Source organism: Paenibacillus suaedae (assembly GCF_032337355.1).
GTDB lineage: Bacteria > Bacillota > Bacilli > Paenibacillales > Paenibacillaceae > Paenibacillus_B > Paenibacillus_B suaedae.
The window spans coordinates 1,211,104-1,268,774 of the sequence record NZ_JAVYAA010000002.1 but is presented as its reverse complement, the minus strand read 5'-3'; the positions used below and the strand labels follow the sequence as shown (position 1 = coordinate 1,268,774).

Below are 57,671 nucleotides of genomic sequence, written 5' to 3'. Positions count from 1 at the left end.
AAGAATCGTAAGGACACGATGATTATCGGCATCACGTCACCAAGCGGTATTTTTAACCCACTCTTTGCGGACTCGCAATATGATAACTTTATTAATAGCACCCTATTCACCAGCATGATTGAAGTGAACAAAGACGGTACTTATAAAGAAGGGATCGCGGAGAAGTGGGAAATCTCTCCTGACAACCTTGTTTATACGTTTACACTTCGCGATGGTTTGAAGTACAGTGATAACACTCCTGTAACAGCGGACGACGTAGCATTCAGCTTGACTGTATTGCACGACAAGTCCTATGACGGTCCTTCTGACATTATCAAGGATGCTCATATCAAGGGCGGCAAAGAGTATAAAGAAGGAAAAGCAACATCCATCGAAGGTATTAAAGTTCTTGACCCACGCACGATTCAAGTGACAACGACAGAAGTGAATGCATTGGCATTTTCCGCTATCGGTTCCGTAGGCGTGCTTCCTAAAGCAATCTACGGCAAGGATTACAAGCAAGGCAGTCTTGGTTACATGAGAGACCTCTTCACGCATCCGGTCGGCAATGGACCGTACAAGCTTGAAAAGTTCACTCCAGGTCAAGAGGCAGTATTGGTAGCAAACGAGCTCTTCTACCAAGGCAAACCTAAAATCGAGAAATTGATCTACAAATTCACGACGTCGGAAACGAATGTGCAATTGCTGCAAGCCGGCGAGACGGATATGGATTTCATCGATGTTAACAAAGACACAATCGAGCAATTGAAAGAATTTGGATTCGTTGACGTTAACCTGTTCCCAGCGAACAGCTACGGTTATATCGCGTTTAACCATAAGCATGACCAATTCAAGGACAAGCGTGTTCGCCAAGCATTGACATACGGTTTGAACCGTAAGGAAATCGTTGATGCGGTATACCAAGGCTATGCAGACGTTCTGAACGTTCCGCAATCCAAAGTATCTTGGGCGTTCACAGATGATGTGAATAAGTACGATTTCGATCTGGAAAAGGCAAAACAATTGCTGGATGAAGCAGGCTGGAAAGTCGGCGGTGACGGCATTCGTGAGAAAGACGGCAAGAAATTCAAGATTACGTTCACAGCAACTACTCCTAACCCTGTAAACGATGCAATCATTCCACTTGCTCAAGCAAGCTACAAAGAGCTTGGCATCGAATTCGTTGCAGAACAAATGGACTTCAATGCTGCTGTAGACAAGCGTAAAAAAGGCGATTTCGACATGATGTTCTTGGCGTGGGGCTTAACACCAGATCCGCAATCCGGTGAAAATGTGTTCAAGACTGGCGGTTCCCAGAATGATGTTGGATACTCCAATCCGAAGGTTGATGAGTTGTTCACGAAAGCTGGAGCAATGGTCGACACAGAAAAGCGCAAGGAAGTCTTTAAAGAGTTGTATAAAGAGTTGAATGAGGATCTTCCTTACATCTTCTTGTACCAGCGTCGTGATATGTGGGCGAACAACGCTCGCTTGCAAGGCTTCGATATGTCGCCATACCGCAACTTCACGTATAGCTTGCCACAATTGCAAATTCAATAGCCGCAAGGCAAATGAATGATGCCTGCAAAATGCTCAGCCTCCGGGCTGGGCATTTAGGCTTATATAAAGCTAGGAGGAATAATTATGAAGCAATACGCCATTCGGCGGCTGTTACAATTGGTTCCTACGATAATAGGGGTATCCGTTATCCTGTTCGCCGTGTTTGCATTGGCACCGGGTAACTTTATCGATTCGAACCCGACGATTTCCAAAGAGCGCGCTGCCGAACTTAAAGCGATTCATGGGTTGGACAAGCCGCTTACTGAGCGTTACTTCACTTGGGCGAGCAACACACTCAAGGGAGATCTGGGGATGTCGATACAGCATAAGCAACCGGTTACAACTGTACTTAATCGGTATATGTGGAATTCCTTTATGATCGCTGCAATCGTATTAGTTTTATCATGGGCAATTGCAATTTTAGTCGGTGTATTTTCTGCTATCAGGCAATATTCCTTTTTTGATGGGGTAGTTACGTTTCTCGTATTTGCCTTAATGTCATTGCCATCGTTCTTTGTTGGCTTATATGCAATTAAAGCGTTAGCTGTCGACTTCAAAATATTCCCTGTTGGCGGAATGTACACCTCCGGAAGCAATGCTACCGGATTGGCGCAATTCTGGGATTTGGTTCATCATTTAATGCTGCCAGTCATCGTGCTGACTGCACTGAGTGTAGGTTCACTTACTCGTTATTTCCGTACGAGCATGCTGGAAGTTATCCGTCAGGATTATATCCGTACTGCACGTGCGAAAGGCCTAAAAGAAAGAACGGTTATTTTCAAACACGCGCTTCGCAATGCAATGCTGCCTGCAATTACTTTGCTGGGTATCGAGCTTCCGGGATTGTTCGGTGGCGCAATGATTACGGAGAAAATCTTCAACTGGCCGGGTATCGGCCGCATCAACCTGGAAGCAATCACGTCGCGTGACTACTTCTTGTTGATGGGCTTCACGATGTTCTTGGCATTGCTCACTGTAGTCGGTAACTTCTTAGCTGACGTGCTGTACCGCGTGGCCGATCCACGTGTACGCATGAAATAGAAAGGGGAAAAAGCTCGTGTCTCAAACTGCTACTAACTCTGCAGCTGCAACAGCTGCTTCGAAGACGAAGCCTGCTTCCCCGTGGAGGTTGGCATTTAAGCAACTTAGCAAGAACAAATTCGCAATGGGCGGAATTGTCGTTGTACTTTTAATGTTCATCATTTGCTTTATTGGCCCGCTGTTCTCGCCGTATTCATTGGATACGATGGGCCCAATGAAAAATAAAGGTCCTTCCGCTACGCACTGGCTTGGTACGGACAACCTGGGACGCGACATCCTGCTGCGGGTTATGCTCGCAGGCCGCGTTTCCTTGATCGTCGGACTCGTGGCGATGATTATCTCTGTCACAATCGGTAGTACGCTTGGCGCGATTGCAGGTTACTATCGCGGATGGGTTGATTCCATCATCATGCGTCTAGCAGATATTATGATGTCGATTCCTAGTTTGCCGCTCCTGATCATTCTTGGTGCGGTTCTATCGGATATGAAGGTTCCACCGGATAAGCGGATTTACGTGGTTATGTTCTTGCTTGGATTCATGAGCTGGCCGAGCTTGTCCCGTCTCGTGCGCGGGCAGATCTTAATGCTTCGTGAACAGGAGTTCATGCAAGCGGCAGAAGTGCTTGGTCTGCGTGACCGCCGCAAAATCTTCCGCCACTTGTTGCCGAACACGATTCCGATCATTATCGTCGTAGCGACATTGACGGTTGCAGGTGCAATTCTGCAAGAGTCGGTATTGAGTTACTTGGGTCTAGGGGTAGTACCGCCGACACCGTCATGGGGGAACATGATTACGGCCGCGAACAACTTGATTGATTTCCAGAAGCGTCCATGGCTGTGGATTCCGCCTGGCGTATGTATTTTCTTGACAGTAATTTCGATTAACATCATTGGTGACGGCTTGCGGGACGTCCTCGATCCGAAAATGAAGAGGTAGGGATACGTTATGTCAAATAACTTGATCGAATTTCGCAATTTGCGGACGAATTTCTATACTAGCAGTGGCGTCGTAAGAGCGGTCAATGATGTCAGCTTCTCAATTAAAGAAGGAGAAACGCTGTGTGTCGTTGGTGAATCCGGATGCGGAAAAAGCGTAACAGCGATGTCTCTTATGCGTCTTGTCTCTCCTCCGGGTAAAGTGGAGGGTGGACAGATCTTATATAATGGCAAAGACTTGCTTGGAATTAAGGAACGTGAAATGCGCCAGATCCGCGGTAACGAAATCGCGATGATCTTCCAGGAGCCGATGACGTCTCTGAACCCGGTATTTACGATCGGGGAACAGCTGACAGAACCGATCCTGCTGCATAAAGGCGTTACGAAGAAGGAAGCAAAAAAACGTGCGATTGATCTGATCGAACTGGTCGGCATTCCACGTGCGGCACAAATCTTCGATGCATATCCGCATGAGCTTAGCGGTGGTATGCGTCAACGGATTATGATCGCGATTGCGCTTAGCTGTGATCCGAAGCTTCTCATTGCGGATGAGCCGACAACGGCGCTCGACGTAACGATTCAAGCACAGATCTTGGATTTGATGCGCAACATTAAGAAGGAATTCAATACGGCGATTATGATGATCACGCATGACCTTGGTGTCGTAGCGGAAATGGCTGACCATGTTGTCGTTATGTATGCAGGTAAAGTGATTGAAGAAGCTCCTGTGCTTGAGCTCTTCAAAAATCCGAAGCATCCATATACGCAGGGCCTCTTGAAGGCAAAGCCGGTCATCAATGAGCGTATGGAGCGTCTATATACGATTCCGGGACAGGTTCCGAACCCTGTTGAACTCGGAGAGAACTGTTATTTCAATGATCGTTGCGAGCATTGCATGTCCATCTGTACGGATAAGCAGCCTCAGCTTAAGGTGTATGACAACAAACATAAGACAGCATGCTGGCTGTATGAAAAGGGAGGGGACGTACAATGAGTCAACAACCGTTGCTACAAGTAGACAATTTGAAAAAATACTTCCCCATCCAGGGCGGTATTTTATCCAAAACGGTAGGCCATGTTCGTGCGGTTGACGGCGTGTCCTTCAGCTTGAATAAAGGGGAGGCGCTTGGTCTCGTAGGGGAGTCTGGATGCGGTAAGTCGACTACAGGTCGTACCATTCTTCGCCTGCTCGACAAGACGGATGGTCAAGTATTGTTCAACGGCGTAGAGATTCATGACTTGTCGAAAAAGGAATTGCGCAGTATGCGTCCCAAGATGCAGCTTGTGTTCCAGGATCCATACAGCTCCTTGAACCCGCGTATCAAGATCGGCGATGCAATCGGCGAAGCCTTGATTGACCACGGCATTTCTTCGAAGAACGAAGTGCGTGATCGGGTCAAAGAAATTTTGACGATTTGCGGTCTTGCTCCTTACCATATCGATCGCTACCCTCATGAATTCTCTGGTGGTCAACGCCAGCGTATCGGGATTGCACGTGCCTTAGTATTGAATCCTGAATTTATCGTAGCGGATGAGCCAGTATCGGCGCTCGACGTATCGATTCAAGCACAGATCATCAACTTGCTGAGTGATCTGCAAGAGCAGAAGAACTTGACGTACTTGTTCATTTCTCACGACTTGTCGGTCGTTGAGCATTTGTGCAACCGTATCGGGGTTATGTACTTGGGCTCGCTCGTTGAGATGGCTCCACGTGATGAGCTGTTCAGAAATCCGCTTCATCCGTACACGAAGGCATTGCTGTCTGCAGTACCTGTACCAGATCCAACACGCAAGCCTGATCGGATCGTATTGCAAGGGGATATTCCAAGCCCGGCGAACCCTCCATCCGGCTGTAAGTTCCATACGCGCTGTCCGTTTGCGACAGACATCTGTAAGCAGGCGGTTCCGGAGTATCGTGATATGGGCGGCGGACATCAGGTTGCTTGCCATTTGGTCTAATTTGAATAATTATCGTTATTTGCAGGCTGTCTCATCCAAGATGAGGCAGCCTGTTTTGCGTACGCTGGCAGAGAGAACTTTCCTTTAGTAATATGACAGAGGATGACATCATTAAGGTCTATAATGAGGGAAACAATCAATGAAAGGGGTGGCCATTTATGGGGCGAAGCATCATTCTTGATTTAGCCGTTACGATAGACGGTTTTATTGAAGGGAAGAATGGAGAAGTAGATTGGTGCATGATGGACGCTGAGATGGGGTTTACTCATTTCTTACATCAAATTGATACGATTTTGTATGGAAGAAAAAGTTATGATTTATGGGGACAATTTACGCCAGGAAGCGAAAGTACGGAAGCTGAAAAAGAAATGTGGGAACTCGTGCACAGTAAAGAGAAGTATGTGTTCTCCAAGACGCAAAAAGGAACTGATAATCAAGCGATATTCATAAATGACAATATCCTTGAAGAAGTAAATACATTAAAGAATAAGCCTGGTAAAGACATCTGGCTGTATGGTGGAGCAAGCCTTATCACAACTTTTATCCGTTTAGGTCTTGTTGATGAATTCAGATTATCAGTTCACCCTGTTATTTTGGGCGAAGGGAAACCATTGTTTATGGATATAAAACAGAGGTTGAATGTAAAGTTGGTTCATACAAGAACATTCTCCTCTGGCGTTGTACAACTAATCTATAGAACATAATATTGCATGTCAATAATCAAAACTATCATCATGAAGATCGGGATTGGATCCAGCATTGTTTAGCCTACAATTTATTTTTGCAGAACAAGAAGCCCGCTCGGTATAGCAGAGCGGGCTTCCTTATTGCAACAATACGTATTAAAAATAGAATTAGATCTTTAAAATACCGCCTTGGCTTGCATTCGTAACGAGCTTGGAGTAGCGGGCGAGATATCCGGACTTCACCTTCGGCTCGAAGCCTTTCCAACCAGCACGACGGCGCTCAAGCTCTTCATCGGATACTTGGAGCTCGATCTTGCGGTTGTTAAGGTCGAGTTCAATAATATCCCCATCTTCAACGAAGGCGATTGGGCCGCCTTCTGCTGCTTCAGGCGAGATGTGACCAATGCTGATGCCGCGGGAAGCGCCAGAGAAGCGTCCGTCTGTAATCAGACCTACCTTAGCGCCCAAGCCCATGCCGACAATTTGCGAGGTCGGAGCAAGCATCTCAGGCATGCCTGGACCGCCTTTAGGGCCTTCATAGCGGATGACTACTACATGGCCTTCCTTGACTTTGCCGTTCGCGATACCAGCCAATGCTTCGTCCTGGGAGTCGAAGCAGATTGCAGGGCCCATGTGATGCCCGCCAACGGACGAATCAACCGCGCCGACCTTAACGATCGCGCCTTCCGGAGCCAGATTGCCGAACAGAACGGCCAAGCCGCCGCGTTCGCTGTGCGGGTTATCCAAGGTGTGAATCACATCGGTATCGAGAATTGGGCTGTCCGCCACATTTTCACGCAATGTATTGCCTGTTACGGTAATGCACTCGCCGTGGAGGGCGCCTTCCTTCTTGAACAGCTCGTTCAGAACCGCGCTGACGCCGCCAGCGTTGTGCACATCTTCAATATGATAATCGGAAGCAGGCGCAATCTTGGCCAAGTGAGGCACACGCGCTGCTACTTCGTTAATACGTTCAATTGGATATTCAAAGCCAGCTTCTCTTGCAATAGCAAGCGTATGAAGCACCGTATTCGTGGAGCCGCCCATCGCCATATCAACGGCAAAGGCATTGTCGATAGCTTCCATTGTTACGATGTCGCGCGGCTTAATGTCCTTCTCAATGAGACTCATCAGCTGCTTCGCGGATTTCTTGACGAATTCGCGGCGCTCAGGCGCTACAGCAAGGATCGTTCCGTTGCCCGGAAGCGCAATTCCGAGTGCTTCTGCCAAGCAGTTCATGGAGTTGGCTGTGAACATGCCGGAACAGGATCCGCATGTTGGACAACCATACTGCTCCAATTCTTGAAGTCCTTTATCGTCAATCTTGCCGGCTTGATAAGCACCAACACCTTCGAACACGCTGGAGAGGGAGATGGAGCGGCCGTTGGAATCCTTACCAGCCTTCATTGGCCCGCCGCTGACGAATACAGTCGGGATGTTGACGCGCAATGCGCCCATAATCATACCTGGTGTGATCTTGTCACAGTTCGGAATACATACCATACCGTCGAACCAGTGTGCAGATACAACGGTTTCAAGGGAATCCGCGATAATCTCACGGCTTGGCAGCGAGTAGCGCATGCCAATATGGCCCATGGCAATCCCATCATCGACGCCAATGGTATTGAATTCAAATGGAACGCCGCCGGCTTCGCGAATGGCTTCCTTTACAATTTTACCGAATTCCTGCAAATGTACATGACCGGGAACGATATCGATATACGAGTTGCATACTGCAATGAACGGCTTGTCGAAATCTTCTTCCTTAACGCCTGCGGCACGCAGCAAGCTGCGGTGAGGCGCACGATCAAAGCCCTTTTTAATCATGTCTGAACGCATCTTTTTGGCTGTCATATGGTGAACCTCCATCTCATGTCCTTCCCGTCGCGCGGGACGAGTCCTATTTTTCTACTTCTTACATAAAATCGAACTTTTGAATGGCTTTTTCTAGTGCTTGCCAATGGGTTTCTTAGTAGTCTATCACAACTGTTGGGGTTTTTCTACCAATCCATTCGAGGCGAACACGCTGTTGCACGCACAAAAACACCGCAAGAAAACAGCATGCAAAAATGCAGGTTTCTCGCGGTGTTTGTACAATGATTGTGAGCTGAAACCAGCTCGTATGTGAAAACAAGTATAATCGATCAGCTGTGCTTGATTTTCGCGCGGAACAGCTTATCGCGTATCCATCCAGCAATCGCATCCCACTTCGGCTCAATAATCGGATGGAGCCATGCCGTAACCTGTGGCTGCGCCAGCAGAACAGCACCGGCAATAGACGCTGTGATCAGCAGTGCTGCGCTCCAGCCTGACGTAATATGGGCATATACACCTGTCAGCACGACGAAGCGAATAATTAGCCCATGAAGGAGAAACACGTACAAAGTTCGCTTGCCTAAGTTCGTTAAATGAGTTTTTCGTAATGGCACCCAAGCCAAGAAGGCAGCGGAAGCAACGATTTGCGTCAAGTAGATGACGGTACGGTTGAATAGGGCAAGCCAACCGGACTGTGTCCATCCAAGCTCATGGAAGGTCATATGATTCATGAACCAGATAGGATTGATAGGCTCAGACATCATATAGAGCACGACAAGCAGCGCCATGGATATGGCAACCCCTATATACCGCACGAACGGTGTCAGCCATGCCCGAAATCGCTCATAAGAGAATGTGTACCCAATAACGAAGAATGGCAAATAGACGACCGAACGAGAAATGCCGAGCCACGCGCCCTGGAGCGGCAGAAAGCCGACTAGAAATCCTAATACAATGGAGATAAGCAGTGGATGACTTATGGAAAAACGCGTGAACATTTTCATCATAAGTCTCCAAAATAGATGGCCGACTAAGAACCAGAGCAGCAAATATGGAATGAAAAAGGAATGACTAATGCCTGGTACGCGAAACACAAGATAATCAAGCAGCGAGTAGATCGTTTGAAAAATAATATATTGAAGTGCGATTTGCTTCAGGATACGAATACCTGCCGCACCGTTTAGATTGCTGCGTGCAAAATATCCTGTGATGAACACGAATAAAGGCATGTGGAATGTAAAAATCCAAAGGAAAATAGCTTTCATCTCAGGCATGCGCATGATGAGTGGTTCAATCGCATTGCCGACAAAGACGCATACAATTAGTAGAAATCGCAAATTTAAGCCGAACGTCTCTCCACTTTTCGTTAACGTTGACGGCCCGCATCCGGGGGCAGTGGGGATACTAAGGTGCTCCCGCATGATGGTTCCCTCCTTACCTAGGTGTAGTCGGTTTACGGATTTCTCTATGAATGTGGCTCCGTAAGCCGGCGAGCTCATTAGCTGTCAATTACAAGTTCAACGTAACATAGAAAATAAGCACACATTGTGATGTTAATCACAAATAACGCTTTCAATTGTGCCCATTGTTTGTAGGCAGTGAAGACTGCTTAATTCAGGTTGACTAGTTGGCAAATATAGGGTTATGATAGGCCGTAATAGAGCACATTTCTACAAGAAAAGAAGGGAGATGACACTTGCAAGCGCTGCCAATTTTTGGTGCGACATTTGATTCGTAATAACTCGTGACAACTGCACTCCTTCTGAATCTGGGGCTGCGGATATTTGCTAGTATTGGTATATTCCTTTTATGGATAGAAACATAGCATTTCCCCAACTTTGAGAGAGCTGCTTATCATCGGCTCGCGCGCTTGCAATGGATTCAATTAGGAATGATTGAGCCCTGACAGTCATAACATAATAGACCTCTAGCATTATGTTACGAACTATGACACATGCCTTTATTTGAGACAGATCATAACTTTTTGAAATCAAATCTTACTTCGGCACACGGTATCTAATCCGTATGCGTGCATGATCATGTATGGCATTGCACGACTTTTCACCTCAACCTTCAAGGATCTATTGGATTCTCATTCTCACATTACCACGCATCTGGGCTGTCTAGTCTTTTCTTTCTATTAGATTGCAGTCATTCATTATTCACATTTCATCGATTGGTCAATTTACCCTTAGTCATTAGTGACATAAATCATACTTTGTACCATCCCATCGGTTTTACCATTTTGTCATACCGTAACAAGTGCGAGTTCCCATTGTTTCATTTGTGGTGCATTCGAGGTGCAGCACGGAACACTTAGAACTGGTTCGTCACATCTAGTGCGGGCAAAGTGGTGTATTTTGCTGTCCGAATACAGCCTGAGTCAACCTGCATTCTGCACTTCGATGAGAACGATGCGAACAACCTCCACCATTCTCGGTTCTTTCTGTCTACGAGACAGCTGCACATAATGACAAAGGTTCTGCTCCCAGCGTCGTAAGCGCCGTAAGGCAGGAGCAGTTAGGAAAGGAGTTCCTATATGGTTACACTGCCTAAGGTTAATGAACTAGGTTTTTTTGAAATCCGATTGGAGTCAATCGGGGGACTTGGAGCGAATTTGGCCGGCAAAATGCTGGCGGAAGCTGGAGTTACCGGCAGCGATTTGAACGGCGTCAGCTTTTCCTCATATGGATCAGAGAAAAAGGGTTCTCCAGTTAAGGCGCACATCCGGTTCTGTATGCCAGAAACGCTAATCCGGGATACGACACCGGTGGAACGTCCTCATATCGTGGGTGTTTTTCATGAGTCTTTATACAAGACAGTCAATGTAACGAGCGGCATATATGAGGACAGCCTCATACTCGTCAACTCTGCCAAATCTCCTGAGGAACTGAAGGAGAAGCTGAAGCTGCCGGGTGGAACCATCGCGGTGGTCGATGCAATCGGAATTGCATTGGAAGAGAAAAATCGCGTGAATATGGCGATGCTCGGTGCGCTGTTCCGCTTATGCGACTTCTTGGATGCGGAGCAAATGAAGAGCGTTATTCGCAAATCACTGGAGAAAAAATATCCGGGGGCGGTTCAGCCGGCGCTGAATACGTTCCAACGTGGATATGATGAAGTGAAATTCCAATCATTTTCCTTCCCTGAGGGAGTTCTGCTGCCGAAGCCAATTCGTTGGGATACGTCAGCGCTTGGCTATGAGACGCAGCCTATCGGCGGTACCGTCGTGAATCCAGGTAACTCCATTTTGAAGGATTTAAGCATCTCTCGTGCCGGTATGATGCCGCACTTTGCCTCAGATAAATGTATTCATTGCGCGGCCTGTGATAATGTGTGCCCTGATTTTTGCTTTGTGTGGGAAGAACAGCCGGACAAGAAGGGTCGACCGCAAATGTTCCTCCAAGGCATTGATTATCAATATTGCAAAGGCTGCTTGAAATGTGTATATGCATGTCCTACAGAAGCATTGACCGATGAGCGGGAAGAGGACGGATATGCGGATGAACATCGTGTTCCGCATATGTTCGAGCTGGCTGAACGCCATTGATAGATAGAAGGTAAGGAGGATGAGTAGCTATGGCAATTGAGTATGAAAAAGAAGTGACCGGCGGTACGGTTGAGCAGCGGATGGTGTATGAGTCAGGCAATGAAATGGCTGCATATGCCGCACATCAAATTAATTATCATATTATGGGCTATTTTCCGATATCGCCATCAACAGAAGTGGCACAATTCCTTGATCTGATGAAGGCGAACGGACAGCATGACATTAAGCTAATTCCAGCAGACGGTGAGCATGGATCGGCAGGAATATGCTATGGAGCCTCGACTGCAGGTGGACGGGTATTCAATGCGACGAGTGCGAACGGATACATGTATATGCTTGAACAAATGCCTGTCCAATCAGGTACGCGATTCCCGATGGTCATGAATTTAGTGTGCCGCTCCGTATCAGGTCCGTTGAACATCCATGGGGATCATTCGGATTTGTACTTTGCACTGAATACAGGCTGGCCGATTCTGCTCTGCCGAGATCCACAAGCGGTGTACGATATGAACATTATGGCGCTTAAGCTTGCAGAGGATCCAGAGGTTCGGCTTCCAGTGCTAGTTGCATTCGATGGCTACTTCACCTCGCACCAGAAGCGTCGTGTTCAGACCTTCGCCAAGCGAGAAGACGTACATCGCTTCGTTGGCGAACAGCCTGTGCGCGGATTCGCTGATACACTGGATCGCAATAATCCGATCACGGTAGGACCTTATATGAATGAGCCGGATTATATTAATAACTGCTATCAGCAGTCCATGGCTATGTATAAGGCAGAAGAGGTGTTCGACCGCATCCGCACCGAATATGCTGCACTGACGGGACGAGATTATCCGATTCTGGATTTATATCGGATGGAGGATGCAGAAGTAGCTGTATTCCTGCTCAATTCCGCGGCGGAAATTATTAAGGATGTCGTCGATCAGCTTCGGGAGCAGGGAATTAAAGCCGGTTCCATATCGCCGAACATCATTCGCCCATTCCCAGCGAAGGAGATAGCGGATGCGCTGGCTCATATTAAAGTCGTGACAGTGGGAGACCGTGCTGATTCTTATGGCGGTCACGGCGGCAATATGGTCAATGAAGTGAAGTCAGCACTGTTCACGCATGGTAACCGTGATACGATGATTATCAGCCGTATTTACGGGCTTGGCGGCAAGGATTTCTATGCTGAGGATGGCCACGCACTGTTCGAGTGTGCCATTGAGGCAGCACAGAAGGGGTATGTCGAGAAGCCATTCGATTACCATGGACATACGCCTGGTGACCCAGCCAAGGCCCCGCAGCGTGTCATTGAACCGATGAAATATGAAGATTTGAAGACAGGGCTAATTACGGTGAAGCAGGATGAGGAGTCCGGCAAGCTAAGCGTTCGCGTTCCGCCGCTGCGCCAATTGACGAAGAAGCCGAAGCGAATTGCTCCAGGCCACGGCGCGTGTCCAGGCTGCGGCATCTTTTCCGGTCTTGAGCTGTTCTTCAAGGGGATCGAGGGGGATATTGTAGCACTGTTCCATACGGGCTGCGCAATGGTTGTCACAACCGGGTATCCTTACTCTGCCCACAAGGCGACATATATTCACAACCTGTTCCAGAATGGGGCAGCAACGCTGTCCGGAGTCGTCGAAATGTTCTGGGAACGGAAGCGGCGCGGTGAGCTGGATCACCTGAACCTGCCAGATGATTTCACGTTTGTGATGATTACAGGCGATGGCGGGATGGATATCGGTATGGGGCCGGCGATTGGAGCGGCTCTGCGCAATCATAAGATGATTATTTTGGAATACGATAATGAAGGTTACATGAATACGGGGGCGCAATTGTCATATTCGACTCCGCTTGGCCACCGCACTTCCACCTCTAACGTAGGCAAGGTGCAGGCGGGCAAGATGTTCCATCATAAGGATACCGCGCAAATTATGGCGGCAACGAACATTCCATATGTCTTCACAGGTAGTGAAGCATTTCCACAGGATTTGCTTAAGAAGGCGGCTAAAGCACAATGGTATGCTCAGAATGAGGGGCTTGTATACGGCAAAATTTTAATTACCTGTCCTCTTAACTGGCTGTCCGAAGACAAGCTGGGCACACAGATTGTCAATGCGGCCGTAGATTCCTGCTTCTTCCCGTTGTATGAAGTGGAACAAGGGATTACAACAATTACGTACAATCCGGAGGATAAGAATAAGAAAGTTCCGTTACTCGAATGGCTGGTTATGATGGGCAAGACGAAGCATATGAGCAAGCCGGAGAATGCGGAGGCGCTGCAGTCGTTCGAGCATGAAGTAGAGCGGCGCTGGAATGTGCTCAAGGCGAAGAGCGAGAACCCGTATCTATAATAGGCTAGGTTAATATATTTTACTCAATCCATATAGGCCTGAGAACGCATCTGTACTTGATGCCTTCTCAGGCCTTCTTCGTAGGAGCAGAAGAATAGCTTGTCAGTGTGGGATCGCGCATGCCGCCCTTGAAATCTTTCCCTAGATGAATAGGTACGGTATACTTAAAATTGAACTATTTAGGTGGAAAAGGGAGGAAGCGACGACGATGACAGAACAAATGAATCCTATTCTTCATGCTCATGCAGAGGAGCTGGCAGATTTATTGCGCAGCAGCAGGCATGTTGTTTTTTTTGGCGGAGCAGGAACATCGACAGAGAGCGGGATTCCCGATTTCCGATCGGACAATGGGGTATTTGCGGATGATGAGGCATTCCGATATCCTCCGGAAGTCATGCTGAGCCGTTCCTTCTATGATCGTGATCCGGCGACGTTCTATCGTTTCTATCGCGCGAAGATGCTGCATCCCTCTGCGAAGCCGAATGGAGCACATCGTGCATTGGCCCGGCTAGAAGAGGATGGTATTGTGTCGGCAGTCGTCACACAAAATATTGATGGACTGCACCAAGCAGCAGGCAGCAAGGAAGTATGGGAGCTTCATGGCTCGGTGCACCGGAACCGCTGCACCGCTTGCGGAGCGGAATATGGACTGGATGCAGTGTTGAACAGTGAACAGGTTATCCCTTCCTGCAAGCAATGCGGAGGGACATTGAAGCCTGATGTTGTACTGTATGAAGAGCAATTGAATGATGCGGTTATTTCAAGAGCGATTGAACGGATACGGGAATCGGATCTGTTAATCGTGGGCGGTACTTCGCTGACTGTGCAGCCAGCGGCCAGCTTTGTTCGATTAGCAACGAAGGCGAAGCTGGTGCTGATGAATCGGACGGCGACGAGCATGGATGGACATGCGGATGCGGTATATCGTGAACCGATGGGGGAATTGTTCGCACTCGCATATTACAAGATGACAGGGAAAGAGGTATAGCCCTATGCGCATGATCGGGGTTGACCTCGGGACGACCAATCGCAAGGTCGGACTATTCGATGAGTCAGGCAGACTTCTAGGACAAGCGAGTCGTCCAACTGTTACCGTAGATACGAATGAAGGCTACGTTGTATACGATCCAGATGCGATGTGGAATGACGTATCCGCAATGGTTCGCGAGCTAATGGATGCTCACGGTGAAGTTTCTGTTGATTATATCGGGATTACGAGCATGGCGGAGAGTGGACTGCTCGTGAACCGTCACACAGGCAAGGTGCAATCTCCGCTCCTGCCGTGGTTCGACACATGCTCTTCCGAGCAAGCGGAGCGGGTTCGTCAAGAAGGAACGCCGTTGGAGCTGTTCCAGCGTACAGGCCTGCACCTGTCGTTCAAGCATGGATTGCCAAAGCTGCTCTGGCTGAAGGATAGAGATGCGGGTATGTTCGAGCAGGCTGTGTGGCTGTCCGTATCGGGATATATTGCATACCGATTAACTGGTGCAATGGCCTTCGACCCATCGCTTGCGACGCGAACATTTGCATACAGTATGGAGACGGACAGCTGGGATGTCCCGTGGATTCGGCATTTCGGATTGGATGAGCAGATTTTCCCGGAAGTTCTGCCAAGCGGCATACCCCTAGGAACTGTAGCGCCAGAGGTAGCGGGAGCCCTTGGTCTGTCTGCCCATACACGAGTTGCAATTGGCGGGCATGATCATGTCTGTGCAGCACTTGCAGTTGGGGCTGTGCAGCCGGGCGACGTATATGTTTCTATGGGAACAGCAGAGACGCTCGTTGGCACAATCGCGAAGCGTCCACTCGGACAAGCAGAGTTTGATACCGGATTATCCTACGGCTATCATGTTGTGCCGGGTTATCACTTCTGGATGGGTGGCAATGCTTCTTCAGGCGGTGCAGTGGAATGGATTCGGAGACAGCTTGCCGATGAGACATTGTCCTACGAAGAGATTAAGCAGCTCATGAACGATGTGAACGATGGCCCAGGGGAAGCTCTGTTCTTCCCGTATTTGTCGGGAAGCGGCGCCCCTTATCCGAATTCGAAGACGCGTGCTGCCTTTATCGGTCTGTCCAAGTCGCACGGCAAGAAGGAGCTATTGCGGGCAGTATTTGAAGGTACGGCTTATCAGCTGGAGATGATTCGTCAAAGTGCGGAACGCAATTCGGAGCATGAGATTCGCAATATGTGCGCAGTTGGAGGCGGAACAAGGCTTCCTGCATGGTTGCAAATGAAGGCGGATATATCGAATGCAACGCTCGTCGTGCCGCCTATTGAGGAGGCGACGATGCTTGGCGCTGCATGCGCAGCTGCACTTGGGGGCGGGTATTATGCCCATGCAGAGGAAGTGCGTCAGGCGATGCAAAGTCGAGGCGTAGACACCTATCATCCTCATGCAGAGCGTCACCTTCGTTATCAACAGGTATACGACTTACGCTATATGCCTGTCGCAGAAGCGTTGTGCGGGATGTAGCGATCCATTAAGAGAAATGAAAGTCTCATCGGCGTGGAACGACAGAGCGGGATTCATAACATAACTTGGAAGCAATAACGATAAGAGTCCATATCAAAAGCCTTGAAACAACTACAGCATTAGAGTGGATATGTCATTCACATAATAAGGAGCGTTGCTTTTTTCTGTTTATCAGGGCAACGCTCCTTTTCATTTAGCTAAATTAGGATTTGTGAAATGGATTCAGCTTGTCTACCGCGCGGCGGAACAGCTCGCCAACTGCGCTAGTCTGCTTGTGATCCTGTACGTAGACTCCACCAGTATTCGTAAGGTCTTGAATAAGCTCCGAAATGGATTTGGATGCAGCTTCCTTGCGACCGGACTCCACTAATCGCGCCTGCTGCTCCCACTCTTCCTTGATGCTCAGTCTTTTCATAGGTGTTCCCTCCTAATTCTTGGTGTACATCCATACTAAGATTTACGCTGATAAGTGCTGTCGGGTTGGATAACTTGATTGCGATAGGTTGTAGGAGGCTGCCCATAGAACCGCCGGAATTGTCTCGAAAAATAGAGCGCATCAGGGATGCCGACCGAGGCGGCTATATGCTCAACCGTTAGATCAGGACGTTCTCGAAGCAATTGGCGGCCCTTATCGATTCGCAGCTTCAACAGGAAGGTAACAGGTGTCATGTCCGTTATCCGCTTAAATATGCGAGAAAAATAGGCCCTGCTGTACCCTAAACTCTCCGCGATATGCTCGATGGATAATGGGTGCGCATATTGAGTAGACATCATCTGGATAGCCTGCCGTACGGTCTGCTGCATTTCAGACTCGGGACGCAGTCGATTCGTGTCATCCAATTGCCGCTGTATGCCTGCATATTTCGCCATAATGAGATGGAGATAGCCGTGTGCAATCAGATCTGCTGCTACACTTCGCTCTTGAAATGCTGCAGTAATGTGCTTCATCTGATAGGGAACATCCATGTGATCGTCTGCACGAATAATGGGGGTTTGTTCCGAGAACCCAGCACGGCCTACGAGGTCATCAGCAGAACTGCCTTGAAAGGCAATCCAGCAGTATTTCCATGGCTGCGCTGCATCGGATTCATAGCTGACGAGGCGTCCGGGTGCGATGAGGAACGCATCTCCCGCCTGAAGCTCGTAAGTTTTCGTTTCCGTTGAAAATTTCCCCTTTCCTTCCATAATATGATGAAGCAAATAGTAGTCGTAAAGTTTAGGGCCGACCTTATGAGAGGGGACGGTCTGGCTTTCCCCTGCAAATAGGACGCGTAATCCTTCTTGTTCGACGTAGGTTGGATTTGATGCAACCGTATAGGTCTCTAGAGCGCTGACGACACTAGCCTCTGCATCGCTAGTTGCAGTTGCTGCCTCTGCCGCTTCATAATTAAGGGAGTCAGTCATAACGAGATCCTCCTTGCGTGTACAATAATAGTATTGTAGCATGAAAATGATGGTAGAGTCACATAAGTCCATATGTAGCGCACATCGATATATTACGAAATCCAGCGGATATTCGTATGATTGATGTAACGGTATCGTATTCACGTGAAACAACGGGAGGTCATTGTAATGGATGCAAGCAAACTACTGGCAGGTTTTGAACAACGATATGGAACGAGTTCTGCACCGGTTCGTTTTTTCCATGCTCCAGGACGAGTGAATTTGATTGGAGAGCATATTGACTATAATGGAGGATATGTGCTCCCTGCCGCATTGGAATTCGGGACGACTCTATTAATTCGTGAACGTGAGGATCAATGCATACGACTGGCATCGACGAATTTTGAATATCAACTGGATATTGAACTGGATGCACTTGCAGAAGCGAAGCAGGATCAATGGACGGATTATCCAATCGGAGTCATGAATCAGCTCTCGAAATCGGCTCGTGGCTTAACTAGAGGATATGAGCTGCTGTTCCACGGAGATATTCCAAATGGGGCAGGATTGTCTTCTTCTGCATCACTGGAAGTGGTAACCGCTTATGCGCTGCTCACGATGGAAGGGCACAGCATCGATCGAACAGACATCGCTGTATTGTCCCAGCGAGCAGAGAATCAATTCGTCGGCGTGAACTGTGGCATCATGGATCAATTCGCAGTATCGCAAGGCAAGCTGGATCATGCCATTCTATTAATGTGCGATACGTTGGAATATACGCATGTACCTTTCCAGACAGAGGGGTACTGTCTTATTATCGGCAATACGAATAAGCGCCGCGGGCTAGTCGATTCGAAGTATAATGAGCGCAGAGCACAGTGTGATGAGGCGGTACGGGCGCTGCAAGCTACATATCCGCATATGACGCTGCTGGCGCAGCTTACCGCGGAGCAATTCGAAGCTGCGGCCGATACGATTGCAGATGATATCGTGCGTGCACGTGCGGCGCATGTCATTGCAGAGCATGATCGCGTGAAGCAGTCGGTTGAGGCGCTGAAGAACAATGACCTGATTCGTTTCGGCGAATTGATGAATGCATCGCATGACTCCTTGCGTGATTTGTATGAAGTCAGCTGCAACGAGTTGGATATTATGGTAGAGGAAGCACGACATATCGAAGGGACACTTGGTTCTCGAATGACGGGAGCAGGATTTGGCGGCTGCACGGTATCGCTCGTACGTGAAGGGGATGCTGAACAATTTGTCGCGCAAGTAGGTTCCGCATATGAACAGCAGACCGGATTACATCCGGAATTTTATATCTGTCGCGTAGGAGATGGGGTAAGAGAGATCAAGCCTTCTATACAGACAGCAACAATTGGTGAGGAGTGGTAATAGCATGGCAGTATTAGTTACAGGTGGAGCAGGGTATATTGGTTCGCATACGGTTGCAGAATTGTTGGCACGCGGTGAAGAGGTCGTGATTGTAGATTCGTTAGAGACTGGACATAAAGATGCGGTTCTTGGCGGTACGCTTCATATTGGTGATATTCGCGATAGTGCATTTCTCGATTCTGTATTTGCGCAACATTCTATTGATGCAGTCATTCATTTTGCTGCCTACTCACTTGTAGGAGAGAGCATGAGCAATCCTGCGAAATATTACGATAACAATGTCCACGGCACGCTTGTTCTGCTTGAAGCGATGCGCAAGCATCAAGTGTCCCGGATTGTATTCTCATCAACTGCAGCAACTTATGGGGAGCCGGAGCGCACACCGATCGAAGAGACAGAAGCGACGAACCCGACGAATGTATACGGGGAGACGAAGCTGACGATGGAGCGGATGATGCGCTGGTTCGATCAAGCACATGATATTCGCTACGTTTCGCTGCGTTACTTCAATGCGGCTGGCGCTCATGAGAATGGCAAGATCGGCGAAGATCATAGACCTGAGACGCACCTCATTCCACTTGTATTGCAGACAGCACTTGGCCAGCGGAAGGAAATGAAGGTGTTCGGCAACGACTATCCTACAGCTGACGGCACATGCATTCGTGATTATATCCATGTCAGCGACTTGGCTGATGCCCATGTGCTGGCAGTTGAATACTTGCGCGGCGGCGGTCAGAGCGATGTGTTCAATCTGGGCAGCGGCAACGGGTTTTCGGTTCTGGAAGTGATCCAGACTGCAGAACGGGTTACGGGAAGAAGTGTACCAACTGTGGTGGAAGAGCGCCGAGCCGGAGACCCTGCTGTGCTTATCGCATCCGCTAACAAAGCGAAGTCTGTTCTGGGCTGGAATCCGAAGCGGGATGATCTGAATGTGTTGATCGAGAGTGCTTGGAAATGGCATCAAGCACGTCCACACGGATACGATAGCTGAGGAGGAATGCGAGATGACACAAGGTGTGGAAGGATTAGCTCTGTCGCGAGCATCTGCCCAGCGGGCAAGCTTCGCGATTGAGACCTTGATTCGATATGCAGTACATCATGATCTGATGAATCGGCTTGATATGCCCTATGTTCGCAATCAGCTACTAGCTTTATTCCAATTGCCAGAGCCTTGTTCAAGTTTCCGAGATGAGCAATGGGAAGCAATTCCGGATGAACCGCATCCTATACTCGATGAGCTGCTGGATTATGCCTATAAGAGCGGCATTCTTCCAGATAACACTATGACGCAGCGCGATCTACTTGATGCGCGGATTATGGGGCTGCTCATGGCGCGTCCTTCTGAGATGCAGGACCGTTTCCAACGGATACGGATGACGGATGGAATGGAGCGGGCAACCGATGATTTCTATCGTCTCAATCAAAAGTGCAATTATATTCGGACTGATCGTGTCCGCAACAATGAATACTGGCTCCATATGAGTGAGTTCGGTGAAATGGAAATGACGATCAACTTGTCGAAGCCGGAGAAGAGTCCGCAGGAAATTGCGCTTGCTGCGCAGTTGTCCGCATCTCACTATCCCGAATGTCTGCTCTGCGCGGATAATGTAGGGTATGCAGGAAGACTGGATCATCCTGCCCGGCAAAATTTGCGCATTCTCCCAGTGGAGTTGAACGGAGAATCCTGGTATTTCCAATACTCGCCGTATGTGTATTATAACGAGCACAGCATTATTTTCAACAGTGAGCATATTCCGATGAAGCTAACGCGTAATACGTTTGCACGTTTGCTGCACTTTACGGAGCAATTCCCGCATTATTTTATTGGTTCTAATGCTGACCTGCCCATTGTAGGCGGATCGATCCTCAGTCATGATCATTTCCAAGCGGGCAGACATACGTTCCCAATTGAACGAGCGCCGATCGAGACTCGGTTCACGCATTCGGCATACCCTGGCGTAACCGCAGGGATTGTTCGCTGGCCGATGTCAGTGCTGCGCCTGCAAGGTGAGCAGCCGGATGTCCTGCTTCAATGTGCGGATGAAATCTATGAGCAGTGGAAGCTGTACAGTGATGACAGCGTAGGGATTGCAGCGAGTACGACTCGTGACGGGGAATCGATTCGTCACAATACGATTACGCCAATTGTAAGGCGCCGGGGTTCGTTATTCGAGATGGACTTGGTGCTTCGCAACAATCGCACAGATGAGGTTCACCCTGAGGGCATATTCCATCCACACCGAGAGCATCACCATATTAAGAGAGAAAATATCGGCTTAATTGAAGTGATGGGGCTTGCGATTCTCCCAGGGCGTCTGAAGCAAGATATTGAGCGGATTACGACTTTGTTGTCCGAACAAGGACAATGGATGGAGGCAAGGGATCAACTGAAAGAAACCGATAGCCTATATCCTCATCGTGTTTGGGTGGATCAATTACTGGATCAATACGGGATTATGGCAGTTGATAAGGCTAGACAGGTCATTTTGCATGAGATCGGCAATAAGTTTGTGACCATACTGGGTCAAGCGGGCGTATTCAAGCATGATGAGTTGGGACGCGAGGCCTTCTGCCGCTTCGCCATGGCATGTGGGTATGAGCAAGTAAAGCCATGAGCGGATTTTGGAAGACATCGTAATATTAACAATTGAATCCTATTGATACTTAAATATAAGTGATGCTGAATTCTATTAATACTGCGATATAAGAGATACTGAATTCTGTTAATACTGAGATGTAAGTGATAGTGAAACATAAGGATTAACGAGTGTTGCTGAGTGTTATTGAGTGTTAGTATAAACGATTGAATCGTATAGATAGTAGAGTAAGTAATAGTGCCATTAAAGCAGTATAGAGAGAAGATCAAAAGGGAATGAGGACGGAAGGGGGAGCGGCAGTGGCTGCTTTACAGATGAATACCATTCAGCATGAACGCTGGGGCGAGAGTTTGCACCTAGAGAATGGAACCTATGAGGTAATTGTGCCGCTAACATTTGGCATCCGAATTATGCATTTCAGCTTATGCGGTCAAGAAAATATGCTGTTCGAGGATCGTGAAGGGGCAATCCGCCAGGAGGGAGAAGCGTTCCATGCCTTAGGCAGCGACGGTTGGCTGCTTCGCGGCGGGCATCGGTTATGGGCAAGTCCAGAAGCTTATCCACGGACGTACACGCCGGATGATCGGCCTATTGAATACGTACGAACAGCGTCAGGCGTGAGATTGATTGCTCCGGTAGAACCATGGACGCAATGCGCCAAGGAGATCGAGCTGATTTTTCAGCAAGACGACGTCGTTGTCATCCACCGTATTGCCAATAAGGGAGCATGGCCGATTCAGCTGGCACCGTGGGCGATCACGGTTATGGCACCGGGTGGTACAGCTGTTGTTCCGCAGATTACAAGAGATACCGGCCTGCTCCCGAACCGCTCCATTTCGCTGTGGCCATATGCTGCTATGAATGATGAACGGGTGACATGGGGAGAACGACACATCGAAGTGAAGCAAGTTGCTCACCAGAAGCAAGCGTTCAAGTTCGGTATGCTTCAAGAGGAGGGCAAGGCGTCTTATACAAGAAATGGAATCGTTTTTGAGAAGCGCTATGAACCGATTTCTGGTGCGAGTTATCCGGACGGGGGCTGCTCCTTTGAATTGTATACGAACGAGCATATATTGGAACTAGAGTCACTCGGGCCGCTTGTTACCTTGGAACCAGAAGCTGTAGCAACCCATCAGGAAGTGTGGAGCTTGGCTCCAATCAAGGTTCTGTAATTTGCAATGTGGAATGAAGCGGAGTTCAGTGATTTTCCACAATGAACGAGTAGCTAATTAGATGTCTAGTACTTCCATATGAATGATTGAATAGGCATTGCTACAATTGGCGCTGTTCGCTGTATTCTTGGAATATAGCTGGCAGCGCTTTTGCTATTCAGACAGTGAGACGGTTGGAGGACTGCTGATATAGATGCAGATGAACTACAAGAACAACTACAAGAACAACCACTAGAGTAATTGCAGGAGTAACTGCAGCCAACAGGGGATCTCCGATATATTGTTGGAATTATTTCTTTACACGGTATTCCGATGTCCTTCATAATGGTCATGAGATACATACAGCTTACGTATCAGATCGGAATTGTAAAGGCAGGTATTCGATATGAAATGGAAAGAGGGGAAACGGGACATGAAAACATGCAAGTGGTTAGCAATGTGCATGGCGGCAGTGCTTGTGCTGCTAACAGGCTGTCAATCAATTGGCGGACTTGATGTGACGAAGGTCATGAAGAAGCAGCTGGACATCAACTCGTATGAAGCACAGCAGACGATGAGCATTCATTTTGAGCCGGCATCTGGCAAGCTGCAAGATGATGATACTGCAATGATAAAAGCATTCAACGATGCGCAATTGACAATTCAAGTGAAGGCGCAGGATGCCCAGCGTTTTTCGATGAGTGGCAAGCTGAAGGTGGCAAGCGACGAGGTTCCGTTCACGATTGGCTGGAAAGACAATCGCATGGCGCTTAAGCTGGAGGGAGCTAAATCCCCTATTGTAATGAGCAATGATATGAATACTCAACTTTTATCTACGGTTCAACCTGCTTCAAAGCAATTGAAGGCTTTTACTGAATCTACGATAACGCTATTTGGCAAGCATGCACCGAATCCTCAAAATGCATCTGTAAAGCAAGTCACAGAGCAAATAATGGGACAATCGCTGCCATTATCGCAGCTCCATATTGAATTCGGAGGCAATGAACTGGTGCCATGGGTGAAGCAACTGCTTCAATCTGCTCTGAAGGACGAAGAGGGCATGAAGGCTTGGTTTCTGGAAATGGGCAAGTGGTACGTACCGATGCTAACGGCTGCGCTATCGCAAGCAGCTCCTGAGATGGAGGGAGAGGTTCCAGATATGCTGAAGGATGGCGAGGCATTTGGATTATCGGCGTACAAAATGTTCAAGGAACAGCTGCCATCCATCATTTCACAGCTCGATCAAGGTTATGAGGCTTGGGTGAAGAGCAATCCGGACGCGGCCGTTCTGCTCGGGCCAGATACGAAGCTCGTCTTGGATCTGTATGCAGATCAGGAATCGAATATTCGCAAGCTGAATGCATCGCTCGCGATCGCTGTTCCGGCTTCTGCTGGCGCTCCGTTCAAGAAGGTTACCATTAACCAATCAACCGAATACAGCAACCTAAATGGTAATGTGAAGGTGGATGACGTGGATTTCTCCTCTTCCGTATCCCTAACAGATCCAGAGATGACGCCTGGCAAGTGGCTCAGACACTTCGACCCTTCATCTGTAGCGCACAAATGGCTGAAGCAAGTGGGAGTAACGAAGAAGTGGACGACAATCCCAGTCTCAACGACGAACTATGACGACTGGTTCTATGATGATATGGCGCTGCCGTATACGAAGAGTGGAACGATGATGGTTCCGCTGCGCTTTATTACGGAGGAATTCGATGCGAAGCTGAAATGGGAAGGCAAGACGAAGCTGACCATAACTGATGATATTACGGGAGCAGTAGCGGAACTAACGATGAATAGCAAGCAGGCGAAGGTTGGTGGGCAGACGCTTGTCATGCCGCTAGCACCAGAAGTGAAGGATGGGCAATTATATGTTCCGCTCCGCTCACTGTCGCAAATGCTAGGCTTCACGTTTACGATCAATAAACATGACGGGTCGCAGTGGCTCGAACTGAACCGTGAGTAACGGTTACGGTATGCTAATCGTGCTCATCTAATAGCAAGAACAACAATAAGGGAAGCGGGTTGAGGGGAAGGTTCCTCTTCAATCCAGCTTCCCTTATGTATGATGAGGGCGATGCATTGCTTGCAAGGATATGCGTCTAACTAAAGCCGTGCAGGCGCGACATCTCTTGGGTCACCTGCAGCAGCATGCTGATCCAGCGATCGACATGAGGCTCCATTCGATCACTCGGGCCGATTAAGCTAATAGATGCATGTACAGAGCCATCACCATGGAAGATCGGTGCAGCAATGCCGGTTACGCCAATATTGCGCATGTTCGAGCTCATCTCATAGCCCCGTTCACGGATATTTGCAAGACGCTCGCTCATTTGCTCGCGCTCCGTGATGGAGTAGTTCGTGAAGGCAGTCATTGGTTCTTCAAGCAAGGCCTGCTGCAGCGACTCTGGACTATAGGCCAGAATAACGCGCGAGGCACTTGTCGCATAGAGCGGAAACCGCCGATAGGCATCAATGATGAAGCGGATTGGCAATGGGGAGTCGAGCTTGTCGACATAGATCGCATCCTGCTGATCGCGAATACATAAGCATACCGACTCCTTAGTCAAGTCTGCGAGCTGCTGCAAGTAAGGTCTTGCAAAGCTGACCATATCATCATCGTTTTTTACCTTATTTCCCAATTCCAGCAGTGTATACCCTAATGAATACAGCTTCGTCCGTGGATGCTGCTTGATCAGTCCTTCGCTCTCCAAGGTGGTCAGCATTTTATGGACAGCCCCCTTAGACCACTGCAATTCGCGGCTTAAATCCGTGACTCCCCATTCCTTCGATCCGTGAAGAAACAGCTTCAGCAGTGTACAACATTTTTGAACGGATGACAGATAGTGCTCCATATTCTCTCTCCTATGATCGTACTAGCCGATATTTTCAATTGGTGGCATGATGCTGACAAATGGAAATATGGCGTTGTTCAAGTAATTGTGCGAGTGTTGGATACAAATTGTGTTAAAATGTGACAAATTTCATGGTTCTATATTGAACATACCATGCCCCTATGCTAAAATCAAACCAAGATTCACCAATTATAAACACTGTTCACGAATAGTGAACAAATTTGGGGGAGGAATACAATGAAAGCACGTCGCTGGGCATCATTGATATTAACTTTAACCTTGATCGGCTCTTTGTTGGCTGCTTGCGGATCTTCAAATTCCAGCAAAGATGGAAGCGGTTCCAATGGTTCGTCTGTGGAAGGTGAATTGGTTATCGCAGGGAATGGAGCTACGGTGGAGACCTTGATGAAGGACGAAATTTTCAAAAAGTTCAATGAAAAATACCCAGACGTAAAGCTGTCCTATGTATCGGGCGTATCGACAGATATTGTGGCCAAGGTCACGGCGCAGCAGGGATCTCCGCAAATTGATGTAGCCGTCATTGAAGGTGGCGAGCAGGAGGCAGGCCGCGAGAAGGGACTATGGGAAGCACTCGATCCTGCACAGATTCCGAACATGTCCAAAGTTGACGAACAACTGAAGATCAATGAAAACAGCGGCGTAACGGTCAACTATACCCCAATGGGCATCTCATACAATGTCAAGCTGGTGAAGGAGAAGGGACTGCCTGTACCGGAGTCTTGGAATGATCTTGCTCTTCCTGCAATGAAGGGAAATATTACGCTGACTGAAATGTCGAGCAACTTCGGCCGTTCAGCAACTATTATGCTTGCTTATGCCAATGGCGGTTCTGAGAAGGACATGGCTGGAGGCTTCGATAAACTGAAGACAATCGCAGGTTATATGCCGACATTCGCGAAGACTGCGGCTCAGCTGCAGCAGAATTTGCAAAATAACACGGCAGCCTATACAGCTTGGACGATGGCAAGAAGTATCGTACAGAAGGATCAAGGCGTGGACTTGCAGTTCGTCATTCCGAAAGAAGGCGCCAACATCGTGCCGAATGTTGCTTCCTTAATCAAGGGTGCGAAGCATCCTAATGCGGCCAAAGCATTCATCGATTTCCTGCTGACGGACGAAGTACAGACGCTGTACGCGACGAAGTTGTATTACAACACGGCTGTTGATGTAAAGCTGCCTGAGGATACGGCGAAGCTGCTTGATTTTGATAAAAGTAAAATTGTGAAATTTGACTATGGTGTCATTAGTGACAATACGAAGCAATGGCTCGATCAGTTCAATAAGGAAGTAGCACCTCTCGTAGGTAAATAACTTATAGATAATTAGGATGGAGGATATGCTCATGACGATCACGTACGACGTAGAATTGCAGGGCGTTCATAAGCGCTTCGGTGGAACGGTCGTCGTTGACAATTTCAACTTGGGAGTGGAACGGGGAGAGTGCGTTACTTTCCTCGGGCCCTCGGGTTGTGGGAAGACGACGACATTAAATATGATCGCCGGCTTCTTAGAACCGGATGGAGGAGAACTGCGAATTAAAGGCAAACCCATGCATGGTGTCCCAGCGAATAAACGAGACCTCGGCATGGTATTTCAGACGTACTCGTTATTTCCGCATATGACAGTGGGGGAAAATGTTGCATACGGCTTGAAGCTGAGAAAGACATCGAAATCGGAGATGGCGGATCGCGTAAAGAAGGTGCTTGATCTCGTGAAGCTTCCGCATGTCATTGATCGATATCCGAAGCAATTGTCAGGAGGACAGCGGCAGCGGATCGCTATCGCACGGGCACTTGTGACGGAGCCGTCACTGCTGCTGCTGGATGAACCGCTTAGTAATCTCGATGCGAAGCTAAGAGAGGAATTAAGGGAGGAAATGAAGCGTCTGCAGCAGGAAATCGGCGTAACGACGATATTTGTCACACATGATCAAGAAGAAGCAATGTATCTCTCTGATCGAATTGTCGTGCTCGATCACGGAGCTGTAGAGCAGATTGGGACTCCTGAGCAAATCTATCATGAGCCGGCCTCAGCGTTCGTGCATGAGTTTATTGGCAAATCCAATCGCTTCGAAGCTACTGTCGTTGCTGTAAACGATCATTGGGGGGAGCTGCGTACAGCAGGAGGAATAAGGCTAAAGGCTGAACGGAATGGATACTCGTTCAAGGAAGGAGAGCAGGTGCTCGCTTATGTCCGGCCTGAACATATTCGAATGGAAGCGGCACGATCGGAAGCTGGAGGTTCCTCGAATGAATCCAATTGCTCGCATGGAGCTGTTTCGCTGGTGTCCTTCCTTGGTTCGTATGGAGAGATGGTTGTACGAACAGCCGATGGTTTGATCAGTGTGCGAACTCATTCCCAGCGTCGTCATCAGCATGTGTCAGACGAACAGCTGGTGAAGCTTACATGGGATGAGCAAGATGTCATCGTCTTCCCGCGGAAGGAGGGCTAGCATATGGCGAAGCCCGCAGGAAGTAAGTCTTGGGCAGCTCTACTGCTGCTTGTTCCCAGCCTGATCGTGATACTGGGTGTATTTGTACTGCCGATGCTGTACATGTTCGTAATTAGCATTCGTGAAGATGGAGGAACCGGTGCATTTACACTGGAGCAATATGTATTATTTTTTCAAGATCCATACTATGTAGAGGTGCTGTGGCGGACAATCAAGCTTAGTCTGTACACAGTTATCGTGTGCCTGCTACTTGGCTATCCCGTAGCCATGTATATGGCGCAGGCAACGCCCAAAATGCGGGGATTCATTACGTTTCTCATTATTTCTCCTCATCTTATTAGCGTCGTCATCCGGAATTTCGGCTGGGTGGTCATTTTAGGCGACAATGGCTTCATTAATAACACCCTTATCTCGCTAGGAGTAATTGAGAAACCGCTGCGTCTGTTGTACAACGAACTTGGCGTCGTTATCGGTCTTGCAGATTCATTAATTGTCTATATGGTACTTGCGATTGCAACGAGCCTATATGCAGTAGATGCTTCCCTGTATAAGGCCGCAGGGATACTAGGTGCTTCCCGTTCGCGGATGTTCTTCAGTGTGACGCTGCCGCTAAGCATGCCTGGCATATTTGCCGGCACGACGCTTGTGTTCAGCTTGGCGATGAGTGCCTTTGTCACGCCTGCACTTATGGGGGGGACATCTGTGAAGGTAATGCCGGTTATCGCCTACGAGAAGATGATGGCTGCCTATGATTGGTCGCTTGGCGCAGCGCTTGCCTTTTTGCTTCTTGGCTCGACGCTTGGCCTCGTGGCTCTATTTACACGATTGGTTGAGACGAAACGATATAAGGAGGTGTTCTCGTCATGATGAACGAATCGAGACGAATTCGAATTTCGCCGCTTGGCATCATTACGTTTCTCGTCGTTCTAATGGTCATATCGCCGCTCCTTATTATCGTGCCCACTTCATTTACTTCGACGGGGGTACTTCGCTTTCCACCAGAGGGCTTTTCGCTGCAGTGGTATGTGAAAATTTTTGACCGTCCAGAGTTCATTGAGTCTTTTTGGGTAAGTGTGAAGCTGGCATCCATTACAGCCGTAATCGCAACAATCATTGGTACGCTGGCTGCATTCGCACTGCACAAATATAAGCCCAAGGGGAGTGGAGCGATCAACGCGCTGCTCTTGTCCCCATTGACAGTACCTTCCTTGATTATAGGGATATCTGCACTTCTATTTTTTACGAGAATCGGACTTGCCGGTACCTTTACGGGGTTGCTGCTCTCTCATATCTTGATCTCGGTTCCATACGTCGTACGACTTGTGCTGACCGGGCTCAGTTCCTTCGATTATACATTGGAGCGGGCTGCGGCTATTTTAGGTGCAAATCCGATTCGCACGTTTTGGGACATTACCCTGCCGGTTATCCGGCCTGCTATTTTCTCAGGAATGGTGTTTGCGTTTCTGACGTCATTCGATAATGTCACGGTATCCTTATTCTTAATATCTCCATCAACGACAACACTTCCGATGGCTATCTTCAATTATATGCAGGAATCGTTAACACCGCTTGTCGCGTCTATTTCTTCCATCATGATATTGCTAAGTCTCGTATTTATCTTCATCTTAGAACGGGTATACGGATTGGATCGATTGTTCGGCTCCAATTCGCAATCCCATTAAGGCAGGTAAAGTAGATATGAAATTCATAGAGCAATTGGAACGGTGGCTGCCCGAAATGCTTGCCCTGCTGGAGCAGAGTGTGAATATGGATTCCCCATCAACGAATAAAGAGTTAACCGACCGGATGATAGATTGGTATGAGGATTGCTTCAAGAAGGAACTTGGAGCAGTAGTAGAACGAGTTCCGAATGATAGATATGGAGATAGACTCGTCGTTCGCGTAGGCAGCGGTTCGAGGAACATATTGCTCGTGGGCCATGCGGATACCGTATGGCCTGCGGGAGAGACGAAGAGAAGGCCATTCCGCGTAGACAGCAAACGAGCTTACGGGCCTGGTGTATATGATATGAAGGCGAGCTTGATCCAAGCATTATTTGCGATAAAAATTCTACAATTTACAAACAGACTTCCCGAACAGCTATCAATTGTGTTATTAATTAATAGTGATGAAGAAATTGGAAGTCCAACTTCGCGACAATGGATTGAATTCTATGCGAGAGAATGCGAGGCGGCCTTCGTGCTAGAGCCGCCGATGGAGCCTACTGGAGCATTGAAGACAGCTCGCAAGGGTAGTGGTCGATTCTATCTATCTGTTGAGGGTCAAGCAGCACATGCGGGTGTCAATCCCGAATCGGGCGTATCTGCGGTCGAAGAGTTAGCACATCAAATTATTCAACTTCACCGCATGTCGGACCCAGAACGCGGCATACATGTGAACGTTGGTAAAATAAGCGGTGGGATTGGAGCCAATGTGGTAGCCGATTATGCCGAAGCAGACATTGATGTGCGCGTCCGGACGATGGAAGATTTCAATCGATTTGTAGAGAGGATTCATGGACTTGCTTCAATTCATCCCGATGTTCGTCTCCGATTGACTGGAGACATGAATCGTCCCCCTATGGAGCGGACAGATTCGATTGCGAAGCTGTATCAGATAGCTAGAGAAGCAGCGAAAGAACAATTGAACTTGGAGTTGGAGGAGACAAGCACGGGCGGTGTAAGCGACGGGAATTTCATAGCGGCATGTGGAGCACCAACGCTCGATGGATTAGGTGTGCGCGGAGATGGCGCACATTCACCGTCGGAATTTATTTGGCTGCATGAGTTGCCGCGTCGAACTGCATTGTTGGCTAGTATACTGGAACGTCTGTAACGTTAAGGAAGCAGTTGATTCAGGGGAGAGTGCAAGCCATGGCCAAGTCACTAGGTTCAAGCACGAATATTATTATTCGAATGGAAATTGACAAACATGTATGTACATTTGCTCAGATTGCAGCAGCAATCGGCGAGAGCGGCGGGGATATTGTTGCGATAGACGTCATTCGCGGCACACCGGCATTTACAGTACGAGACGTTACGGTCAATGTGTATGATGGCAGTGTTGGTGATCGCATCGTACAGCGGTTGAAGCAGCTGAAGGGTGTTACGATCGTGAACGTCTCGGATCAGACATTCCTGATGCACCTCGGCGGTAAGATTGAAATGACCCCGAAAGTACCGATTCGTAACCGTGACGATCTGTCACGCGTGTATACGCCAGGTGTTGCCCGTGTATGTATGGCCATCCACGAAGATCCTAACCGCGCCTATACGCTGACGATTAAGCGGGATACGGTTGCCGTCATCTCGGATGGAACGGCAGTGCTGGGGCTTGGCAATATTGGAGCACTAGCAGCAATGCCAGTTATGGAAGGGAAGGCAATGCTGTTCAAGCAGTTTGCCAATGTAGATGCTTTCCCGATCTGTCTGGATACGCAGGACACGGAAGAAATCATACGAACGATTGAAGCGATTGCGCCGGCATTTGGCGGCATTAACTTGGAAGACATATCGGCACCGCGCTGCTTTGAAATTGAGCAGAGATTAAGCGAGAAATTGGATATTCCTATTTTCCACGATGATCAGCATGGTACATCTGTAGTCATGCTGGCGGGAATTCTCAATGCGTTGCGCATCGTTGGCAAGTCGATCGAGGATTGCAAGATTGTGCTGTGCGGCGTAGGTGCAGCCGGAATGGCATGCACGGAGATGCTGCTCACAGCAGGAGTTGTGAATATCATTGGTGTCGATCGTCAGGGTGCGCTAGTACGCGATACCGTGTATGAAAATGAAGCATGGAATCGGTACGCATCGAAGACAAATCCGAACTTAGAGAGCGGTTCTCTGAGTGATGTTATCCGAGGTGCGGATGTATTTATCGGCGTATCCGGGCCAGGTGTATTGAAGAGAGAGGATGTCATGACAATGGCTTCCGACCCAATCGTATTTGCTATGGCCAATCCGACTCCAGAAATCGATCCGGACGAAATCGAAGATATTGCTCGCATTATTGCAACAGGTCGTTCGGATTACCCGAACCAAATCAATAATGTTCTCTGTTTCCCAGGGCTGTTCCGCGGCGTGCTGGATTGCCGTGCGTCCAAGGTGACAGAACGTATGAAGCTGGCAGCGGCACATGCAATTGCTGAAGTTGTACCTGCCGATGAGCTGAATGAACTCTATATCATTCCGAGCGTCTTTAATGCACAAGTTGTGCCGAAGGTTCGTGATGCGGTCGTAGATGCGGCCTATGCGGATGGCGTGGCACGCAGACGTGATTACAGAGACGTGAACAAAGGGGTATAATCTACACGTTATGTACACGTTATTGACCGACGAATCACTACAAGAAGCTTATCAGGAAGCTGTTCGTATGCAATTGGAGGCTACATTTGTCGATATGCTTCTTGCTGAAATTGAATATCGTAGGAAGCGGATAAGTCTCGAGGCTTCCTGATGCACCTTGTTCTGCTTACGTTTCATGCTTAGAAATACATTTGAAAACAATCATACATGACAGCCACTCTTTCAAACTACGATGTCTGAAGGGGTGGCTGTTTTATATGTAGGACAGCGATTATTTAAAAAGTAGAGAAAAACACAAAAAAATGAAATAAAATACTAGAAAATGCCATATTTATCAAACGTTATTATTGACGAGTTGGAATATGTAGGTACAATATGCCTATAACGCGTTACTTGGATCATGCTTTTAAGCTTTTGTGGTTTTATGCTTTTATGTGGTAAATCATTTTTTGTTGAAATTGACCACTGCTAACAACATTAGTGTTGTGGTGAACCAAGAAAAATGATAGTTTACAAGAATTTATGATGTGAAAGGGAGAATGGTCATGGTGAAATCTCGTCGTCATCTTGTTATGGCTGCAATGATGTCGCTTCTGATGCTGTTTGCAGCTGCATGTGGGAATGGTGGATCTGCCAATAATGCCACTAGTGAAGGGAGCGGAGGAGCTAAGGGCTCTGCTGAAGGCAAGAAAGTCAAAATTGGCATTACCCAGGTTGTCAATCATGCATCCCTCGATGAGGCCTATAAAGGCTTCGTTCAAGCATTAAAGGATAATGGTTATGTCGAAGGAGAGAACTTAGTACTGGATTATCAGAATGCTCAGGGTGATCAGACAAATGCAGCTACGATCGCGCAGAAATTCGCGACGGGCGGAGTGGATCTCATTTTAGGGATTGGCACATCGGTTTCTCAAGCTGCAGCGAAGGAGACGAAGGATATACCTGTGCTGTTTACGGCGGTTACGGATCCTGTAGGAGCAGGTCTTGTACAGAGCATGGAGAGCCCGGGCGGCAATGTGACAGGAACGACAGATCTGCACCCTGAAGCGATCTCCAAACTGATGGAGTTCATTAAGGACAACGTCAAAAATATTGCATCAGTAGGCATCATCGCAAATGAGGGCGAGCAAAACACTGTTGTCAATGTCCAGAAAGCTGAGGAAGCTCTAACAAAGCTCGGGCTATCGGTCGTCAAAGCTCCCGTAACGAATAGCTCAGAAGTGAAGCAAGCTGCGGAATCGCTTATTGGCAAGGTACAGGCCATTTATGTTCCTTCTGATAATACAGTCGTAAGTGCGTTGAACTCAGTTATTGGTGTGGGCAATGACAATAAGATTCCGGTGTTCGTTGCAGAGAAAGACTCAGTAAAGAACGGCGGTGTTGCTTCCTTCGGCTTCGAATATTTCGATCTAGGTTATACGACAGGCAAGATGGCTGTTGAAATCCTTAAGGACGGCAAGAAACCGGCTGATGTTCCTGCTCGTATTCCTGAATCTCTCGATTTGGCGTTGAACCTGAAGGCAGCAGCTGCTCAAGGATTCGATGTATCGGATGCGATGAAGCAGCAGGTCAAGCCGGAGAACTTGTTCCAATAAAGACGGAAGGCATTGCTTCGCTGCACATGCGGAAGACGAAAGAGAGCAGAATCATGCTTTACCGAACCGTTCTATGAGGCTTTAATCGCGCATCGAGTGTAAGCAGGCAGCCGCACTACCGCACTACATACGGCCTGTACGATAACGGCTTGGCGACCGCAATCATAGTGGTCGTTCGGGTTGATTTCGATACGGGCCGTTCGTTCATTTATACGAATCGAGGAAGGAGCGATGGCTCGTGGATGGATTTGGATTAGCGATGCTGAAATCGGCCGAGTTAGGCGTGTTATATGCTGTAATGGCGTTAGGGGTATACTTAACATTTCGCATACTTGATTTCCCGGATTTAACGGTAGACGGAAGCTTTACGACGGGTGCAGCGATCGCTGCATTATCAATAACTTCGGGCATATCGCCTTGGATTGGTACGCTGCTTGCATTTCTCGGTGGTGGAATTGCAGGCATGATTACGGGTCTTATTCATACGAAGGGGAAGATCAACGCACTTCTATCTGGCATATTGATGATGATTGCTTTGCATTCCATTAATTTGCGGATTATGGGCAAGGCCAATATTGGCCTGATGCAGAATGAAACGCTGCTGACGCCTCTATCGCATGGATTTACGCTGCTTTTGGTAATGGGAGCATTTGCGCTGCTTATTAAATTTGGTCTGGACTGGTTTTTGCGTACGGAAATTGGTTTGTCACTGCGCGCGACGGGGAACAACCCGCGGATGATTCGCAGCTTCGGTGTGCATACCGACAATACGATTATTCTTGGCGTCAGTCTCTCGAATGCACTTGTTGCTCTATCAGGCGCGCTTGTTGCGCAATCCCAAGGGTTCGCGGATATCCAATCCGGGGTAGGCATGATTGTTGTGGGGCTGGCCTCTGTCATTATCGGTGAGGCGATATTTGGCCATCGCACGATCATGCGTGCTACGCTAGCTGTGGTGCTAGGTGCTGTGCTGTATCGGGTCATTATCGCAATTGCTTTGCGAATGCAAATGAATGCAACCGATTTGAAGCTGCTCACAGCAATTATCGTTATTATTGCCTTAACGATACCGATGATTCGCAAGTCATGGAATCAACGTCGTGCAAGCAAGCTTCGTGCTATCCAGATGATTCAAAAGGGTGGTGAATAGAGATGCTGCATGTCAATCAAGTAAGTAAGTTTTTTAATGCGAATACGGCTGATGAGAAGATGGCATTGTCTCATATTCAACTGCATTTACAACCTGGCGACTTCGTTACGGTTATTGGCAGCAATGGTGCAGGCAAATCGACCCTAATGAATATTATTTCCGGAGTGATCGCGCCTGATGTAGGTAGCGTCTCGTTAGATGGTCATGAGGTAACATCCATGTCAGAACATCGCCGGAGTCGCTGGATCGGTCGTGTGTTCCAAGACCCGATGGCTGGAACGGCACCGGATATGACGATTGAGGAAAATATGTCCATTGCCCTGCGCCGTGCAACGAGACGGGGGCTGGGATTCGGTGTTACGCGCGCTCGCCGAACCTTGTTCAAAGAGGAATTGTCCAGACTTAAGCTTGGTTTGGAGAATCGCTTGAACGCTAAGGTGGGATTATTATCTGGCGGTGAGCGCCAAGCCTTAAGCTTATTGATGGCCACGTTCACGCAGCCTAGTATCTTGCTGCTTGATGAGCATACGGCAGCCCTTGATCCTGGCCGTGCAGAGCTTATTACTCGTCTAACTGAAGAGATTGTGCGAGCATCAGCGCTTACTACACTCATGGTGACACACAACATGGAGCAGGCCATTCGGCTAGGCAATCGCCTTATCATGATGGATAAGGGGAAGATCGTGCTTGATATTCCATCGAAGTCGAAGCAGACATTAACGGTAGATTCCTTGCTTCGCGAGTTCGAGCGTGTTCGTGGGGAGAAATTCGTGGATGATCGGGTTGTGCTCGGAGGATAGTCCCAAGCTATGTTTGAAGATACTTGAAGAGATCCTACAGGAATTAGATCGCCTTAAGACGTTATAAATGTGAGGTAAGCGGGAAGTCTATAAGTGGAGGTGAGTGATATGCCGCATAACAAAGCGCAGCGAATTCATCAACAACAGAATCAGGCCAGCATCATGGAGGAGCAGATAACTCCAAAGACCGGCAAGATTGCCCACCGTGCAGCAAGCTTGAACCAGATTCCGAAGCAGCAAGGCTAGATGGATACTCATTCATTATATGATGCCTGATGCCTCGTACTTCCGGATGAAGGAATGAACTTGCGTGCAACGCTGACCTTCTCAACTCATGGATAGCAGATGACAAAGTACAAGACAAAGGAGTGTAAACAAATGGCACATAAACAACAAGGACATTCCCGTCAAAATACGACGACGCGTACTTCAGATGCCAATAATGCAAAAGGCAAACACAAGTAATTGCAACAGCAATTAAGCATGTATACAGCAATCATGTTGGCTTATCCTCGATATTGCAGTTATGAAGTATTGCCTTTCCTGTTGTCTAACGCCTTTCAAGGAGGATGCCAAATCGATGGATCATCTGAATCTGGAGAGCGACTATTCCTGCTCTCAGGCAAGTACCGATTTGCCGCAGCTTAAGGCAGAACTTGAATCGCTTCGTTCAAAGGCGATTGGAGGCATGTCTTATGATCTGGAGCAGGAACTCAATCGAGTAGAGAATCAAATCCACTTTATTAAAAATAAGTGTTCCCTGCGTTAAATGATTGTATCGATCAGAAAGAGCGTTCACCATGTCTGCTTATGCAGACGTAGTGAACGCTCTTCTTATTGAGCATGATCGATTAGGTCGTAGGGACAGCAGAAGCCGAACGCGTTCCAAGCTTCGTACTGGATGAAACTGCTGCGGCATGCTCTATAGGTGCAGCGACTGAACCTTGCTGGAGCTGGTACATCTTATAGTAACGTCCTTGCAGTTCCATAAGCTCATCATGGGAGCCTTGTTCTACAATCTCACCACGATGCAGCACAAGAATCACATCCGCACTGCGAATCGTCGATAAGCGGTGGGCGATGATGAATGTGGTGCGTCCACGCTTCAATACATCAAGTGCCTCTTGAATCAGAGCCTCTGTCTCCGTATCAATGTTCGCAGTTGCCTCATCCAAGATTAAGATGGAAGGCTGGAACGCTAGAGCACGGGCGAAGGAAATCAACTGACGCTGTCCGGCTGAGAGTGTGCTTCCCTTCTCGATAACGGGCTCATCAATACCGTTCGGAAGCTGCTTCAATATTCGATCTGCGCCGACGGCCTTCAAGGCGTCCTCCACCTGTTGGCGCGAAATGCGCGGATCGCCGAGACTGACATTACTGGCGATTGTTCCGGTGAAGAGGAACGGATCTTGCAGCACGATTCCCATATGCTCACGAATCCATTGCTTCGGAACGCTCGTGATAGGCGTACCGTCAATGCGGATTTCCCCTTTTTGCGGGTCGTAGAAACGGAAGAGCAAGTTCATTATTGAGCTCTTTCCGGAACCAGTATGGCCGACGAGAGCAACCGTCTGTCCTGGCTTCGCCTCGAAATTGATGTTCTTCAAGACGTAATCTTCCTTATATGCGAAGGAGACGCTGTCAAACTCAACATGCCCCTTATAGCGCGGCATGGAGCCTTCGTCGAGCTCTTCGCCATATTCATCCATGAGCTCGAAGACGCGCCCAGCCGAGACGATGGATGAATCGAGATTGGCCAGTTGGTTCACCATTCCGATAATGGGATGGAACAAGCGGTTCAACAGATCGGTGAATGCATACAGCACGCCGAGCGTGATGATCCCGGAGCCGTTCAAGGAAGCCCCGGCGAAATACCAGAGGACAACCGCAAATGCGATGTTGCGCAATACATTAACCAAGTTGTGCGAGGTGAATGCATTCAAGTTCAACATCTTATTCTGGTACGTAAAATACTCGTCGTTCATGGCATTGAATTCATCCATTGTGTGACGCTGACGGCGGAATGCACGAATGACAGGCATCCCTTGGATCGATTCGTTGATCATGGCGTTAATGGAGCTCAGTCGCGAACGAATGATCTTGTTGTAGCGAGTTGCGAACTTACGGTACAGAATAACCCACAATACGATAAGTGGCAGCACGAACATGCAGACGAGCGCCAACTTTACATCCAAGATGAACAGTGCGACATAAATACCGGATATCGTAATGATCCCGGATGTGAAATTCGCCAGTACGGAGACGAACAAGTCTTTCACTGCTTCGGTATCATTAGTTACACGTGAGACAACCTTCCCTGCGGGCAGGTTATCGAAGTACGGGATTGGCAGACGCTGCACATGGGCATAGACATCGCCGCGAAGTGTTCGAATAACTCGGTTCGCAGCCGTCTGTAAGCCAAGTGTCTTGCCGAAGCTCATGAAGATACTCACAACAAGCAATCCAAAATAGAGAGCCATCAACTTCACGATGCTTGCAATCTCCGGCTCGTAGAAATGCAATATCTCTTGCATAGACATGACGACAGCAGGGGAGCTATAAGCCTTATCGCCCGTTCCGATCGTCAAGGTTCCATCCTTGAATATCCGATCACCCTTTGCTTGTTCAGGAATGTGTCCATTCACGAATAGGAATTGGGAGCCGACTTGCAGAATGCGTGCTTCGGCGCCTTTCTCCTCGCCAGGCTCAAAGCGATCCTCGCGCTTTAAGGTACGTCCTTCGTATGTGATGGCACCCTCTGCTAGCGTATTAACTTCATAATAGGGCTTCTCAATCCCCAAGATATGCTTATCGATAATCGTCTTGGCGATGAATGGGCCGGACAGCTCTGCCGCCACGGCCAGCGCCAACATGAGTAGTGCAAGTATGAATGTACCTTTATATTTCAACGCATAGCGCCATAATCGTCTGCCTACATGACGAGGCGCTTCTTTTTGTTGTTCTATTTCCACGTTGTATTTCCTCCCTTCTTACAATCCAGACTCCAATTGCTGGCGGTCATACTGTTCCTTATACCAGCCGCCTTGCTGGAGCAGTTGCTCGTGCGTGCCTTGCTCGATGATGCGTCCGTCATCCATGACAATAATCATATCTGCATGCTCGATGGCAGACAGACGGTGTGTGGTAATGAGTGTCGTCTTGCCGGCACGCTGCTCACGAATATTCTTAATAATATTCGCTTCTGTCCGTGCATCTACCGCAGAGAGGGCATCATCCAAAATAAGCACTTCTGGGTCTTTAATGAAGGCACGTGCCAGAGATACGCGCTGCTTCTGACCGCCAGACAGCGCCACACCTTTCTCACCAACGATCGTGTCGATACCGTTGACCAGGGTAGGAAGGTCATGTGTGAAGGAGGCCGTATCGATGGCATTCATCACATCTTGTTCCGTACCGTGTTCTGAACCGTGTAGAATATTTTCTTTCACGGTCTTTGAGAATAGAATTTGCTCCTGCGGCACATAACCGATCCAGCTGTGGAGTTGATCCATTGGAATTTGATCGAGCGGCACATCATTAATTAAGAACTGACCATTTCCAATCGGGTATTCCCGCAGCAATTGTTTAATGAACGTTGACTTGCCGCTGCCGGTACGCCCGACAATGCCCAACGTCTGACCTTTGCGCAGCGTAAGTGAAATGTCCTCCAGATTAGGCACCGTCGACGATGGATACTGGAATTTGTAATGCTTCCAAGTAAAAGTCGCTGGAACATCGACGTCCTTCGGTTGCGCTGCATCCTGTACATCTGGGGTGTAATGAAGAACTTCGTTTACCCGATCCATTGCGGCATTCCCGCGCTGCATAACATTGATAAGTTCTCCTATGGCAAACATTGGCCAGATCATAAATCCAAGGTACATATTGAATGTCAGCAATTCACCTAGTGTCATCTCATTATGAATAATCAGATAAGCACCGAATCCAAGCCCGATCATATAGCTAAGTCCGATAAACAAGCGAATAACCGGATCGAACAACGCGTCAATTTTGGCAACAGCGACATTCTTCTCATACACGTCCTGTACGATGTTGCGGAAGTGCTGTTCATCAGATTTCTCTTGTACATAGGCGCGAAGTACGCGCACACCGCCAACTGATTCGAGCACCTGATCATTCATTTTGCCGAACGCATCCTGTGCAATGGTGTAGCGCTCATGAATCTTCTTGCCAAATATCTTCATTGCGATGGCGATGAAGGGCAGCGGGAGCAGCACCGCAAGTGTCAGCTTCCACTGCATAATAAGCATTGCGACAAGCACGGTCGCGAGAAATGCAGTCGAGTCGGTTAAGGTAAGCATGCCGAAGCCAGTTGTCATGGCAACGGAACGCAGGTCATTCGTTGATCGGGCCATTAAGTCGCCTGTACGATTCTTCTCGAAGAACGGAGGCGTCATCTTCAAGAACTGGCGCATCAGCTTGGAGCGCAGCTTGCGCTCCACAAGGTTGGCTCCGCCGAAGATTTGATACATCCATACATACGTAATTCCATAAATGATCACCATGGAACCGAGAATGTAAAATAGGTACTTCGTAAGAGATTGCCACGTGATCGCACCTGTTACGATCTCATCGATAGCATTACCAAGCAGTCGGGGAGGCAGAAGTTCAAGTATGCCTACTGCGATGAGCAGGGTTACCCCGATTAAGTATCTCGTTTTGTGTTCTTTAAAGAACCAGCCGAGCTTTCCTAGTACGGAAAACATACATTCACATCCTTTGTCATTTGTTGCAGATTGATCGTCAGGCAATAAAAAAAGGGCATACCGTTCGTAAACGATATCCCTTGATGAATAAGGTCATATGTACGAGCGGTGAGCGCCCGTTGTCCAATCCTGATTCCACGATCCGAAATCCATCATGGCACTTGATTGGCGATTACCCAATCAGTACCTCATGATCTATCGAAATGGATTCATTCTTCCGTTCGATCTAATGGTTAGAAACCAGTCAGTTCGCTCGGTTCAGCAGGGCTCCACTGATATGAAATTGCTTGTGCTGCGTTATCAATGTGTTGATTTAGCAATTGTATTGTCAACATGGAGTTTACCTGCCTTTCTGCATCAATTTAGTTGGACGATTCATTGTTATCGTCCTGTCTGCTTGTTGATTCTAGCACTGTGGATGAAATATTGTCAATCATTTTGTTGCACAAATTTAACATTTGACGTGCCTAATCCCATCGATCATATATGCTGCTGAACTGCTAATATGCGGCAGCTAAAACAGCTGCTATGCGAGAAAAATAGCCCTAATAGGTGATTTGCCGTATATCAGGAATCATCGTATGATGAAGATGATTCGAGGTCATCGTTATGATTTCCCGAGCAGCAATGACAATATGCCTGCTGCAATGAGAGGGCCGACCGGAACACCGCGGAACAAGGCCACGCCAAGGACGGTGCCTACAAGCAGACCAGCGACCACAGTTGGAGATTGAGTCATTAATTGGGCACCACGGCCTCCCAAATACGCAACGAGGATTCCGACGGCGATAGCTAACAGCGACTTCCAATTCATAAAGGATTGCGCGATCGTATCGATGGACATTTTGCCGCTTGCAATCGGTGCCATGACTCCGATCGTCAAGATAATGATGCCAACGGTTAGTCCGTACTTCTCAATCCAAGGGAATAGGCTCTGCATGTTTGTCACGCGGAGCAGCAGAAGAACGACCATTGCGATCGTAACGGTAGAATTGCCGCTTACAATGCCGAGTCCTGCAAATCCGAGCAGGATGAGGGATGAAATATCTAGTTGTGACATGGTATGTATCTCCTTTCACATTCGTTGACAAGAATAGCATATTTCCTACGTATTGAAAATAAAACAGAGCGGGGTGCTGTATCGATGAGCAACACAGTAATCATCACAGGGTTTGACCCATTTGGCAATGAAACGATTAATCCTTCTTGGGAGGCAGTTAAGCTGCTTCATGGTCGCAGTATTGGACGTTACGACGTTCATGCCATCCAGCTTCCAACCTCGTTCGAGCGGGCCGGAACCGTGCTGGCAGAAGCAATGGAGCAAGTGAAACCGGAAGCCGTGATCTGTGTCGGTCAAGCCGGAGGCAGACCGGATATTACGCTGGAACGTGTAGCCATTAATTTGAAGGATGCACGCATACCTGATAATGATGGGGCGCAGCCAACCGATGGAGCCATTGTCGAGAATGGGCCAGTTGCCTATTGGGCCCGTATGCCTTTGAAGGCAATTCGCGCGGCTGTACAAGAAGAGGGCATCCCTTGCTCGATTTCCTATACAGCTGGAACGTTCGTGTGTAATGCGATATTTTACCAGCTGATGCACCTTCTTAATGAGCAGCAAGATCCAAATTATAAGCGCGGCGGATTTATTCATATCCCTTTTTTGCCCGTACAGGCAGCTCGTTATTCCAACATGCCGAGCATGTCGCAGGATGATGTGGTGAAGGCGCTTGAAACGGTCATTCTTCACTTAGATGATGCGGAGAATGCAAATGAAAGTGCAGGGACGTTACATGGGGCCTAAGTTTAGGATATAATAGTACTTTTCGATACAGATCCGAAGAGGATTCGAATCGGCCAGCAGGCGGAAAGGAGTTGCAAGGTGAACGAACAACCATCCATGAGGGATGAGGAAGAATTATATCTAACAGGCGTGCTTCGCTTAATGGATCGCCAGATCACTGCATTAGAAGCGACCGCTGAGGAACGTCAAGCAGAAATTGTGGAGATGAAGCGCCAATTCTGGGACGAGGTATCGGTCGATAATGACGAGATGTTCGAGACGTATGTGAGCATCATGCAGCAGGCGAAGGACTTGGCAAGTCACGAACGAGTACAGAAGCATGCAGCCAAATGGCTGAACAAGCTGCGCAAGCATATTCAGGCGCCTTACTTCGGGCGCGTTGACTTTATAGAAGATGGAGACATGGAGACGCTACCAGTCTATATCGGTCTCATGTCCGTGTCGGATGAAGAGAGCGGAGAACATCTTGTTTATGATTGGCGTACGCCGATTGCCGGGTTGTTCTATGATTATGCGCCAGGTCCGGTGCAATATCGGACTCCAGCAGGAGTTATTGAAGGAGAGATGACGCTCAAGCGTCAGTTTCTTATTCGAAATGGCCGCTTGGAGGCTGTCTTCGATACCGGTATTCAGATCGGCGACGACATGCTGAAGGAGATGCTGAAGCGGAGCGCTGACACGAAGATGAAGAGTATCGTCAGCACGATACAGCGCGAGCAGAATGCGATTATCCGGGATGACCTGCATGATGTGCTTATAGTGCAGGGAGCGGCAGGAAGCGGCAAGACGTCAGCAGCTATGCAGCGAATTGCGTACCTGCTGTACAAATATCGCAGCAGCATGCGTTCCGAGCAAATTATCTTATTCTCACCGAATGATCTATTCAACGATTACGTGTCCAGCATATTGCCTGAGCTTGGCGAGGAGAATATGACGCAGACGACGTTCCAATCTTATATCGAGCATCGCCTCGTCACCGAGCGTAATATTGAGGACATTTATGACCAGACGGAACGCCTCATGCAGGGCATGGAACGCTGGACAGCTTCTAGAGAGGCAAGAGTCGAAGCGGCTGCGGCAAGATGGAAAGCTTCGGCGGGTTATCAGCAGGTCCTCGATCGCTATATTGAATCATTGCAGCGGGAAGGCATGCGCTTCATTCGCTTCGGAACGCCGAAGCGGACGATTATTAGCACCGAACAGCTTGCGGAGCAATTCTATGGCCAGCTTGCTGATTGGTCATTGCCTGCTCGGATGGACAAGCTGAGAGATTGGCTGCTGGAACAGCTTCGTGCTTGGGCAGTGAAGGAACAGAAGCGTGTCTATCGCAAGCTGCAGCAGCAGCCGAATTATTTAGGGACGGAAGAAGAGCTTCGCGACTTGAGCCGCAAGCAGGTGAACAAGTGGTTGAAGCGGTTCCGCAAGCAGGCGAAGGAGCTTCGCTTCGTCGATTGGGAAGAGATGTATTGTGACTGCATGCGCAAGCTTGAGCATTGGGCACGTCAGACAGATGGTATCGCGAGCGTCAATGAAACCATTGACGTGGAGACGATACGGGCAATTGGCCAGCGGGCAGTAAATCAATTCGAATCAGGGATAATTCCATTTGAGGATGCTTCCCCATTGCTGTATTTAATTGAAAGTGTAGAAGGATTCGACACCTTCAACCATATTCGACATGTGGTGATCGATGAGGCGCAGGACTACTCGCCGTTCCAATATGCGCTGCTGACTCGATTATTCCCACGCAGCCGCTTCACGATATTGGGCGATTGGAATCAAGCGATCTACGAATCGAATCGTATGGGGTCTGCGTCCGCGCTGCAAGCTGTATTCTCAGAGAAGAAGTCCGATGTTATCACACTACGCAAGAGCTATCGCTCCACCCGCAATATTATGGAGCTCGCGAGCAGTGTGCTGCCGAATGGCGAGAAGGTAGAGCCTTTCAGTAGAGAGGGTGAAGAGCCGATTCTCATTCGCTGCGAGGACGAAGAGGAGCAGCTGGATCAAGCTAGTAAGCAGCTATTGGCATGGACAGAGGCAGGGGAGCTTGCTTCCATCGCAATTATTACGAAGGATGAAGCGACAGCGGCGCAGGTTCACGAACGCTTGCAGCACAGCTTCCCGCAATTGAAGCGGGTATCGAAGCATACGAAGCAGTTCGTATCCGGACTATGGGTTGTCCCGTCCTACTTGGCGAAGGGTCTTGAATTCGATGGAGTTATTGTATTTGACGCGCAAGAGCAGGCTTATGGGAATGAAGCAGATCGCAAGCTGTTCTACACGGTGTGTACGCGAGCGATGCATCGCCTTGCCTTGTTGGCAGTTGGATCAGTGACACCGTTCCTTGATTCATGGAACCAAGGAAGAAGCTAACGGATAACAACTTATATGTACGCAATTGAAGAAGCGCCATGTGACATTGAATCGGGAATCCGATCCTTGCCACAGGCGCTTTTTTTAAAAGGATGATGGTATCGTGTATTCGCCATTACGATGTGCATAATCATCTACGATGGCTTGGATATCACGGTACGATGCTTCCGCTCTATCTATCAGACAGGAACTGCCCATAATGTGGGGTCTATTTCTTCATATCCTCAATCGATTGAATAGTAACATAAGAAGGGACGACGAGCCCAATTTTGGTACCATTCAAATTCGGTCCAAGATCGTCCACATTATTTTGGAAGCGCTCATAATAGTCCTTATGGGTAGTAGGCAGCCAAGCTGCTACAATTGCGTCAACGTCGCCATTGGCAACACCTGTCCACATTGGACCAGCCTCTACCTGAATCAGATCGACCTTATACCCGACTTCATTTTCTAATACGGATGCAATGATATTTGTACTCGCTATTTCGGAATCCCACGCCACATATCCAAGCTTGAGCTTCTTACCCTCAACTTTGTCGACTCCGCTCGTCCAAACCTGGACTTTGTCTGTATTCGCTTCGATCCAAGCCTTGGCTGCATCCTTCGGCTCCTGACCATCATGAATGTCCACCATTACCTTCGCCATGTCTTCAGCCGCCCATTCGAATCGATCCAATGTCTTGTACGCGCTTGGCTCATCTTCCTTCAATCTCTTGCGGGCAATCGTATGAATTTGCTCATCGCCGCCATAGATACCCTTCGGATCCTCTAAGTATTTCAATTCATACTTCGCGAACATCCAGTGCGGCGTCCAGCCCGTAATAATGATAGGCTCCTGCTTCTTGATTGCTTTGTCCAGAGCGGCAGTCATCGCAGCCCCGGAGCCTTCGATCAACTTCCAATCGGTCAGATCATATTCCTTAAGAGCTGCTTCTGTTGATTGCATAATGCCTGCACCGGCATCAATTCCGATAATCTTATAGTCAACCTGCTTCCCGATGCTATCACCTGTTGAACTCGCGGTTCCATCATTGCCGGCCGTGCTGCTTGATGTACCAGTGCATCCGGCCAAAGTCCAGCCTAACATAGCAACAAGTCCAGCCAGCACCCAATACCTTGTGCGACGTTGTTTCATTTCCATCACGCTCCTTGTTTATTCGTTTTCCGTTTTTTCAGCCATTGTTGAGAGAAACGATCTAAGATGATGGCTAACAGTACAACAGACAGTCCTGCCTCGAATCCCTTGCCGATTTTAAGCATTGTGACAGCTCGATAGACTTCGGTGCCAATCCCTTGTGCCCCGATCATGGATGCGATCACGACCATGGATAGCGTCAGCATGATGGTCTGATTCACGCCGGCCATTAGTGTCGGCATGGCTACGGGAAGCTGTACTTTCCATAAGGTCTGCATGGATGTAGAGCCGAACGCAGAAGCGGCTTCGATCATATCGTGCGGCACTTGACGTATGCCGAGTTCAGTTAGACGAATGGTAGGAGGAACGGCAAAAATAATAGAGGCGATCACGCCAGGAACGATTCCTAGGCCGAATAGAAATACGGCGGGAAGCAGGTAGACAAATGCTGGCATCGTCTGCATGAAGTCCAGTATTGGCTTAACAATTCGGGACAATCGGTTTATTTTCCCACAAGCGATGCCTAGCGGGACGCCGATGATGATTGATAGGATTGTGGCGACAATTACGAGTGCAAGTGTATTCATTGTGGGTTCCCAGTATCCAAGCCAGTCAATGATAAAGAGCCCGATAAGCGTAAGCAGCGATAATGACCACCGGCCGATGACAAAGGCAAGCAGTGCGGCCATGAAGATGAACACATAAGACGGTGGCAGCAAAAAGAGATCTGAGATGCCCTCAACGATTCGCTCAATCCATTTGGAGAGCAGTCGGAACCATCCATCTGCGTTCGTGCTTAGCCAATTGACGGCGTGCTCGACCCAATCACCGATTCTCAGCTGCATCGATTGTCACTCCTTCCGTAGAGCGACTGCTGTTGTCAGCGTTAGCTAAGGGTTCTAGGCGTTCGAGTCCTGGTGAGGCAGTTGAAATAGATTTCGTAGAATCATCCATCTCATCCGCTGAGTCAATTAGATTGCCTGCCAGCGCTCCGAGTACGGCACCGCGTACGATGGCGCCCATTAGCTTGCCATCCGGATCGACAACAGCAATAGGAAGCTTCGCTTCGCCAGATAGAGCGAGCAGTTCATGAAGAACAATAGAGGGAGATACGATGGGAACGTCGATGTGCATGACTTGTTGCAAGGATAGGCCTCTGCGTGCTGCCTCGCTAGCCTGTTCGGCTGTAACGACTCCTTGAAGGGACTTATCCTTTCCGACGACGAACAGTGTGGAAATACCGATATCCCTCATTAATTGCAGCGCCACTCGCGGCCCGCGATCTAAGGATATCGTCTCTGGCCTGCGCATAATATGCGAGGCGGTAAGGACTTTGGATAAGTCTACACCTTCAACGAATCGCTCTACATATTCGTCAGCTGGCTGCATCAACATTTGCTCAGGGGTTCCAATCTGAATAAGCTTGCCGTCTTTCAGCAAGGCGATGCGATCGCCGATGCGCAGCGCTTCATCCAAGTCATGGGTAATGAAAATGATGGTTTTGTGCATTTTCTGCTGCAGGGCAAGCAGTTCATCCTGCATATCGCGGCGGATTAACGGATCTAGTGCACTGAATGCTTCATCCATAAGGAGGATATCTGGATTATTAGCTAAGGCACGTGCCAATCCAACTCGCTGCTGCATGCCGCCGCTCAGTTCTTCCGGGTATTTGTCTTCCCAGCCACCTAGGCCGACGAGCTCTAGCGCTTCAGTCGCCTTGCGGTAGCGATGTTCCTTGGAGAGACCTTGTATTTCGAGGCCATATGCGGCATTGTCAAGCACAGTACGGTGGGGGAAGAGTGCGAATTTTTGAAATACCATCCCAATTGTCCTTCGCCTCACCTCTCGCAAATCGCTTGCATTCAGCCTCGAAATATTGCGATCCTTCAGCCAGATTTCACCTGAGGTTGGCTCAATGAGTCGGTTTAGCATGCGCACGAGTGTGGATTTGCCACTGCCGGACAAGCCCATAATAACGAAGATTTCTCCTTTTTCCACGGCAAAGGATACCTGGTTCACAGCTACGGTCGCTTGTTTTTCTGTGGCGAGCCGCTCTCTTGACCACCCTTGTTGCAGTAGAGTGAGTGCTTTTTGTTCATGCTGTCCAAATATTTTAGTCACTTGGTTGACCTTGATCATGGACAATCCTGTCACCTCTCTTGCGTATGGAATTGAGCGTTGTATACGCTATATCCATTTTAACCCTTGGAAAAAACAGAGAACAACCATGAAAACAGTTTGTAAGATACGTTCAGAAAAAACTTTATAAACTTATTCTTTCGAATTCTCCAATATGCTAAATATTGCTATCCCATTTGCTTCTTTACAATTTGTTCCTATTCTCTTACAATGTTCGTGGAACATAGAGAATGAGCTTTTACAGCAATGTTCGACAAATATATAAAGGGCGGTTTCGAATCGGTCTGCCATTGCTGCAGGGATAGGATTCGGTACAGGAGGAATGACTCATGACTACGTTCGCACAGTTGACACAGGAGCAGAAGAGCGCTGTTGAGAAGGCTCGCAATCGTGTCATTGAAGCGATCGGACAAAATATGGACTTGTACGGCATGCCCCATTCTACTGGGCATTTGTACGGCCTGCTGTTCTTCAGTGATCATCCGATGACGTTGGATGACATGAAGCAGGAGATGGAGATGAGCAAGACAAGCATGAGTACGGGCGTGCGCACACTTGTAGACATGAAGATGGTGCATAAAGTGTGGGAGAAGGGGACGCGCAAGGATTTATATGAGGCAGAACAGGACTGGCATCAGACATTTGCTGATTACTTCGGTCTGAAATGGAGAAAAGCTGTAGAGATGAACTTGTCTGCGATTCGGCGTTCAGTCAAAGAGCTGGAGCTGCTGCGCGGCAGCTCGGAGGATGAACAGCTTGCGGCAGTCATTGCGAAGGATATCGCCAAGATGGAGCAGGCGGAAGCGTATTATGGATGGCTTAATCAATTGATAGATGCGTTTGAATCTGGTGATATCTTTGCGTATATCCCGAAGCACGAGCGATAGTCGTCCGTTTAGATATGAATCGAGGAAAGAGCGGTGGAGATGGTGCATCGCTCTTTTTTTGCTTCCGAATTTTCCCTAATGATTGTCACTTCTACCTAAATGCTATATTATATATATTAAATTAATAATTAAGGATGATCTAAATGAGCTATGATTCTCGATCGCCGCTATATTTGCAAGTTCAGCGATATATTGAGGATATGATTCATACGAAACAATTGAAGACGAATGACCGGATTCCGACAGAGAAGGAACTGATGGAGCAGTTCCAAGTTAGCCGCATTACAGTTGTGAATGCGCTTGCAGCTCTTGTGAAGGAAGGATTGATTTATCGAGTCCCTGGAAGAGGCAGCTTCGTAGCGGAGCCGAAATCAACTGGCACCAGCTCGGTGCGCGAAGAGCAAACCGGAGGTACAGAAGGACTGGATGTCAATGGAGCAGGCTCTGGAAGCCAGGAACGAAGACGAAATGTAGTTGGATTCATGATGCCGACATTGGATGATTATTTTGCGATGCGGCTTATTAATTCGATTCAGCAGACGTTGAACGAGCGAGGATACTCTCTAATCGTGGCCTTTAGCGGAGGCTCGAAGGAGCGGGAAGAGCAGCAAATTCGGGAGATGCTGGACATGGGCATATCAGGCTTGCTGTTATTCCCTGTGGATGAAGATATCTACAATGAAGAAATATTGTCATTGAAGGTAAATGGTTTCCCATTCGTGCTTATCGATCGATATTTGCCTGGAGTGGACACCCATTATGTATGCTCGGACAACCGCAAAGGCGCGGAGATGGCGGTAGCTCATTTATGGGAACTCGGTCACCGGAATATTGCGATCTGCACAGATGCGTTCCGAGATTGTGTGAGTGTGCAGGATCGCATAGCAGGGTATATGAATGAATATCAGAGACGGGGGGCCATGATCAATCCGGCACTCATTCTAACTGATTTTACGCTTCCTGTCGGAGAGGAAGCCGATGATTCTGTACTTGCTCGATATATGAAGAGTGAGATGGCCACTGCGTATATTGCGCTGCATGGCAAGCTTGGCATGCGCATGCATCAGATCGCGAAGCGGTCGGGACTGAGAGTGCCAGAGGATATCTCGATCGTAACGTTTGATGATCCAGAGCACTTGGAGGAGCGAGAGACATTCTTTAGTCATATTTATCAGAATGAAGCACAGATTGGACGCCGTGCCGCTACTATATTAGCGGATATTATGGAGCGTCCTGATCAGGAAGGTCTAACCAGCAAGGAAGCGTACCACAAGGTTATCCTCGAGCCTCAATTCGTAAATAGACGTTCAACTGGCCCATGCCAGAGCGAACAATAACTTCTGCAATAACCTACACAAAACCGCCAATCTCTGCGGCAAGCGGAGATTGACGGCTTCATCAATCGGGTAAATCCTACATAGAGCTATACATGAATTTGGACTAAGGTCAGTACGGAGAAGAAGTGAGCAACGGAACCTGCAAGCACAAATAGATGCCATATCATATGATGGAAGGGGAAACCTCTCCATACGTAGAATATAGTGCCTAGTGTATATAGGATACCGCCAATGATCAGCATCGTCAGTCCGAAGGATGGCATAGCCTCCGTCAGTGGATGCCACGCCCACACGATCAACCACCCCATAGCAATATAGAGCAGCGTGGACATGAAGAGGAATCGCTTCGTGAAGAAGGCTTTGAATACAACGCCTCCGACAGCAATGGTCCATACGATGGCGAACAGTGTCCAGCCGATAATCTTAGGCAATGCGATTAAGACAAGCGGTGTATAAGTGCCTGCGATGAATAAATAGATGGATGCGTGATCGAAGGTCTCGAACAAGTCCTTTACTTTTCCTTCAGGGAAGCTGTGCACCAATGTCGACGAGGTATACAAGAGAAGCATCGATATGCCATAAATCGTAAAGCTGACGACATGGATGGGTTGTCCATACAATGAGGCGAATACGATAAGCAGTGTTAGGGCAGCTATGCTCATAACGACTCCAATGCCGTGCGTAATCGCGTTAGCGATTTCTTCGCCGCGCGAATAGGTGTGAGTGTTAGCCATACGGCGGCACCTTCCTTTCTGTGGGATCCGTCCAATCGGATCTGCTTACTCATATTGTATCGAAGCAGGGAAGAAGCTGCAAATGATCAATGGCACTTTTCGAAAAGATAACAAATTCGAGGAGATGAGGAGATACAAATAGATTAGATGTCGTTAAATAGCAACAGCGCCGTCATCTACCCGTTTCCGGCATAGGCTTCGGCGCTGCTCTGCTTTCTTATTCGGCACGACTTGTGTATACGGCTTCCGTGTCCAGCTTCCCCGCAGTAAGCTCGGGTCTAAATGTCCTGCGCGCTCTGACTTGCGGCGCTTGTTGGATGTCTTACTCATAATATCCCTCCTAAATGTTCATCTCACACAGCATAACTGCTGCCAATGGAAAAATCAATAACCGTGAGTCCTAAGTAAGGATCAAAGATGGCATTTCCTTTGCCTTATATGGACGGTACGACGATAAAGGAGCTGTATGAAAATGATTATTCGGACGAGGAAAGATGAAATCGTATGCATTGCACAGCACGACCATGGATATCTATCCGGCGAAATCGCTTCGAAGTTCCGCACGGAATTGCTTGGTACTTGTGACAGATATGAGGATGCCGTATATGCTGCCTACGAGCATGATTGCAGCTGGATCGGACTTGACGATACACCAATTTGGAATGACGCACAACAGGAGCCGTATACATTCATGGATTATCCGATGGCCTTAAAGCTTGTGTTCTATCGAAAGGGGCTGGACGATATCGAGAAAGCCAATCCATATGCCAGCCTATTGTGCAGCAAGCATTTCGCCTCTTTCTTTCATGTAGAGGAGCAGCAGGACGTAATCGAATTTCTCCAGCATGAACGGCAGCGTCAGCAGCGAATTAGGGAACAAGTTGTGGATTTGTCCGATTCGACGATAGCCAATCATTTTCGAATGCTTCAATTTTGCGATGATCTGTCCCTGTATGTGTGCCTGAATGAACCAGGAGTACAAAAAGCAGAAGAGTTCCCTTGGTACCAGGACGGCTTCGAGCGCACAGAGCCTTTTAATATGGAATCAGGTGAGCAATTGCAAGGCGAGTGGCTGGATGACAGGACAATTCGGGTAACTCCAACTCCATTTACGGAACCGTTTACCGCCGTGTTATCTTATAAAGTTGTAGCCAAGGAGCAAATACACAAGTCAGGGATTGCAAGCGCCTATAAGGAGGCTGAACGGAGAGAGCAGGTCATTCATGTCACATAAAATTTTTTTCATAAAGGGAATGAAGGGATTAACGAAGGGAATGTCGTCCTAGGAAGCGGAGTATGGATAACGAAATAGGGGTAACAATGGGAAAGTAAAGGGAGGTAGAGGAGCTTGAATAGTAGAAGTATTAAGGCGCTCTCATTAATCGGCTTCGGTATTTTGCTGATGCTGGTTACATGGAGCGGATGGGGCGCCGATAAGTTTTCAACTGCGGGGAGCATATTCGGTTATTTTTGGCCAACATTGTTTGTCATCCCACTCGGTTTGTTTTTTCATTTTATGTTCTTCTTTGTCACCAAGAGGCGCGCAGCGGGGCTGCTTATACCTGGTGGGATCTTGATCGTTAGCGGTGTAGTATGTCAAATCGGGATGCTGTTCGATGCATTCGGTACGGTTTGGCCTGGATTTCCGCTTGCGGTGGCCTTCGGATTATTTGAATTTTATATCATGGGGAACCGTAATAAATGGCTCTTGATTCCGATATGTATTCTGACCTGTGTTTCGCTTTTGTTCTTTGCCGTCTTTTCATTAAGCGCGTTTGCAAGCTCTTCCCTAATCGGGATTACATTAGCAGCACTCCTTATTGTGGGTGGATCAGCGATGCTGTGGAAAAAACCGGAGATTTCGGATTTTTAATCCTATACATACGGAATTTTTTGAGCAAAAGGAATGGGGATTATTGCTCTAAATACGGGATAGCGGTGTACCCTGATGATCTGATGATCGCGGTGTCACCGCTTTATTTTTTGACCAGTCAACAAATTTATACAAGCTTGCATAAGTGCTCAATCGACCTTGAATGGCCCTATACCTTTCAGGTTTTTTTTCTTTTATGGAATTGGATATAACATAAATCACACATTTCATATAAAAATTTGTCCAAATATTGACATTAGTTATGACGGCGTGATAATATAACGTTAAAATAACGCACCATAGAAAAAACGTATTACAAATGTTCAATTATGTTGAGCAACTCAACGATTTCGAATTGAAAAAACTCCAGCATTTAGCACGGCCCTGTGCATCTACGCGATCTTTACAACGCATACATACGCGACATCTCCACATCTAAGCCATCAGGCAGCAGCGCTCAGCCACGAGGGCAAGCGCATTCACATTTATCCTTCCAGATGAAACACAGCAACAGACTAGGAACGAATTTTCTGCGAAGCAGCAGAGCGAATACCTAACATGTCTTGATACCACTAGAGAGCCTTGAAAGCCTTATATCTAAACAACTCGCCAATACGCTTTTTATCTAATCATTATATTGAAAGCGCAATCAATACCAATTATTGTTGCAAAGGAGCGAGGTTGGATGAAACTGTTTTTCCCGATTTTTATGGTTTGCTCACTGTTGCTGACAGCATGTGGGAACTCAGACGAACCGAAGGACATGGGTAAGGATGCAGACGGCAAGAAGATGATCAAAATCGGCATTGCGCAGTTCGCAGATCATCCTTCGCTGGATGGGGCGAGAGAAGGCTTTTTGCAGGCGCTGAAGGACGCTGGGTACGAGAAAGATGTTAATTTGCAAGTTGATTTCCACAATGCACAGGGGGATATGAACAACAATCTCACGATCGCTCAAAAGCTGGTGGGCGATAAAAATGACCTGATTCTGGCAATCGCTACACCGACCGCACAGGCGATTGTGAAGGCAACGAAAGACATTCCCGTGCTGTTCACGGCTGTGACGGATCCGGTTGCATCGAAGCTGGTCAACAGTCTTGAAAAGCCAGGAGGCAATGTAACAGGCACGCGCGACACGAATCCAGACTCGATCAAGAAGACGATGGAGACGATGAAGAAGTTTTTCCCTGAGGCCCGCAAGGTAGGCGTTATCTACAATTCCGGGGAGCAGAACTCTGTTGTCAACATCGCCAATGTGAAACAGGTGCTGCAGGAAGGCGGATTGGAGACGGTCGAGGCCACCGTGACGAACAGTTCGGAGGTGAAGCAGGCTGCCGATTCGCTGGTAGGCCGCGCGGATATCATCTATCTCCCGTCTGATAATACGGTCATTTCGGCGCTAAGCTCAGTCGTTTCGGTCGCTAATGACAAGGACATTCCGCTCTTCTGCGAGAGTAGTGAATCGGTTGGGGAAGGCGCGTTCGCATCAATCGGATTCAAATATTATGATCTCGGCTACGCGACAGGTGAGATGGCTGTGAAGGTTCTGAAGGGCACATCGCCGGCAGATATCCCCGTTGAGGTCTCCAAGAAGTTGGATCTGATGATTAACCCGAAGGCGGCGGAGGCGCAAGGAATCAAATTGACGGAAGAGATGACACAAGGCGCAATCCTGATAGAGAAATAAGTCGTTCCAAATTAGGAGGATGCTATCGTGCTATATGCGCTGACAGGTTCTTTGGAAGCAGGGGTCATTTACGCGTTAATGGCTCTGGGCGTTTACGTAACGTTTCGAATTCTCGACTTTCCCGATTTGACCGTAGATGGCAGCTTTGCCACCGGCGGGGCCGTTGCGGCTGTCATGATTACATCCGGCTATTCCCCGCTGCTCGCTACATTGGGGGCGCTGCTGGCAGGATGTGTGGCAGGAACCGTGACCGGACTGCTCCATACGAAAGGGAAAATCAATACGCTGCTGTCCGGTATTATTTCGATGATTGCTTTATATTCGATCAATTTGCGGATTATGGGTAAGGCGAATACACCGCTGCTGGGGGAAAGCACTCTATTCACACAGCTCAAATCCTTCTTGTCCAGTCTGCAGCCGCTTGCGATTTTGGCAGCCGTAGGGATATTCGTTCTGCTCATTAAATGGGCCATTGACTGGTTTTTGGATACAGAGATTGGCCTCGCGATTCGTGCCACCGGCGACAATACGAAAATGATCCGCAGCCTCTCTGCGAACACCGACAATATGAAAATTATCGGGCTGAGCCTGTCTAATGGCTTGGTAGCGCTATCCGGCGCGCTTTTCGCCCAATATCAGGAGTTTGCGGATGTCTCAATGGGAATCGGCATTATCATCATCGGTTTGGCCTCCGTCATTATGGGGGAAGCCGTGTTCGGTCATGCTTCCATTCGGCGGGCAACCTTCGCCGTAATCGGAGGAGCTATAGTCTATCGCCTCATTATTATGCTTGCACTCCGCATCGGGTTGAATCCGAATGACCTGAAGCTGCTAACCGCCGTCATTGTGGTCGCTGCCCTTGTCATGTCACGGGTTCTAACAACATGGAAAGAAAGGCGAATGAGATCCTTTCAAGAAGATGCTCCACACCTGTCCATCGACCACGGAGCAAGGGGGGAAAGCCATGCTGAAACTTGAGGGGATTCGAAAAGTGTTCAACCGCAGGACGGCGAGCGAGAAAATTGCTCTGCAACATATAAACTTGACGCTTCGTGAGGGTGAATTCGTAACGATTATCGGCTCCAATGGGGCGGGCAAGTCCACGCTGATGAATATGATCTCGGGCGGGATGACTCCAGATAGCGGAGCCATTGAAATCGACGGCGAGAACGTGACCAGCCTCTCTGAATTCGAGCGCTCGCGCAAGATCGGGCGCGTGTTCCAAGACCCGATGGCTGGCACGGCGCCGACGATGACGATTGAGGAGAATCTCGCGGTTGCTTACTCGCGTGACAAAGGACGTACCCTGCACCGGGGTGTGAACAAGAAGCGGAAGGATCTGTTCCGCGAGAGCCTTGCCTCACTGCACCTAGGGCTCGAGAATCGGCTGTCAGCTAAGGCCGGACTGCTGTCAGGCGGAGAACGGCAGGCGCTTAGCCTGCTGATGGCGACCTTCACGCAGCCGAAGGTGCTGCTGCTGGATGAGCATACGGCTGCGCTTGACCCGGCGCGGGCGCAATTGATTACAGCGCTGACAAAGGAAGTCGTCGAGCGTTCCAACTTCACGACGCTGATGGTGACGCACAATATGCAGCAAGCCATCGAGCTTGGCAATCGCCTGATTATGATGGATGCAGGCGAGATTATTTTGGATGTGCCGGAAGAGGAAAAGAAGCATTTGACAATTGAGGTATTGTTGAAAAAATTCGCCCAGTTGAAGGGAGTCGCGGATGACCGCTTGCTGTTGGGATAGCAAAAAAGGGAAAGGGAGCGGTATTGATGATTCAAAGTCAGGGGCATCCGTCTGCCTCGCCAGTAATAGAGAAGGCAGGAAAGAGAATGCGGCATGAAGATATGCGCGGGCTGCTTGAGCCGTATCAAGTGCTTGAACCCTATCAGGTGCTGGCGCCGGACGGAGAGCTTCGCCACCCTACCGAGGGAGCCATTGACGAGGATCTGGCAATAAAAATGTACGAGAACATGATGCTGACAAGAATGTTCGATCGGAAGGCGGTCAACCTGCAAAGGCAGGGCCGAATGGGCACGTACGCCCCTTATGAGGGGCAGGAAGCCTCGCAGGTCGGGAGTGCACTGGCACTGTCCCCCAATGATTGGTTGTTTCCCAGCTATCGTGATCATGCTGCTGCAATTACGCATGGGCAGGCGCTCAGCAGGGTGCTGCTTTATTGGATGGGGCATATGGAAGGCTCGATCAGTCCGGAAGGCCGCCATATTATGCCGCCATGCGTGCCGATAGCCACGCATTTGACGCATGCCGTAGGCACATCGTGGGCCGCTAAGCTGAAGGGTGAGAAGCAGGCGAGCATCGTGTACTTCGGCGAAGGGGCAACCTCGGAGGGAGATTTCCATGAGGCCTTGAATTTTGCCGGGGTATATCAGACGGCTACTGTATTCTTCTGCCAGAATAACGGCTACGCCATCAGCGTGCCGTTCCATGCGCAGTCCGCTTCCCGAACGATCGCCCAGCGCGCGGCTGCTTACGATATGCCGGGTGTTCGAGTGGATGGTAACGATGTGTTCGCAGTCTGGCTGACCGTACGCGAAGCGATTGAACGCGGCTTGAACGGCGGCGGACCGACGCTTATCGAGGCAGTCACGTTCCGTTACGGGCCGCATACGACCAGCGACGATCCGCGCAAATATCGGGATCAAGCCCGGCTCTCTGCCGAGTGGAGGGAGCAGCGCGATCCAATAGAGCGCTTGAAGCGGTATCTCGTGAAGAGGGGAATTTGGGGCCAGGAGCATGAGGAGCGTCTTGTGGATCGGATCAGCGGCCTTATCGAGGCCGCGGTTGCAGAGGCGGAGAGCTATCCGAATTCCCAGCCTGAGGATATGTTCATGCACGTAAATGCTGACATGCTGTGGCCTGTGGCTGAGCAGCGGGAACAGAGCGGCCTGTGTGCGGA

The 57,671-nt window shown here is 48.6% G+C and carries 50 protein-coding genes (2 of these 50 only partly in view); 37 read left to right on the top strand and 13 right to left on the bottom strand.

Translation table 11 applies throughout. The features are described 5' to 3' along the window. The 6 genes from RQP50_RS13315 to RQP50_RS13290 all read left to right on the top strand — a co-directional run. A protein-coding gene (locus RQP50_RS13315) for an ABC transporter substrate-binding protein (RefSeq protein ID WP_072730373.1) crosses the window boundary here: on the top strand, positions 1 to 1,539 show its 3' portion. 192 nt of this gene lie to the left of the window's left edge; 1,539 of the gene's 1,731 nt are visible here — the last part of the coding sequence; its start codon lies off the left edge, out of view; it ends in the stop codon at positions 1,537 to 1,539. Between the two features lie 84 nt (positions 1,540 to 1,623). Then, positions 1,624 to 2,580 (top strand): ABC transporter permease, encoded by a 957-nt coding sequence (locus tag RQP50_RS13310; protein WP_072730374.1) that lies wholly within the window; start codon positions 1,624 to 1,626, stop codon positions 2,578 to 2,580. A 16-nt stretch (positions 2,581 to 2,596) separates the two neighbouring features. Beyond that, entirely contained in the window at positions 2,597 to 3,517 is a 921-nt protein-coding gene (gene opp4C, locus RQP50_RS13305) for an oligopeptide ABC transporter permease (RefSeq protein ID WP_072730375.1), read from the top strand. Between the two features lie 9 nt (positions 3,518 to 3,526). Next, positions 3,527 to 4,510, top strand: a complete 984-nt coding sequence (locus tag RQP50_RS13300) for an ABC transporter ATP-binding protein (protein ID WP_021256989.1) — start codon at positions 3,527 to 3,529, stop codon at positions 4,508 to 4,510. Then, the gene (locus RQP50_RS13295; protein ID WP_072730376.1) at positions 4,507 to 5,475 is read left to right on the top strand and encodes an ABC transporter ATP-binding protein; all 969 of its coding nucleotides are present in this window, start codon (positions 4,507 to 4,509) and stop codon (positions 5,473 to 5,475) included. The genes RQP50_RS13300 and RQP50_RS13295 overlap by 4 nt, the downstream gene beginning before the upstream one ends. Positions 5,476 to 5,633: 158 nt before the next feature. Continuing rightward, complete coding sequence (locus RQP50_RS13290) at positions 5,634 to 6,179, top strand: dihydrofolate reductase family protein (RefSeq protein WP_315745722.1); 546 nt, start codon at positions 5,634 to 5,636, stop codon at positions 6,177 to 6,179. A gap of 150 nt (positions 6,180 to 6,329) precedes the next feature. On the opposite strand, the gene ilvD is transcribed toward RQP50_RS13290, so the two are convergent. Together ilvD and RQP50_RS13280 are read right to left on the bottom strand one after the other, a co-directional pair. Next, entirely contained in the window at positions 6,330 to 8,015 is a 1,686-nt protein-coding gene (gene ilvD / locus RQP50_RS13285; RefSeq protein WP_315745721.1) for a dihydroxy-acid dehydratase, read from the bottom strand. 290 nt (positions 8,016 to 8,305) lie between these two features. Then, positions 8,306 to 9,397: an acyltransferase family protein gene (locus RQP50_RS13280; protein WP_315745720.1), complete on the bottom strand. Its 1,092-nt coding sequence runs from the start codon at positions 9,395 to 9,397 to the stop codon at positions 8,306 to 8,308. 1,118 nt (positions 9,398 to 10,515) lie between these two features. Here RQP50_RS13280 and RQP50_RS13275 point away from each other — a divergent pair. The 4 genes from RQP50_RS13275 (at position 10,516) to RQP50_RS13260 (ending at position 16,339) form a co-directional block, all read left to right on the top strand. Further along, complete coding sequence (locus RQP50_RS13275) at positions 10,516 to 11,526, top strand: 2-oxoacid:acceptor oxidoreductase family protein (protein ID WP_315745719.1); 1,011 nt, start codon at positions 10,516 to 10,518, stop codon at positions 11,524 to 11,526. 29 nt (positions 11,527 to 11,555) lie between these two features. Beyond that, positions 11,556 to 13,862, top strand: a complete 2,307-nt coding sequence (locus RQP50_RS13270; RefSeq protein WP_072730381.1) for a thiamine pyrophosphate-dependent enzyme — start codon at positions 11,556 to 11,558, stop codon at positions 13,860 to 13,862. 208 nt (positions 13,863 to 14,070) lie between these two features. Continuing rightward, complete coding sequence (locus RQP50_RS13265; RefSeq protein ID WP_251482243.1) at positions 14,071 to 14,850, top strand: NAD-dependent protein deacylase; 780 nt, start codon at positions 14,071 to 14,073, stop codon at positions 14,848 to 14,850. A gap of 4 nt (positions 14,851 to 14,854) precedes the next feature. Further along, positions 14,855 to 16,339, top strand: a complete 1,485-nt coding sequence (locus RQP50_RS13260; protein WP_315745718.1) for an FGGY-family carbohydrate kinase — start codon at positions 14,855 to 14,857, stop codon at positions 16,337 to 16,339. 202 nt (positions 16,340 to 16,541) lie between these two features. On the opposite strand, the gene RQP50_RS13255 is transcribed toward RQP50_RS13260, so the two are convergent. Next, positions 16,542 to 16,754 carry a hypothetical protein gene (locus RQP50_RS13255; protein WP_072730383.1) on the bottom strand — a complete coding sequence of 71 codons (213 nt, stop codon included), beginning with the start codon at positions 16,752 to 16,754 and terminating at the stop codon, positions 16,542 to 16,544. Positions 16,755 to 16,789: 35 nt separating this feature from the next. Beyond that, positions 16,790 to 17,743 (bottom strand): AraC family transcriptional regulator, encoded by a 954-nt coding sequence (locus RQP50_RS13250; RefSeq protein ID WP_315745717.1) that lies wholly within the window; start codon positions 17,741 to 17,743, stop codon positions 16,790 to 16,792. A gap of 168 nt (positions 17,744 to 17,911) precedes the next feature. Between RQP50_RS13250 and RQP50_RS13245 the strand changes: the two genes are divergently transcribed. From RQP50_RS13245 to RQP50_RS13225, 5 genes are all read left to right on the top strand, one after another. Beyond that, on the top strand, positions 17,912 to 19,117 hold the full coding sequence (locus tag RQP50_RS13245; protein WP_072730385.1) for a galactokinase: 1,206 nt from the start codon (positions 17,912 to 17,914) through the stop codon (positions 19,115 to 19,117). A gap of 4 nt (positions 19,118 to 19,121) precedes the next feature. After that, the gene (gene galE, locus RQP50_RS13240) at positions 19,122 to 20,108 is read left to right on the top strand and encodes a UDP-glucose 4-epimerase GalE (RefSeq protein ID WP_072730386.1); all 987 of its coding nucleotides are present in this window, start codon (positions 19,122 to 19,124) and stop codon (positions 20,106 to 20,108) included. 13 nt (positions 20,109 to 20,121) lie between these two features. Beyond that, the gene (locus RQP50_RS13235; protein WP_072730387.1) at positions 20,122 to 21,732 is read left to right on the top strand and encodes a UDP-glucose--hexose-1-phosphate uridylyltransferase; all 1,611 of its coding nucleotides are present in this window, start codon (positions 20,122 to 20,124) and stop codon (positions 21,730 to 21,732) included. Positions 21,733 to 22,013: 281 nt separating this feature from the next. Then, complete coding sequence (locus tag RQP50_RS13230) at positions 22,014 to 22,886, top strand: hypothetical protein (RefSeq protein ID WP_315745716.1); 873 nt, start codon at positions 22,014 to 22,016, stop codon at positions 22,884 to 22,886. A gap of 412 nt (positions 22,887 to 23,298) precedes the next feature. Then, positions 23,299 to 24,831 carry a copper amine oxidase N-terminal domain-containing protein gene (locus RQP50_RS13225; protein WP_315745715.1) on the top strand — a complete coding sequence of 511 codons (1,533 nt, stop codon included), beginning with the start codon at positions 23,299 to 23,301 and terminating at the stop codon, positions 24,829 to 24,831. A gap of 136 nt (positions 24,832 to 24,967) precedes the next feature. Here the strand turns inward: RQP50_RS13225 and RQP50_RS13220 are convergent, their stop codons facing one another. Then, on the bottom strand, positions 24,968 to 25,720 hold the full coding sequence (locus RQP50_RS13220; protein WP_315745714.1) for an IclR family transcriptional regulator: 753 nt from the start codon (positions 25,718 to 25,720) through the stop codon (positions 24,968 to 24,970). Between the two features lie 237 nt (positions 25,721 to 25,957). Here RQP50_RS13220 and RQP50_RS13215 point away from each other — a divergent pair, with 237 nt between their 5' ends. The 12 genes from RQP50_RS13215 to RQP50_RS13160 all read left to right on the top strand — a co-directional run bounded on the left by RQP50_RS13215 (position 25,958) and on the right by RQP50_RS13160 (position 36,814). Further along, positions 25,958 to 27,052: an ABC transporter substrate-binding protein gene (locus tag RQP50_RS13215; protein WP_315745713.1), complete on the top strand. Its 1,095-nt coding sequence runs from the start codon at positions 25,958 to 25,960 to the stop codon at positions 27,050 to 27,052. Positions 27,053 to 27,083: 31 nt separating this feature from the next. Further along, a complete protein-coding gene (locus RQP50_RS13210) occupies positions 27,084 to 28,193 on the top strand; it encodes an ABC transporter ATP-binding protein (RefSeq protein WP_315745712.1) in 1,110 nt (369 codons plus the stop codon). A 3-nt stretch (positions 28,194 to 28,196) separates the two neighbouring features. After that, positions 28,197 to 29,060 carry an ABC transporter permease gene (locus tag RQP50_RS13205; protein ID WP_065291972.1) on the top strand — a complete coding sequence of 288 codons (864 nt, stop codon included), beginning with the start codon at positions 28,197 to 28,199 and terminating at the stop codon, positions 29,058 to 29,060. Beyond that, complete coding sequence (locus RQP50_RS13200; protein ID WP_072730393.1) at positions 29,057 to 29,875, top strand: ABC transporter permease; 819 nt, start codon at positions 29,057 to 29,059, stop codon at positions 29,873 to 29,875. The genes RQP50_RS13205 and RQP50_RS13200 overlap by 4 nt, the downstream gene beginning before the upstream one ends. 16 nt (positions 29,876 to 29,891) lie before the next feature. Further along, positions 29,892 to 31,028, top strand: coding sequence for a M20 family metallopeptidase (locus RQP50_RS13195; RefSeq protein ID WP_315745711.1), 1,137 nt, complete (start codon positions 29,892 to 29,894; stop codon positions 31,026 to 31,028). A gap of 38 nt (positions 31,029 to 31,066) precedes the next feature. Beyond that, entirely contained in the window at positions 31,067 to 32,500 is a 1,434-nt protein-coding gene (locus RQP50_RS13190) for an NAD-dependent malic enzyme (protein ID WP_021256967.1), read from the top strand. Positions 32,501 to 32,510: 10 nt separating this feature from the next. Continuing rightward, positions 32,511 to 32,651: a sporulation histidine kinase inhibitor Sda gene (gene sda / locus RQP50_RS13185; RefSeq protein WP_081677094.1), complete on the top strand. Its 141-nt coding sequence runs from the start codon at positions 32,511 to 32,513 to the stop codon at positions 32,649 to 32,651. Between the two features lie 394 nt (positions 32,652 to 33,045). Next, complete coding sequence (locus RQP50_RS13180; protein ID WP_315745710.1) at positions 33,046 to 34,095, top strand: ABC transporter substrate-binding protein; 1,050 nt, start codon at positions 33,046 to 33,048, stop codon at positions 34,093 to 34,095. A 238-nt stretch (positions 34,096 to 34,333) separates the two neighbouring features. After that, positions 34,334 to 35,245, top strand: a complete 912-nt coding sequence (locus RQP50_RS13175) for an ABC transporter permease (RefSeq protein ID WP_315745709.1) — start codon at positions 34,334 to 34,336, stop codon at positions 35,243 to 35,245. 2 nt (positions 35,246 to 35,247) lie between these two features. After that, a complete protein-coding gene (locus RQP50_RS13170; protein WP_065291970.1) occupies positions 35,248 to 36,045 on the top strand; it encodes an ABC transporter ATP-binding protein in 798 nt (265 codons plus the stop codon). Between the two features lie 108 nt (positions 36,046 to 36,153). After that, positions 36,154 to 36,291 (top strand): hypothetical protein, encoded by a 138-nt coding sequence (locus tag RQP50_RS13165; protein ID WP_315745708.1) that lies wholly within the window; start codon positions 36,154 to 36,156, stop codon positions 36,289 to 36,291. A gap of 334 nt (positions 36,292 to 36,625) precedes the next feature. After that, the gene (locus RQP50_RS13160) at positions 36,626 to 36,814 is read left to right on the top strand and encodes a hypothetical protein (RefSeq protein WP_021256963.1); all 189 of its coding nucleotides are present in this window, start codon (positions 36,626 to 36,628) and stop codon (positions 36,812 to 36,814) included. A gap of 82 nt (positions 36,815 to 36,896) precedes the next feature. Here RQP50_RS13160 and RQP50_RS13155 read toward each other — a convergent pair whose 3' ends face one another. The 3 genes from RQP50_RS13155 to RQP50_RS13145 form a co-directional block, all read right to left on the bottom strand. After that, the gene (locus RQP50_RS13155) at positions 36,897 to 39,017 is read right to left on the bottom strand and encodes an ABC transporter ATP-binding protein (protein WP_315745707.1); all 2,121 of its coding nucleotides are present in this window, start codon (positions 39,015 to 39,017) and stop codon (positions 36,897 to 36,899) included. A gap of 18 nt (positions 39,018 to 39,035) precedes the next feature. Further along, positions 39,036 to 40,772 (bottom strand): ABC transporter ATP-binding protein, encoded by a 1,737-nt coding sequence (locus RQP50_RS13150; RefSeq protein ID WP_315745706.1) that lies wholly within the window; start codon positions 40,770 to 40,772, stop codon positions 39,036 to 39,038. A gap of 607 nt (positions 40,773 to 41,379) precedes the next feature. Further along, positions 41,380 to 41,832: a DUF441 domain-containing protein gene (locus RQP50_RS13145; protein ID WP_021260612.1), complete on the bottom strand. Its 453-nt coding sequence runs from the start codon at positions 41,830 to 41,832 to the stop codon at positions 41,380 to 41,382. Positions 41,833 to 41,916: 84 nt separating this feature from the next. Between RQP50_RS13145 and pcp the strand changes: the two genes are divergently transcribed. Together pcp and helD are read left to right on the top strand one after the other, a co-directional pair. Beyond that, positions 41,917 to 42,576: a pyroglutamyl-peptidase I gene (gene pcp / locus RQP50_RS13140; RefSeq protein WP_021256959.1), complete on the top strand. Its 660-nt coding sequence runs from the start codon at positions 41,917 to 41,919 to the stop codon at positions 42,574 to 42,576. Positions 42,577 to 42,654: 78 nt separating this feature from the next. Further along, positions 42,655 to 44,952, top strand: coding sequence for an RNA polymerase recycling motor HelD (helD, locus tag RQP50_RS13135; RefSeq protein ID WP_315745705.1), 2,298 nt, complete (start codon positions 42,655 to 42,657; stop codon positions 44,950 to 44,952). A 208-nt stretch (positions 44,953 to 45,160) separates the two neighbouring features. Here helD and RQP50_RS13130 read toward each other — a convergent pair whose 3' ends face one another. The 3 genes from RQP50_RS13130 to RQP50_RS13120 are packed head-to-tail and all read right to left on the bottom strand — an operon-like array spanning position 45,161 to position 48,232. Then, complete coding sequence (locus tag RQP50_RS13130) at positions 45,161 to 46,087, bottom strand: glycine betaine ABC transporter substrate-binding protein (RefSeq protein WP_072730479.1); 927 nt, start codon at positions 46,085 to 46,087, stop codon at positions 45,161 to 45,163. 5 nt (positions 46,088 to 46,092) lie between these two features. Next, the gene (locus tag RQP50_RS13125) at positions 46,093 to 46,932 is read right to left on the bottom strand and encodes an ABC transporter permease (protein ID WP_072730397.1); all 840 of its coding nucleotides are present in this window, start codon (positions 46,930 to 46,932) and stop codon (positions 46,093 to 46,095) included. Next, positions 46,913 to 48,232, bottom strand: a complete 1,320-nt coding sequence (locus tag RQP50_RS13120) for a quaternary amine ABC transporter ATP-binding protein (RefSeq protein WP_275936817.1) — start codon at positions 48,230 to 48,232, stop codon at positions 46,913 to 46,915. The genes RQP50_RS13125 and RQP50_RS13120 overlap by 20 nt, the downstream gene beginning before the upstream one ends. A gap of 323 nt (positions 48,233 to 48,555) precedes the next feature. Here RQP50_RS13120 and RQP50_RS13115 point away from each other — a divergent pair, with 323 nt between their 5' ends. Further along, positions 48,556 to 49,113, top strand: a complete 558-nt coding sequence (locus RQP50_RS13115; protein WP_072730398.1) for a GbsR/MarR family transcriptional regulator — start codon at positions 48,556 to 48,558, stop codon at positions 49,111 to 49,113. A 143-nt stretch (positions 49,114 to 49,256) separates the two neighbouring features. Further along, on the top strand, positions 49,257 to 50,450 hold the full coding sequence (locus RQP50_RS13110; RefSeq protein ID WP_072730399.1) for a GntR family transcriptional regulator: 1,194 nt from the start codon (positions 49,257 to 49,259) through the stop codon (positions 50,448 to 50,450). 86 nt (positions 50,451 to 50,536) lie between these two features. Here the strand turns inward: RQP50_RS13110 and trhA are convergent, their stop codons facing one another. Together trhA and RQP50_RS13100 are read right to left on the bottom strand one after the other, a co-directional pair. Further along, positions 50,537 to 51,184 carry a PAQR family membrane homeostasis protein TrhA gene (trhA, locus tag RQP50_RS13105; protein ID WP_072730400.1) on the bottom strand — a complete coding sequence of 216 codons (648 nt, stop codon included), beginning with the start codon at positions 51,182 to 51,184 and terminating at the stop codon, positions 50,537 to 50,539. A gap of 153 nt (positions 51,185 to 51,337) precedes the next feature. After that, a complete protein-coding gene (locus RQP50_RS13100) occupies positions 51,338 to 51,514 on the bottom strand; it encodes a hypothetical protein (protein WP_021256951.1) in 177 nt (58 codons plus the stop codon). A gap of 142 nt (positions 51,515 to 51,656) precedes the next feature. Here RQP50_RS13100 and RQP50_RS13095 point away from each other — a divergent pair, with 142 nt between their 5' ends. The 6 genes from RQP50_RS13095 to pdhA form a co-directional block, all read left to right on the top strand. Then, entirely contained in the window at positions 51,657 to 52,418 is a 762-nt protein-coding gene (locus RQP50_RS13095) for a DUF3891 family protein (protein WP_072730401.1), read from the top strand. Positions 52,419 to 52,532: 114 nt separating this feature from the next. Then, the gene (locus RQP50_RS13090) at positions 52,533 to 53,057 is read left to right on the top strand and encodes a hypothetical protein (protein WP_139295382.1); all 525 of its coding nucleotides are present in this window, start codon (positions 52,533 to 52,535) and stop codon (positions 53,055 to 53,057) included. Between the two features lie 685 nt (positions 53,058 to 53,742). Then, entirely contained in the window at positions 53,743 to 54,744 is a 1,002-nt protein-coding gene (locus tag RQP50_RS13085; RefSeq protein ID WP_072730402.1) for an ABC transporter substrate-binding protein, read from the top strand. 27 nt (positions 54,745 to 54,771) lie between these two features. Continuing rightward, positions 54,772 to 55,722, top strand: coding sequence for an ABC transporter permease (locus tag RQP50_RS13080; protein WP_072730481.1), 951 nt, complete (start codon positions 54,772 to 54,774; stop codon positions 55,720 to 55,722). After that, on the top strand, positions 55,709 to 56,497 hold the full coding sequence (locus tag RQP50_RS13075) for an ABC transporter ATP-binding protein (RefSeq protein ID WP_065291957.1): 789 nt from the start codon (positions 55,709 to 55,711) through the stop codon (positions 56,495 to 56,497). Before RQP50_RS13080 ends, RQP50_RS13075 begins: the two co-directional genes overlap by 14 nt. An 86-nt stretch (positions 56,498 to 56,583) precedes the next feature. After that, positions 56,584 to 57,671 carry the 5' portion of a pyruvate dehydrogenase (acetyl-transferring) E1 component subunit alpha gene (gene pdhA / locus RQP50_RS13070; protein WP_394358396.1) on the top strand. 19 nt of this gene lie beyond the right edge of the window, so 1,088 of the gene's 1,107 nt are visible here — the first part of the coding sequence; it begins with the start codon at positions 56,584 to 56,586; its stop codon lies off the right edge, out of view.

Coding starts and splice junctions, on each gene's coding strand:
- RQP50_RS13310 (WP_072730374.1), top strand. CDS start 1,624: ATGAAGCAATACGCCATTCGGCGGCTGTTACAATTGGTTCCTACGATA.
- RQP50_RS13300 (WP_021256989.1), top strand. CDS start 3,527: ATGTCAAATAACTTGATCGAATTTCGCAATTTGCGGACGAATTTCTAT.
- RQP50_RS13295 (WP_072730376.1), top strand. CDS start 4,507: ATGAGTCAACAACCGTTGCTACAAGTAGACAATTTGAAAAAATACTTC.
- RQP50_RS13290 (WP_315745722.1), top strand. CDS start 5,634: ATGGGGCGAAGCATCATTCTTGATTTAGCCGTTACGATAGACGGTTTT.
- ilvD (WP_315745721.1), bottom strand. CDS start 8,015: ATGACAGCCAAAAAGATGCGTTCAGACATGATTAAAAAGGGCTTTGAT.
- RQP50_RS13280 (WP_315745720.1), bottom strand. CDS start 9,397: ATGCGGGAGCACCTTAGTATCCCCACTGCCCCCGGATGCGGGCCGTCA.
- RQP50_RS13275 (WP_315745719.1), top strand. CDS start 10,516: ATGGTTACACTGCCTAAGGTTAATGAACTAGGTTTTTTTGAAATCCGA.
- RQP50_RS13270 (WP_072730381.1), top strand. CDS start 11,556: ATGGCAATTGAGTATGAAAAAGAAGTGACCGGCGGTACGGTTGAGCAG.
- RQP50_RS13265 (WP_251482243.1), top strand. CDS start 14,071: ATGACAGAACAAATGAATCCTATTCTTCATGCTCATGCAGAGGAGCTG.
- RQP50_RS13260 (WP_315745718.1), top strand. CDS start 14,855: ATGCGCATGATCGGGGTTGACCTCGGGACGACCAATCGCAAGGTCGGA.
- RQP50_RS13255 (WP_072730383.1), bottom strand. CDS start 16,754: ATGAAAAGACTGAGCATCAAGGAAGAGTGGGAGCAGCAGGCGCGATTA.
- RQP50_RS13250 (WP_315745717.1), bottom strand. CDS start 17,743: ATGACTGACTCCCTTAATTATGAAGCGGCAGAGGCAGCAACTGCAACT.
- RQP50_RS13245 (WP_072730385.1), top strand. CDS start 17,912: ATGGATGCAAGCAAACTACTGGCAGGTTTTGAACAACGATATGGAACG.
- galE (WP_072730386.1), top strand. CDS start 19,122: ATGGCAGTATTAGTTACAGGTGGAGCAGGGTATATTGGTTCGCATACG.
- RQP50_RS13235 (WP_072730387.1), top strand. CDS start 20,122: ATGACACAAGGTGTGGAAGGATTAGCTCTGTCGCGAGCATCTGCCCAG.
- RQP50_RS13225 (WP_315745715.1), top strand. CDS start 23,299: ATGAAAACATGCAAGTGGTTAGCAATGTGCATGGCGGCAGTGCTTGTG.
- RQP50_RS13220 (WP_315745714.1), bottom strand. CDS start 25,720: ATGGAGCACTATCTGTCATCCGTTCAAAAATGTTGTACACTGCTGAAG.
- RQP50_RS13215 (WP_315745713.1), top strand. CDS start 25,958: ATGAAAGCACGTCGCTGGGCATCATTGATATTAACTTTAACCTTGATC.
- RQP50_RS13210 (WP_315745712.1), top strand. CDS start 27,084: ATGACGATCACGTACGACGTAGAATTGCAGGGCGTTCATAAGCGCTTC.
- RQP50_RS13205 (WP_065291972.1), top strand. CDS start 28,197: ATGGCGAAGCCCGCAGGAAGTAAGTCTTGGGCAGCTCTACTGCTGCTT.
- RQP50_RS13200 (WP_072730393.1), top strand. CDS start 29,057: ATGATGAACGAATCGAGACGAATTCGAATTTCGCCGCTTGGCATCATT.
- RQP50_RS13195 (WP_315745711.1), top strand. CDS start 29,892: ATGAAATTCATAGAGCAATTGGAACGGTGGCTGCCCGAAATGCTTGCC.
- RQP50_RS13190 (WP_021256967.1), top strand. CDS start 31,067: ATGGCCAAGTCACTAGGTTCAAGCACGAATATTATTATTCGAATGGAA.
- sda (WP_081677094.1), top strand. CDS start 32,511: ATGTACACGTTATTGACCGACGAATCACTACAAGAAGCTTATCAGGAA.
- RQP50_RS13180 (WP_315745710.1), top strand. CDS start 33,046: ATGGTGAAATCTCGTCGTCATCTTGTTATGGCTGCAATGATGTCGCTT.
- RQP50_RS13170 (WP_065291970.1), top strand. CDS start 35,248: ATGCTGCATGTCAATCAAGTAAGTAAGTTTTTTAATGCGAATACGGCT.
- RQP50_RS13165 (WP_315745708.1), top strand. CDS start 36,154: ATGCCGCATAACAAAGCGCAGCGAATTCATCAACAACAGAATCAGGCC.
- RQP50_RS13160 (WP_021256963.1), top strand. CDS start 36,626: ATGGATCATCTGAATCTGGAGAGCGACTATTCCTGCTCTCAGGCAAGT.
- RQP50_RS13150 (WP_315745706.1), bottom strand. CDS start 40,772: ATGTTTTCCGTACTAGGAAAGCTCGGCTGGTTCTTTAAAGAACACAAA.
- RQP50_RS13145 (WP_021260612.1), bottom strand. CDS start 41,832: ATGTCACAACTAGATATTTCATCCCTCATCCTGCTCGGATTTGCAGGA.
- pcp (WP_021256959.1), top strand. CDS start 41,917: ATGAGCAACACAGTAATCATCACAGGGTTTGACCCATTTGGCAATGAA.
- RQP50_RS13130 (WP_072730479.1), bottom strand. CDS start 46,087: ATGAAACAACGTCGCACAAGGTATTGGGTGCTGGCTGGACTTGTTGCT.
- RQP50_RS13125 (WP_072730397.1), bottom strand. CDS start 46,932: ATGCAGCTGAGAATCGGTGATTGGGTCGAGCACGCCGTCAATTGGCTA.
- RQP50_RS13115 (WP_072730398.1), top strand. CDS start 48,556: ATGACTACGTTCGCACAGTTGACACAGGAGCAGAAGAGCGCTGTTGAG.
- RQP50_RS13110 (WP_072730399.1), top strand. CDS start 49,257: ATGAGCTATGATTCTCGATCGCCGCTATATTTGCAAGTTCAGCGATAT.
- trhA (WP_072730400.1), bottom strand. CDS start 51,184: ATGGCTAACACTCACACCTATTCGCGCGGCGAAGAAATCGCTAACGCG.
- RQP50_RS13100 (WP_021256951.1), bottom strand. CDS start 51,514: ATGAGTAAGACATCCAACAAGCGCCGCAAGTCAGAGCGCGCAGGACAT.
- RQP50_RS13095 (WP_072730401.1), top strand. CDS start 51,657: ATGATTATTCGGACGAGGAAAGATGAAATCGTATGCATTGCACAGCAC.
- RQP50_RS13085 (WP_072730402.1), top strand. CDS start 53,743: ATGAAACTGTTTTTCCCGATTTTTATGGTTTGCTCACTGTTGCTGACA.
- RQP50_RS13075 (WP_065291957.1), top strand. CDS start 55,709: ATGCTGAAACTTGAGGGGATTCGAAAAGTGTTCAACCGCAGGACGGCG.